This window comes from Nostoc sp. CMAA1605 (genome assembly GCF_021596505.1).
Lineage (GTDB): Bacteria > Cyanobacteriota > Cyanobacteriia > Cyanobacteriales > Nostocaceae > Trichormus.
In genome coordinates this window covers 1-56867 of the sequence record NZ_PJIZ01000025.1, presented here as the reverse complement: position 1 = coordinate 56867, position 56867 = coordinate 1, and the positions used below count along the sequence as shown (strand labels likewise).

The window sequence follows — 56867 nt, the reverse complement described above, 5'->3', positions numbered from 1 at the left end:
GTTTGTTTAGACCCAGGCGACGTGCTAAACGGTGGGAACGTACCAGGGGAGTCATACCTGTTCCCACATCAATAACGTTCTCTGTTGCGACGGGTAGAAAGGGACGATAACGCCAAATAGAATTCGGGCCGGCTTGAATTTTTTCACGGGTGACAGACAGGCGTAGAGCATTGTAATCATACTTAACTTCCAACGGGCCAAAACAGAACTCACATACATGAATGGCTTTGAGTTCATATTCCGCGCCACATTCTTTACATTTCAAAGCACTGAAAGCGGCGTTGGAGGTTTGATTTGGTGTGGATATTGCCTGTGTCATAGTAACTATCTTTCCCTGTCTATCCGTCAACTGTGGCTGCATAGTATCACGAGTAAAAATACCAGTCAAACATACCCGACAAAAATAGTCGGATATGTTTATCCGTTGGATATTCACAGACGACAACTAATCTTCATGATCATTTACCTCAATATCACTGAAGTCATCAAGAAGTTAATGTCTTAATCGCAACATTTAGTATTTCTTACCTAAGTAATAAGACGCAATTATTTTAGTCTTAAAGTTTTCAAATACTGGTATTTCAACTGTTTTTCAATTGGAGACGCTCGATCTAATGTTGTATTATTACGATACCTATTTGTGTCAATCAGTCAACTCTATATTCAGTAAGTCAAACGTAAATAGAACATAGCAGGACTCAGAAATCGAACATCAAGCAGTTTTCTGATAGGAACTTAAAGTTGAGTTTTTGTAGCTTGCCCTAATTCCATCTGCTAAGGGTAAACCAGAACTGCCAACTACAGACATAGTCAGCGTGACATCTATAGTCCAAACCAGACTAGTAACTTTTAAGTGATTTTTATAGCCTTGAAGTCATTTAACGAGAAGCGTCTTGGGGGCAAAGTTCACAGCGTGTAACTCACCTTCTGCACTTTGAACTCGGCACAAGGTCAGTCCCAGTTTTGTGACTAATTTTTGTTGAGTTTCCCAATTATTTAGCTAGAACCTACCATACCAAGAAATTACACCCAATGAAATCTCTCTCTAGAGTTAAAAAGACCAAACAGTACGGAATGTACCGTGCATTCATCGCCGCTTCATTCCTCATTAATGGCATTTTCTCATTTGTTGCCCCTGTCTTAGCTGAAGGAACTGCGGGTGGTCAATCTATCAGTAACACCGCAACAGCCACCTACGAAGATCCTAATAATCCCAACACACCGATAAACAGCACATCCAACACAGTCACCGTCACTGTGGCTGAAGTGGCTGGTATCACTGTTACCGCTTCTGGGATTACCAATCAAACGACTCCTGGCGGTACAGTCGCCCCAGGAAATCAGTTGGCTTATACTTACACTATTACCAACATCGGTAACGACCCCACTAAATTCCGTCTTCCTAACCAAGCGACATCCAATGGGCCAGGCACCATTGCTGGTACCTTACCCGTAGATAAAAACGGTCAAACACCAGCTAGTGGACAACTGCAATACAGTACCGATGGTGGGGCAACTTGGACAAACGTAACTGCTGGTGGTATTGATTCCCCTTCCGTTCCCGTCGGTGGAACAGTGTTAGTCCGTGTGCCAGTAACCATAGCTGCTGCGGCACAAAACGGTGATGTAGTTAGCATTACTCTCGGTAACACCCAAGGCGATGCTCAAAACGTACCCAGAGTAGCTGATGGTGGTGACGTTTATACTGTGGATAATGCCGATGGTACTGTTGCTGGTGAAGTACCTGGCGCACCAGTGAACGGAGTCCGTGAAGCTAGTATCACCCAACAAGCGACAATTGGTGGCGGTACTAACACAGTTGCTCTAGCTACAGTCCTCAAAGTTCGCACAGGTTATGCTGCGGGTGACACTTCAGTCCTGAATGACGACGTATTAACCTATGGCTTGAGTTTGCGAGTTGAGAGCAGTGACCCCACAAATCGAGGCTATATACCCGCAGCTTTAGCAGGTACTAACCTGACAGTTGATGGCAACCCGGTGACAAGAATCTTAGTCTCTGATGCCTTACCTGCTAACACCACTCTGAATGCTGTACCAACTCCGCCTCCAGGATGGAGAGTAGTCTACTCCACCGATGATCCGGCAGTTAACCCAAACACAACAGCAAATCAAGTGTCATGGTCAACTACTGCTCCTGCAAATCTAAGTACAGTCAAACGCATCGGTTTCATTAATGATCCTAGCACTGTCACTTCCGTCGCTACAGGAACAACTGTCACCGGCTTTACCGTACAAATCAGGACTACTAATATTTCAGGCTCAACAGCTACCGTCAATAACGTTGCTCAAGTATTTGGTAGAACAGCCGGAGACCCCAATAGTCCCCTGATTGTTGACAATTCAGGTGACCAAAACCCCGATAACTACAACTCCACAACTGGAAATATTACTACTACCCCAGATATTGGTTACTATCCCGTTGCTGGTGTAAATCCCATAGATACAGCCAATAATAACCAAGCTGCGGCCTCTACAACAGGCGCACTCAACCAATTTACCATTTCTACTCCTTCACCCTACTCAGTGTTGAACGGCCCACAGGGTGCGCCAGATGCTACCGGGCCAGATGGGACAACGAATACTGATTTCACCAACAAGTCTTCCTTTGTACCTCCTAACACAGCACCTGGTAGTACCCTAGATCCTCAATCCGTTGGTTTCACTAATACCATTAGGAACAATGGAACTCAGGCTAGTGATATAGTCATAACTCCAACAACACCAAGTAATCCTGCGGATTTACCAGATAATACAAAAGTGACTGTGAGTTATCAAAATCAAAGTGCTGTTTATAACTATAGCGGCGGTACATTTACTCTCACATCTGGTACTCCAGTGAAAATTACTGGTGTGGCGGCTGGTGCTAATGTTACCTATGGTGTGGAAGTTGATTTACCACCAGGAACTCCCCTATCAACTGATACAAACATTCAACGTGGCTTCCCAGTTAGCGTCACAACTACATTAGTTGATGCCAGTAATAATCCCAGATTAGATGCTTCCAGCAACCCAATTCGCAACATTACTATTAATCGCGTTTACACTGGCTTCTTACAACTGTTGAAGAAGTCACAAATCTTGAAAGGTACTGGTCCAGATGTTCAGGGAAGTGATGGCACATTAAACACTGATCCTAAGAAACCTGCTCCTGGCAATATAATTCAGTACGTAATTGAATACAGGAACATTTCTGAACCACAATCTGGCGTAGGAAACGTGATTTTAGAGGCCGATAAACTGGTGATTACTGAAGATGGAACAATAGGAGGCCCTAATGGCAATAACTGGGCTTTAGACAACGATAACAACTCGCAAATTGATACCAGTAATATTATTGGTTCAGCTCAGGACTCTGGGGCAGCAAATATCATCTTCTATAATGGCAGCAATACTCCAGGTAGCGATATAACTGGTACTACTGCAACTACTGATGTGACGAAGTATGTAAATACTGTCACTGGAAAAGTAGGACCCGGTGTGGGTAGAACCTTTAGATTCCAACGGAAAGTGAACTAAAGGAAAAACAAAGAAACAGGTGAAAGGTTGAATAAGATGTATTGCATCAATAGATGATCATCCTTAACTCTCTTCACCTGTTTCCTTTTTCTTATATTTGGTAGTGTAAATTCTCATAAGGTGATAAAAATGAAGCGTTTTTTAGCTGCGGGAATAGGAGCAGCTTTAATTGTTGTCACAGTACCTTTTGTTTCTTCAGCGCATAGTTGGCACTTGAGTAGTGCAGTTGCTCAAAATCCTCGAACTCAGCAGGCTTTACAGTTGGTTTTGGCAGCAGAAAAGCAGGTGACGACAAAAGATCAACAGGGTAAGCAAAAAGTATCTTGGCAGGCTTTAACGGGAGCAGTTAAAGTCATACCAGGAGATGTGCTGAAGTATACATTGAGTGGGGAAAATAAAAGCGATCGCCCGATTAAAAATCTGACTCTCAATCAACCCATCCCTCAAGGTATGGCGTATGTGCTGAACTCTGCCAAAATTGCCAGGGAAGATGCCAAAATTACCTACAGCATAGATGGTGGACGTAGTTTTGTAGACAACCCCACAATTAAAGTGACTCTCGCTGGTGGCAAAGTAGAAACCAAACCAGCACCAGCTACTGCTTACACTCACATTCGAGTACAACTTCCCTCGGTAGCAGCAAAAACTACAGTTAAGCTAACTTATCAAACTCAGGTACGCTAACTGACTGTTTTCACCCGGCTTTTGGGCAAGATTTATTTATTAGTCAGCCGTTGTTTTATGTTTAGTTGGACAACATCGGTTGACTAAATAATTACTAATTGAGCATTAATTGAAACTTACCGCTTTTGAATGACAATCTTGTCACTTATAAATAAATGTTTTTATTAACAAATATTATGGCGTTTATGAGGAGATAAATTTAGTGAGTCGTCCTCTTAAAAAACAGAGAAACTTAGGTGTTAACTGGGGCAAACGGTTAACACCAATACTTTGTTTACTTGGCTTTTTGCATACTACCGCACCAATAACAGCGATCGCACAAGAAACTCGTGTAGTTAATATCGTTAACCAAGCTACTTATACTTATACTTATACTTATCAAGGTAAAAGTACTTTATATGAAGGAAGTAGCAGTCAACTGGGTGTGAGTTCTAGCCCTTTAGTTGACCCACTAGGAAGAATTTTAGGTTGTGCAGGTGCGCTTTTACCAGACTATACAGGTTTTTCTGTGGGTGTGTATGAACCTAATCCCAGCGACCCCACAGGAACAGAACTAGGCCAATTAGTGGCTCTAACGCCTACAGAACTACCTGATATTGCTAACAATGATATTCCTGGTGGTAAAGCCCCAAATATTCAAAATGTCAATCCTTATGCCATCACCAATGACCCGGCTGGTGTCTATAATTTCTTACTTGATCCCAATAAAGGTCAAACAGATCCGGGAAAAATATATATTTTTGTAGTTAATCCTCCAGCTAATTCTGACTATCGACAACGTCGGATTAAAATTGAAATTCTCAACAGCACAGGTTCCGAAAATAATAATGTTGTGCGATATATCGCTACTTCTTTAGATGGTCAACCCATTAGTCTGACTGGGGAAACCAGAGTAGAAAGCACAGTAGTTTTAGTTCCAAACGCAGAAGTTGTAGGACTAGACCTATTAGCCTTTGAATTTACGACTAATATGTGTCAAGCCAGTCAGATGCAGATTGTTAAAACAGGCGATCGCTCGGCGGCTGAACCAGGAGATACTGTAATTTATCGTCTATCAGTCCGTAACTTATCAGACGCAGCTTTAAATAATGTTGTTGTTACCGATAACTTACCTTTAGGATTTAACTTTTTATCTAAATCTGTCAGGGGAGAAATTGATGGTCAGTTAGTCCCCATTACCGCTACCCGTAACGGTAACACAGTAACCTTAAGTACAGATGCCAGTATTCCGGTTAAAAAAGTATTAAATATTGCCTATGCTGCTCAATTAACAACGGACTCTCTGCGTGGTACAGGTAGAAACAGTGCGATTGTTAATGCTTTACGTGCGGACAATCGTTTTAGTATCAAAGACGGGCCAGCCACACATAAACTAACTATACGTCCAGGTATAGTTTCTGACTGCGGTACAATCATTGGGCGAGTGTTTATAGACAAAAATTTTGATGGGGAACAACAAACAGGAGAACCTGGAGTTCCCAACGCAGTCATTTTCCTACAAGATGGCAACCGGATCACTACAGATCCGAATGGGTTATTCTCAGTAGCTAATGTCTTACCAGGAAGTCATGCTGGAGTATTAGACCTAAGTAGCGTTCCTGGCTACAAATTAGCCCCCAATAAGAAATTCCGCGAACGTAATAGCCAGTCTCGTCTAGTGCGCTTAGAACCAGGCGGACTAGTGAGAATGAACTTTGCAGTCACTCCCATCTCAGAGGAGGTAGTTAAACCATGAAACCTGTAACTAATTTCCATTTGAGGTTAATGGGAGTGATGGTAGGGGCTATTAGCTGTGTATTGTACCCAGCGATCGCTCATGCTGAAAGTATTGAACAGTCACAGTTAGAAAACCCTTCTTCAAATACTCCTTCTTCAGATGAAGAAGTGTTTCATGTTCCTTCTTCTATAGAAGATAAAGAGGTTGAAAAATTAGGTCAAACTACTGAAACTACTAATGAAGTTACAGAAGTACAGAACGAAACTTCTATAACTCAGACAGAAAGTTCAGAGTCCTCTCCAACAGCAATTACACCATTTGAACCATCAACAGAGGTTGTAGTCCCCCAAGCCTTAAGTAAACTCACAGAACCAGCCCCCACTACACCAAAAGAAATTCCCACCTTTACACCCGCAGCAAATACACCCTTACCCCGAAATTTACGTAAGTTAATCGCAGCAGAATCAGACGAAAATAACCCAGTCCTTAATCCCCAATCCCCAATTCCCAGTCCCCAATCCCCAATCCCCAATCCCCAATCCCCCACCGTAAAAATTCTCTCTCCCACCCCTAACAGTGTTGTCGATGTACCAGCCACTGCGGTGACAGTACAGTTTCCTGTAGGTAGTCAGGTAGAATTACGCGTGAATGGCGTACTAGTAGATGCTTCCTTAATAGGACGTACAGAAACCGATGCGGACACTAATTTAGTAACGCAGACATGGTATGGCGTTCCCTTAAAAGATGGTGAGAATAGTATTTCTGCACAGATTATCGGTAGTTCTGAACCACCGATGACAACAAAGGTAGTAGTACGAGGAACAGCCAGCAAACTCACGATCGAAACTGTAGAAGCTCGTATCCCTGCTGATGGACGTTCCACAGCGACGATTAAAGGGCAACTACTAGATATTAATGGCAATCGTTCTAATGAAGATAACGTTGTTACTATCATCCCCACAGCAGGAGAGTTAATAGGAACAGATTTCAAACCAGAACAACCAGGATTTCAGGTAGAGGTAAAAAAAGGCGAATTCACCACCGTTTTACGTTCAGAGATCAACGCCCAAACTGTCAGGATTCGCGCCTCAGTCAATAACTTAGAAGCTTTTACCCAACTGCAATTTGAAACAGCACTGCGTCCTAGCTTGGTGACTGGGGTGATAGATTTGCGCTTGGGTGCAAGAGGCACAGACTATTACAGTAGCTTTCGGGATTTTATCCCTCCCAATCGAGATAATAAGACGCAATTAGATTTTCACTCAGCAATCTTTGCTACGGGGACTTTTGGCGAGTGGTTGTTTACTGGTGCATACAATAGTTCTCGTTCTCTCAACGAAGATTGCAACTGTGATAATCGCCTGTTTAGGAATTATCAATTCAACGAACAAAATTATCCTGTTTACGGTGATAGTTCTAAAGTTGAAGCAGTCACGCCTTCGATTGATAGCTTATATTTACGTTTTGAGCGTTCTAGTAAGCTTCCTGGGGTGTCTCCTGATTATGCGATGTGGGGAGACTACAACACAGAAGAATTTGCTCGTTCTTCCCAGCAGTTTACCGCCGTGACTCGTCAACTGCATGGTTTTAAAGCTAATTACAACTTAGGAAATCTCCAAATTACGGGTTTCTACGGTAATAATCTCCAGGCTTTCCAACGGGATACTATCGCACCTGATGGAACTAGTGGTTATTATTTCCTTTCCCGACGGATTTTAGTTCCTGGGAGTGAAAATGTCTTCATTGAATTAGAGGAATTAAATCGTCCTGGTACGGTATTGGAACGCAAACAGTTAAGTAGAGGCCCCGATTATGAAATCGATTACGATCGCGGTACTCTATTATTCCGCGAACCTGTTTTGCGTACTGATGTTGATAGCAATGGACAAGTTTTGGTACGACGCATCGTTGTTAGCTATCAATATGATGGTGATAACTCTGATAGCAATATCTATGCAGGTCGTTTACAATACAACTTTTCCAGCATCCTCAACCAAGAGAGTTGGTTAGGTGCGACTTACCTGAGAGAAAACCAAGGAGTCCGCGCCTTTGAACTTTATGGTGCAGATGCGATGATCTCTCTAGGTTCGCAAGGTAAGTTAATTGCCGAATATGCCCATTCCACCAATGATTCTGACATTATGGGTAATGTCAGTGGTGAAGCGTACCGTTTAGAAGCCCAAGGGGAGATTTTCAAAGGCATACAAGGCCGTGCTTATTATCGCTACGCTGATACAGGTTTTGCGAATAATGCCACAGTTAGCTTTGTTCCTGGTCAAACTCGCTATGGTGGACAGTTAACAGGGAAAGTTTCTCCAACTACAAATATTCGCCTGCAATATGACCACGAAGATAATTTTGGCATTGCGCCCCAACCTCTAGATACGTTTGAAGAATTATTTTCCCCACAATCGCAAGCTACACCAGGTACTCAAGTAGATAATTCTCTCACCACCATTTTGGCGGGTATTCAACAGAGATTAGGGAAAGCTACTGTTAATGTCGATTGGATTCACCGCGATCGCCAAGATAGAATGGCAACTACTAACGCTAATACGACATCCGACCAGTTGCGGAGTCGTTTGACCTATTCTTTGACTGATAACCTCACCTTCCAATTCCAAAATGAGATGACGTTATCATCTGACAAAGATAGCGTGTATCCAGATCGGACTATTTTGGGGCTAAATTGGGCGGTTGTCCCTGGTATCAATATTAGCCTTGCCCAACAATATTACAGTGGTGGTCAAAATGCCGGTAACTCAATTACTAGCTTAAATATTAATGGGGAACACAAGCTTGGTACTGATACTACCTTAACTGCACGTTATTCTATTCTCGGTGGAGCCAACGAACTCACAACCCAAGGTGCTGTAGGTCTCAATAACCGTTGGATGATTGCACCTGGCTTGCGGTTGAATCTCGCTTACGAACACATTTTTGGTAGCTTCTTCAATCGTACCGCCGCAGGTCAACAATTCGCTCAACCTTTCGCCTTCGGACAAAGTGCTTCTAGTATTGGTTTTAATGGTGGTGATAGTTACAGTGTAGGTTTGGAATATTCTGATAATCCTGACTTTCAAGCTAGCGCGCGTTATGAATATCGTACCTCTTCCAGTGGTTCTAACACTGTAATTTCCGCCGCCGCCGTGGGTAAAATCTCTCCAGCACTCACAGGTTTATTCCGCTATCAACAAGCCAATTCTGCCAATCAAAAACTTGTAGGACTAGGAGATACAGTCAACTTAAAACTGGGTTTAGCTTATCGCGACCCCAAAAATGACAAATTTAACGCCTTGTTGCGTTATGAATACCGACAAAATCCCGCAACTATTCCCGACACGATTCTATTAGGTAGTGGTACTGGTTCTCAAGACCATACCTTTGCACTAGAAGCTATTTATGCTCCTAATTGGCAATGGGAATTTTACGGTAAGTATGCTTTGCGAAATAGCACTTCCTACTTAGCTAATGATTTAGTCGGTACAACTACGGTCAATCTCGGACAATTGCGTGCTACTTATCGGCTGGGCTATACCTGGGATTTGGTAGGTGAGGCGCGTGTCATTGGGCAATCTAATTATACAGAAACAGGTTTTGTAGTAGAGGCTGGTTATTATTTAAGTCCTAATTTGCGGCTAGCAGGTGGTTATGCGTTTGGGAAAGTCGATGACCGTGATTTTTCAGGTACGCGTTCCGCCGGTGGTGCTTATTTGGGTTTGACGCTAAAACTGAATGAATTATTCGATGGATTTGGACTACAAAAACCTGTGGCGCGTTAACGATAACTAATGAAATTTTTATTTAATGATTTACAGGCGATCGCTAAAATGAAACCATCTTTATTTAATCGCTACCAAAAACAATGCTGGGGTAGTCTTGTTTTTCTGCTCTGTATTTTAGGACAGGGTACACAACCTAGTTGGGCAGAAGGTAGTAAAGAATTAATAGCAGATGGGGGCAACAGACCTTACTTAGAATGGTACAATTCGACGACTGCGGGAATTACTCGCCAAACTACAATCAAATTCTACGCTCAATCTGGGGAAACAGTGTATCTTGGCTCTAGTGTCCCTACAAGTTATACTGACCCCAAAGATATCGTTATTCTTGATAGTGCCAACAATGTTGTACAAAACTGTGATGTTAACGCCTCCACAGGAGCAGGTTTTATTGACACATTAGCTAAAGAGATTGCGGGACCTGCTCCTTTAGCCTCTGGTGGTTACACACCTTGTATTTTTACTCCCTCTAGCACTGGTATTTATCAAGTCCAATTTCATGCGCCTGAAAATAGTTCTACAAGTAATCCAACTGTCGTACTTACAACAGCGCAATTCCCCACCAATGCTAACCAACACAATGGAGTAGCGGCTTGGGATGTCACAGTAGTTAATAATGGTATAGCCCAAAAAGGGCGAGTATTTACTAATTACATCGCCATGAATATGGGTAATAATAACCTATCTTTGAACTCAAAACTTTACATTCAAACTAAAGATGGGTATCGCTATGAAACTGATATGAATCGAGTTGATCCTTTCGGATTTATCTTTTTTGCTAATAACCGAGGATATATAGATAAAACTAACAACAGTACGCTGTACCGTAGTGCTGGCGGTGCTACCGATAATCAACTATTATTCACTGGTAATATTCGTGTTCAAGACCCCACTGTCGCTGATACGGCGACTGATATCACTCACCTAGTTTTCTTTAATCGTCCAGCAAACGCAACATTATTAGCCTTGGGAATTCCCCTAACTGCAACACCACCACCAACTCCCCAGAATTTTCTCTTCACAGGTGGGACTGGTGGTAGTGGGAATCAAACTTATGTTGGTGTGGGTGGTAATTTTAGTTTTACTGTAAATTCCAGTGGTAGCTATCAAATTATTATTGATACTAACGCAGATGGTACTTTTGACCCCAGTACGGACAGAGTATTGCAAAATATTATGTTGTCCGGCTTCAATACAGTATTTTGGAATGGGAAGGATGCTAGTGGTAATAATTTACAACCCAGAGCAAACAATGCTCCTTATCTCGCCCAAATGACTACTAGAGCCGGGGAATATCATTTTCCCATGTTGGACGCTGAGAATAATCCGTCGGGTTTTAGAATTACTATGGAAAATGCCCCAGGTTCATTTCCTGCTATTTTAGATACCAATAACCAAAATATTAACGCGACAACTGTCTATTATAATGACTCCAATTACACCACAGCTAATGGTACATCTGTCAGTTTAGATCCTACTGGGAGTCAAGTAGCAACAAACCCTCGCAATGCTGCCAGAGGTATAGATAGTGCCGTCGGAGAGCATGAATTTAGTGGTGTCTATGGGGACTTTAAGGGTATTGATACTTGGACATATTTCCCTAGTGGAGCATTTACTACACCTATAGTAATTACTACTACTAATACAGCCAATGTGAGAGGCACTAAATCTGTACGTTTCTCCCAAGATCAAGATAATAATGGTCAGGTTTCTGTAGGTGATCGAGTAGAATACACTATCACTTACTCCAATTTGAGTCCAGGCAATAGTAATGCTATTAATTTTATTATTAATGATAATTTGCCGACACAATTAACTTATGTTTCTGCCACTATAACTAATCAGACATCAGGTAATAATATTACTCTTAATTCTAATTACAATGGCACTGGAGCCTTAACTAATTCTGGTATTCTACGCGTCGGTGATACTATAACCATAACTATTGCCGCTACAATTAACAATGCCAATAGTGGCAATCCGATTATTAACCAAGCAACGCTAACTTTACAACACCTGATAATTCCAATGGAACAGTAGGTACGGTGTACACAGATGCAAATTCCGCAGGTGCTACAACAAATCCTCCAACCGTGGGAAATTATTTCGCACAGACTGCTGATGATAGTTCAAATTTAGGTAATGATCCTACTAGTACATCTGATGATGATCCTACACTGTTTACAGCTGTGCCTACCGTTGTTAGTAATCCACCTAAATTATTATTAGTCAAGCGGATTACCCGTATTAATAACCAAAGTTTAACTGATCTTGTGGATGGACGTAGTGATGTGGCTACAACTGATCCTAACTATGTAGCTGTTCCGCGTGATACAGATGATAATGACTCTAAGTGGCTGACTAATTATTTACGTGGTTTAATTAACGCTGGAACTGTTAAACCTGGGGATGAATTAGAGTACACTATCTATTTTCTTTCTAATGGTCAAAATAATGCCACTAATGTCCGGCTTTGTGATTTAGTACTAGTAATGTGACTTTTCTGCCGACTGCTTTTAATAATCAGACTCCTAATGATGGTGGTTTAGCAAGTGCAGATAAAGGAATTGCATTGAGTATAGGAGCAAATACAGTCTTTTTAAGTAATGTAGCAGATAGCGATCGCGGCACTTTTTATCAAGCCAATGACCCCAATACACCAAGCTTCTGCTCTAGTAGTAATACTAATGGTGCTGTAGTGGTCAATATCACCCGCAATCCAGATTTGCCTAATCTACCCCAAGCCACTGGTGCCGGCACACCAACAAATTCCTATGGTTTTGTTCGCTTCCGTGCCAAAGTGAAGTAGTAGTCAATAGTCAATAGTCAATAGTCATTACTCATTACTCATTAGTCATTACTCATTACTCATTACTCATTAGTCATTACTCATTAGTCATTAGTCATTACTCATTACTCATTAGTCATTAGTCATTACTCATTACTCATTACTCATTACTCATTACTCATTACTCATTACTCATTACTCATTATTTTTTCTTCCCCTACAACCTCTATCCACCGCTAACGGGTGGAATTAATACCACTTCATCGCCGTGTTTTAACACTGTGTCTGGTTGGACAAAGATTAAATTAATGCCGAAGCGGGTGATTTCGCGCCATTTGGCTAATTCTGGGTGTTCGCTAATTAGGCGATCGCACACAGCACTCACAGGTGTACCATAGGGAAACTCTAAAACTAACTCTGGGACTCCATAGGTTTCTTGATAAACAGCGAACAACTTTACAGTAATGCTGATGGCAGAATTGCACATATAGTTCTTATCGTCCGGTTTTGACGGTACGAGCTTCGTTAACTATGCAGACTATGGTGACAAAGTTTCTCACGATCAGATATTGATGTGCAATGGTATTTATGATGATCACTAGCAAAAAAGCTAACGTTTCTTTTTAATGGTTGTTATATACACCTTTGCACAATTTGTTTAATTCCTGCGAAAAATGCCATCAGAATTCAATTTTTTTCAGCATTGGTACCCTGTATCACCTATTGAAGATATAGATCCCCAAATACCCACCCCTGTGATGATTTTGGGGTTGCGTTTGGTGATTTGGAAGCCTAAATCTTCCGATACCTACCGAGTATTTTTAGATCAATGTCCCCATCGCCTCGCACCTTTGAGTGAGGGACGGGTTGATGACAAAACAGGAAATTTGATGTGTAGTTACCACGGCTGGCAATTTGATGCTGAAGGCGTTTGTACTCACATTCCCCAAGCAGAGAATCCAGAAATTGTGGTGAAAAACCGAGATAATTTTTGTGTGCAAGCCTTGCCAGTTCGACAAGTAAATGATTTACTTTGGGTCTGGCCAGATATTAATTCCCCAGAATTAGCTGAGAAAACACCTTTACCTTTATCTCCTCAAATAGATGCTAGTCAAGGCTTTGTTTGGAGTTCGTTTGTACGGGATTTAGCCTATGATTGGCAAACTCTTGTAGAAAATGTTGCCGATCCTAGTCATGTACCATTTGCTCATCACGGGGTGCAAGGGAATCGCGACCAAGCCACACCTATTCCTCTGGAAATTTTGCAGTCTACACCTGAATTAATTGAAGCCTTTATGAATAGAGGCATGAAAAGCACAATTACCTTTGAGCCGCCTTGTCGTTTGGAGTATGCGATGAGCTTTGGCAATGAAGGAAAACAAGTAGGATTGATTACTTATTGTATTCCTGTATCTCCAGGTAAATCTCGTATTGTGGCTCAGTTTAGCCGTAATTTTGCTAAGGGTTTATATCGGTTGACACCTCGGTGGTGGGATCACCTCTACAACCGAAACCCTGTTTTAGATGGAGATATGATTTTGCTATGTCAACAAGAACAAATTCTCCAGCAAAAACAATCACAGGAAAGCTGGAAAACGGCGTACCGAATGCCCACAAGTGCAGACCGTTTAGTGATTGAGTTTCGCAAGTGGTTTGATAAGTATTGTCAGGGAAAATTACCTTGGCAAGAATTGGGCATCAATGTTGTTAACGACTCCACTATCAACTACGATCGCTCTCTAGTATTAGACCGTTACAAACAACATACCCAGCATTGTAGTAGTTGCCGTAATGCCCTGAAAAATCTCAAGCGATCGCAATTCTTTCTCATGGCATATTTTGCCACTGCCATTGCTGTTGCTGCCATCCTTCCCGATAGCCTCAGATTAAATTTAGGTTTACCCCTAGCAATTAGCGGACTATTAAGCCTTACTGTTTACGCCTGGTTAAAATTCAAGCTAATTCCGCAATTTTACTTTGTAGACTACATTCACGCGAAAAGGTAGGGATTGGGGATTGGGGATTGGGGATTGGGGATTGGGGATTGGGGATTGGGGATTGGGGATTGGGGATTGGGGATTGGGGACAAGGTAGCACGGAAAAAACTAATGACTAATGACTAATGACTATTGACTATTGACTAAAATATCTGCTCTAGTTTTTGGAAGTCGCGTTGCACTTCTTCCCATAAGGCTTTATTGTGGGGGTCTGTTTTCAAGGCTTTTTTGAGATAAACTCTTGCTTTGAGGAGTTGGTTTTCATTAATCAGGGCGCGTCCCCAAATTTGATAGGCGATCGCTTGCCATTGACGAACTTCTGCGTCTTTGGGTAAACGTGCGGCTAAGGCTTCAGCTAAGGCGATCGCTTGGGGAAATCGTCTTTCTTTTAAAAATCGTTGTAGTTGTTCGTATGTCTTCCACTTTAGCCTTTGTTCTATTTCCGCAATGTTGGGTGGTTGGGTGGTTGGCGGTTTTTCTGTTGTAGCGGTGGCTGTAGTGGTTGTTTCCGTTGTAGTGGTTTTGGTTTCTGTGCGTGGAGATGGATTAGTAGGGGGTGATGATGCGCCCACATTAGACGATGAGCTACGTCCCACGGTAGGCGATCGCTTTGTTTTTATGGGTGTCTCTTCTGGGGGAACGACAGTCAATAAATATCTATATGCCTCAGTTAAGGCAATAAATTTATCTTTCGCTTTCTTATCACCAGGATTAATATCTGGGTGATATTGCTGCGCCAATCGTCGGTAAGAGGTTTTAATGTCGGAAAAAGAGGCCCCCGACCTTAAACCCAATAAACGGTAGCAATCTCCGAGATCCATTTTGATCTGCATAAGTAGTGAATATCCAGCTATCAGCTACTAGCCGCCAACTGAAAGTTTTAATAATAATGAATAATCTTATAATTTATAGTTCATAATTGACAGATTTTGTTATGTCTTGGGAAATTGGGAATGGGGCATTGGGAATTGGGAATGGGGCATTGGCACAAAAATCTACCTTGTCCACCTTGTCCACCTTGTCCTGATTCCCGATTCCCAATTCCCGATTGCTCAATTCTACACGCGCTCGTCAATAACGCGATCGATTAGACCATATTCTTTGGCTTCTTGAGCAGACATGAAAAAGTCCCGATCCATGTCTTTTTCAATTTTGGCTAAAGCTTGACCGGTGTTGTCAGCATAAATTTGGTTTAGCTGATGACGAATTCTGACAATTTCCGCCGCTTCAATTTGGATATCGGTTGCTTGTCCGCGAGTCCCGCCGGAAGGTTGATGAATCATGATGCGGGAGTGGGGTAAAGCCAAGCGTTTACCTTTTGAACCAGCCGCTAAGAGGAAAGAACCCATAGAAGCTGCTAACCCAACGCAAATCGTCACCACTTCGGATTTAATGTACTGCATTGTGTCATAGATTGCCAAGCCAGCAGTTACAGATCCACCAGGAGAATTGATATACAAATAAATTGGCTTTGTCTGATCATCAGAATCTAAATAGAGTAAGTAAGCGACGATCGCATTAGCTATACCATCATCTACCTCTTCTGTCAAGAAAATAATGCGTTCCCGAAATAGACGATCTTCGAGATCAATCCATTGCTCATAATTGCCGCCGGGAAGGCGATACGGAACTTTGGGAATACCAATAGGCATAGGAAAATTTGATTTGAGACTATAAGATAAAAAATTGTCGAAGTCAGAATTTGACTAATTTAGGGAGTTTAACTAAGTGGTATGGGGCATAGGGCATAGGGCATGGGGCATTGGACATCAATCCAAAATTCTCTGCCCTGATACCCCTACACCCTGACACTCAGTCTTCCCAGAAAGTCTTTTGGGGTTAGCCTAACGGATTTAGATCACGCTGGAGTGGGTTTTGGTAGTTGTTTGGTACTTTCCAGCACGCGGTCAATTAATCCGTATTCTTTGGCTTGTTGGGGAGTCATGTAAAAAATACGCTCACTATCTTTAGCAATTTTTTCCTTTGACTGCCCTGTGTTTTGGGAGAAAATGTCAAAAACTAAGGCTCTTTTTTGCAACACTTCTTCCGCATTCACTTGAATGTCTGTCGCTTGACCACGAGTTGCGCTGCGGAATTGGGTAAGAGCAATACTTGTGTGGGGTAGGCTGACTCGTTTCCCTTTCGCTCCCGATGATAAAATCAAGGCTGCCATGCCGACTGCTTGACCGAGACAGATGGTGACAATTTCTGACTTGATGTATTGCATGGTGTCATAAATTGCTAGACAAGCTTTGATCGACTCCATTCCCGCCATTTCATTGCTCATACCAGCCATGACAGGATCACCCAAGGAATTGATGTAGAAGTAGATTGGTTTACCTTGATCCTCTGAGTCAAGATACAGCATGAAGGAAATGAGGAAATTTGCCAGGTCGGTAGTCAGTGGCTGGTTCAAGAAGAGAATCCGTTCTTGAGCCATACGAGTATAAATATTGACCCATTGCCAGGAGGTACTACCAGGAATGTTATAAGGCACCCGAAGTGCTGCATCAACAGGCATAGAAATAATGAGAGGGGGTGAGGGATGATTGTAAGCAATTTAAGCCATCATGGGTAAGGGCTTGGGTAGGTCTTTCATGCTGTCTAAAACGCGGTCTATCAGTCCATATTCCTTGGCTTGTGGTGGGGTCAGATAGAACATCCGTTCCGTGTCTTTGGCAATTTTTTCAGGGGTTTGACCAGTATTTTTAGAGAAAATATCCAAAATAGCGGCTTTATTGGCTAACACTTCCTTGGCGTAGATTTGAATATCCGTGGCTTGACCGCGTGTACCGCTTCGGGGTTGGTTGAGTACGATAGTGGCATGAGGTAAACTAGCTCGGAAGCCTTTAGTACCGGATGCTAAAATCAGTGCGGCTGTGCCGATTGCTTGACCGATGCAAATTGTATGCACAGGTGTCTTGATATAGTTGATGGTATCGCAAATGGCAAAGGCTTCTGTTTCGTAGCCGATCGCATCCCCTGTGTACCAAGATGTCCCCGTGGAGTTGATGTAGAAAAATATCGGTTTATCTGGGTTATCAAATTTCAAATAGAGTAACTGGGCAATAATCAGCTTGGTGACATCCACACCCATTTGACGCTTATACTCATCTGGGGATACCAGAGGCATTCCCAAATAAACTATGCGTTCTTTGAGGAGTAGGGAGGGTAAATCTGGTGGTGGTGTGCGGTAGAGGTTGTCTCCGTAGTAAGAGGCTTGCACAGCCTTAATGGGGGATCTTTCCATAGCAGGTGATAGCCTGAAATTATGCCGTTAACTGTATTACATCCTAGCGTGACGCTAGCTATCTGCAAGTGCGGTTTTCTCGCTCATCGCCACTATAGCTTGGCATCTGCCAATAATTGGCTTCTAAGATATTCTGAATATATTATCTGAAAAATATTAATAGATTGCTTTGATTAAGTTTTCCGTAGGACTATTGTAGCGATTTGAAGTTATTCAAGAATATGTAATGAGTTAGGGGTATGGGGGTATAGGGGTATAGGGGGATAGGGGATGAAATTTCCGATACCCTTACACCCCTACACCCTTACACCCTTACCCCCCCTCTTTTTAGTTAAATATCCTTGGAAGTTTGGGTCATGAAAGTTAATTTACAGCCTGTTCTCAATGATGCTAATCTGGACGCGAACCAAGCTAGTTCTCAGCGTCAGTTGGCAATTTCGGTTTCAGCTGGTGCAGAACCACAAGACCGTACTGTTCCCTTAAATTTATGCTTAATTCTCGACCATAGTGGCTCGATGAATGGAAGACCGCTAGAAACGGTCAAAAAAGCAGCAAATCAATTAGTAGACAGACTTAAACCGGGCGATCGCCTGAGTGTGGTAGCCTTTGATCATCGAGCTAAGGTCTTAATTCCTAATCAAGCGATTGAAGACCCAGAAAAAATCAAAAAACAAATCAACCGTCTGGCGGCGGATGGCGGTACAGCTATCGATGAAGGTTTGCGGTTGGGGATTGAGGAATTAGCTAAAGGTAAAAAAGAAACAGTTTCCCAGGCGTTTTTGTTGACTGATGGCGAAAATGAACACGGTGATAACAATCGCTGTTTAAAATTTGCTCAGTTGGCAGCTGGCTTCAATTTGACTTTAAATACACTCGGATTTGGTGATAACTGGAATCAAGATATTTTAGAAAGAATCGCTGATGCTGGTTTGGGGAGTTTATCTTATATTCAAAAACCAGAACAAGCTGTAGATGAATTTGGCCGTTTGTTTACTCGGATACAAACTGTAGCTTTAACTAATGCTTATTTATTATTTTCCCTCATGCCCAATGTGCGGTTAGCGGAACTCAAACCCATCGCCCAGGTTTCACCGGATACGATTGAGTTACCTTTACAGCCAGAAAGTGATGGCCGCTTTGCTGTCCGCTTGGGTGATTTGATGAAGGATGTAGAAAGGGTGATTTTGGCAAATATTTATCTGGGACAGTTACCAGAAGGTAGACAGCCAATTGTGAATGTACAGGTACGCTACGATAATCCTTCTCAAGATCAAACTGGGTTATTTACACCCAACACCCCCGTTTATGCCAATGTTGTGAGGGTCTATCAACCAGAACCGAATCCACAGGTGCAGCAATCGATTTTAGCTTTGGCGAAATATCGTCAAACCCAGTTAGCAGAAGCCAAATTACAGCAAGGCGATCGCGTCGGTGCAGCTACTATGTTACAAACGGCGGCGAAAACTGCTCTGCAAATGGGTGATACTGGTGCGGCGACAGTTTTGCAAACCTCAGCCACTCAATTGCAAGCAGGACAAGATTTATCAGAAAGCGATCGCAAGAAAACCAGAATCGTCTCGAAAACTGTCTTGCAAGATACCCCGATTAAATGAAAGTCAAATTGCTCTCAGCCTTAAGTGATCACAATCTTGATGCGGCTCAACTTACTAGTCAGCGTCAATTGGCAATTTCCATTTCTGCGATCGCTGATCAATTCGAGCATAATTTACCTTTGAATTTATGCTTAATTTTGGATCAAAGTGGTTCGATGCACGGTCAGCCGTTGAAAACCGTGATTCAGGCTGTAGAGCGAGTATTAGATAGACTAGAACCTCGCGATCGCATTTCTGTTGTCGCTTTTGCGGGTTCTGCTGTGGTCATTATCCCTAACCAACCAGTCCTTGACCCCAAAACCATCAAATCTCAAATTAACCAAAAATTAGCCGCTAGTGGTGGTACTTCCATTGCTGAGGGGTTACAACTGGGAATTACAGAGTTGATGAAGGGGACAAAAGGTTCTGTTTCCCAAGCTTTTCTGCTTACCGATGGTCACGGGGAAAGCAGCCTGAAAATTTGGAAGTGGGAATTTGGTCATGATGATGGTAAGCGGTGTTTAGAACTAGCAAAAAAAGCTGCCAAAATTAATCTCACTATCAATACATTAGGATTTGGCAACCACTGGAATCAAGATTTACTCGAAAAAATCGCTGATGCTGGTGGCGGGACTCTAACTCATATTGAGCGACCAGAACAAGCCACCCATCAATTCAATCGTCTATTTACACGGGTACAGTCGGTAGGATTAACCAATGCTTATTTGCAACTATCCTTACAACCCCATGTCAGGTTAGCAGAACTCAAACCCGTTGCCCAAGTGACACCAGATATTATTGAGTTACCTGTGGAAAAACTCAGTGATGGTACTTTGGCTGTGCGTCTGGGGGACTTGATGAAAGATGTAGAACGGGTAGTGTTAGCAAATTTGTACTTAGGAAAGTTACCACTAGGAGAACAGGTAATTGGCAATGTGCAGATTCGCTATGATGACCCAGCTATGCAGCAAGAGGGTTTACTTTCACCCATTTGGCCTGTGTATGCCAATGTTTTAGCAGCTTATCAACCAGACTTCAATTCTCAAGTCCATCAGTGGATTTTAGCTGTGGCGAAATATCGCCAAACTCAGTTAGCTGAGACTAAATTACAACAAGGCGATCGCTCTGGTGCTGCTACTATGTTACAAACTGCGGCGAAAACTGCTTTACAAATTGGCGACAAAAACGCCGCTACAGTTTTACAGACTTCTGCTACCCGTCTGCAATCAGGTCAAGAACTCTCAGATGCAGACCTGAAGAAAACTCGCATTGCGGCTAAGACTATTTTACAAAGTTCTTAATCAGTGGTGGAAGACTAAATTCTCTATGAATTTGTATTAAATACAATAGGCTGTTTGTATAAATATTTTTTGTTTCGCGCAGAGGCGTAAATAAGGATGATATGAAAATTAGTGGTATTCATCACATAGCAATTATTTGTTCTGACTATGAACGCTCGAAAAATTTTTATGTAGATGTTCTAGGTTTTGAGATTATTCATGAGACATTTCGCGCTGAGAGGAATTCTTATAAGTTAGATTTACGTATTAACGAAAATACTCAAATTGAGTTATTTTCCTTTCCTTCTCCTCCGCAACGAGTCAGTAATCCTGAAGCTTGTGGTTTAAGACATTTAGCTTTCGCGGTGGAGAATATAGAAGAGGCTGTTGCTTACTTAAAATCTCATGGTTTAGAGGTAGAAAATATCAGAGTTGATGAAATTACTGGTAGAAAATTTACTTTCTTTCAAGACCCAGACAAGTTACCTTTAGAAATTTATCTAACTTGCTGTGAAGACCCCAAGTGGAACGAAGTGGAACTTGGGGATGAAAGGCATCTTATAGCGAGACATCCCTTGAATGACTTCTTGCAAAGCAAGAACAGTGAGAGGGATAGTTGAGCATTTAACAATTTTAGGGATTGTACTATTCCCTAAAATACTATAAAATACCATGAGGTCGATAAGGTAAAAAACAATGATTGTTTTCGAGTTCAAAGCTAAAGGCACTTTGCGACAATATCAACAGATAGATGAAGCATTGCGGATTACTAAATTCATCCGTAATAAGTGCTTACGGTTTTGGATGGACAATCGTGGTGTTAAACCTTACGACTTGAATAAATACACTGCTGTTATAGCTAACGAGTTTGATTTTGCTGATAAATTAAATTCCTCAGCAAGACAGGCAGCAGCAGAAAGAACAGCTTTTGCTATCAAGAGATTTTTCGATAATTGCAAAGCTAAAATTGCAGGTAAAAAGGGATATCCAAAGTTTCAACAAGATAATCGCTCAGTTGAATATAAGCTGAGTGGATGGAAACTCTCAGATGACCGCAAGTACATTAAATTCACAGACAAATGTAATATTGGTCAACTGAAGTTAATAGGGACTAGGGATTTACATTTTTACCAAATTAAACAAATCAAGCGAGTCAGAATAGTTAAGCGTTCAGATGGCTACTACGTCCAATTTTGCGTAGACGCAGAACGCAATATAGATACTCAACCAACAGGTAAAACCATAGGTTTAGATGTTGGTTTGAATCACTTCTACACTGATTCCCTTGGTAATACGGTAGAGAACCCTAGATATTTACGCAAGTCAGAGAAGGCTTTAAAAAGACTTCAAAAACAAGTTAGTCGCAAAAAGAAAGGGTCTAATAACCGCAAAAAAGCTATTAACCGTCTTGGTAGAAAACACTTGAAAGTTTCGCGTCAGCGTAAAGATAACGCAATTAAGCAAGCGTTATGCGTGATCAAGTCTAACGACCTTGTGGCGTATGAAAAACTGCAAGTGAAAAACATGGTTAAGAATAGTAAACTTGCAAAATCAATTAGTGATGTTTCATGGTCACTGTTCACCCAATGGCTAGAATACTTTGGGAAAATATATAGCGTTTCTCAATCTAGTGAGGTACATTTTTAAAGCTGCTTGTTTTGATATAGAGGGTTTAAGTGTACTTCGGTTGCCTGGGAAACGCTATATGGTCGAGTTGTTATACCTGTTGACCCAAAATTCACTAGTCAAAACTGCTCATCCTGTGGTGAAGTCGTGAAAAAATCTCTATCTGTTCGCACTCATATTTGTAAGTGTGGGTCTATATTAGATAGGGATTTGAACGCCAGTATTAACATTTTGAACAAGGCACTGAAACAAACTAATTTAGACATGAGTACCGTCGGGCGGACGGAAACTTTTAACGCTTGTGGAGAAATGACCCTCTACCCAGATTTGGCAACAAGTCTAGGCAAGGTTGCTCAGTGAAACAAGAATCCCCTTATGTAGCGTTCGCGCAAGCGTCTCGTAGAGAAGCGAAATGCGGGGAGCGTCAAGAATCTTAATCATTAAATGTTTGTAGTGAGAACTTTAGTTCTCTCTTCTCTACGATAGGCTGCGCCCTAAGCGTAGCTATGCCGTAAGCTTTACGAGACGCTCCGCGAACAGAAAAGGACTAAAGTCCTTACTACGAACTGAATCGTAGTATTTTTACATTATTGGAAATATTTTGTTTTTTCTAGTTGTTCTAATTACTCTGATTTAGATGTAATGATTTCTGTAGGACGTAAAACTTTTTCCCCTATCATAAAGCCTTGACGGACGATTTTAGTGATTGTTTGTTCTTCTACATCGTTTCTAATTTCTCTATCTACTACCCGACATAAATTAAAATCGGGTTGGTTTGTTTGTAATTCTATGGGTACGACTTGACGTTTACTTAATACGCTGAGAAATTTACGATGAACTGCGCCTACAGACCTGGGTAGGCGATGAAAAATTTCTGGACTGGGTTCGGGATTATTTTCTAGGTAGTTTAGTAAAGATTCAAGTGCGTCGGTAACTTCTAAAAGTTCTAAAAATAAATCTTCGCTATTAGCTGTAGCTTTGGTTTGTTGTTCTCTTAATGATTGCTGGAGGACGATATTTTGCTTTTGTAAGTTGCTAAATTCTTGAATTAGCAAGTCGCGTTGTTCTTGAGTGAGAAGATAACGGTTTTGGCTGAGGGAGATGACATCTGGGGAAGATGAGGAAATTTCTGGTTTTTCTCCCAGCAGTTTGGTTTTTAGCCAGTTGGTAAGCTGGAAATAAATTGATGGTTGATTAGACACGAGACATCCCTGATAACATTGGTAAGGTTTTATCTGCCCAAGTTTTGACTTGGGGGTGAGAATGATTGACTAACATCTGACAAAGGGCGATCGCTCTTGGTAACTGTCCGCCCATCTGATAAGCTCTAATTAGCCACATTTGGGCTTGAATGTAAGTTTGGCTATTATGCTCTTGAGAGTGATGGCAATAGTCTTCTAAGTATTTGATGGCTTTAGGATAACGTCCTTCTTGACAAGCTGTCACACCCTCGTTGAATAATTCCAATGACGGTAGGTTGAGGGGTTCTCGTTCGCGATTTTCTTCTTGGTTAGCTTGGGCGATCGCTTGTTCTAAGCCGTCAAATTCTGGCAAAATTGCTAAGGTGGGGGCTGACTCTGCCAAGGCTGATAAGTCACTATATTTGAAACGTCTAATGGGTGGCAATATAGGACGTAAATAATCAGCCATGATTCTTTCTTCTGGCTTCATTAAGCTTTTTTGCGCTTTTGCAATCACATCTACAGGATATTGCTTGCGCTTCATCGCTTCTGCTACGGCTTTGGTAATTTCCGCTTTTGATGCTGCTGGCGATACCCCCAAAATGTCATAAGGATTTTTTTCCATTTCTCACCTTGATTGAAATAGATTTAAATAATATTGAGTCGGCGGTAAATTTCTTGATATTCAGGATCATCGGGACACAGTTCGTAACACCAGCGACATAATTGATACACTACATTACTAGACAAAGTGTTATTTTTTACTCCATTCATCGCAGTAATCATAAAATAGTCAGCAACGTACAAACGAACCGCATCGTATTCTGAATATTTAGCACGGTAGACAGCTTCGTCAGAGCGATCGCATTGGATGAGATAATTAATATCTCCGATTTCTTGGCTAACTATATAAATATCTTGCACCTTGGGATGATCAGGACACAGTTCATAAGCCCATCTTCCTAACTCAGCAATACTCCCAAATCCCAAATTCCGGCTTTTAAATCCATCAATTAATATATCAATATAGTATTCTGCTAATCTAGCTTTAACCTTGGGTTGACCATTTTGTTGAGCATAATTAACTGCACCTGCAAAATCATTTTTTTCTAATAGCTCTTGAATTTTATCTAGTGCGATAAAATCTTCTATTACCTGAATTAAATCTAAGACAATGGGGTTTTCTGCGTCGATAAGTTTGATTTTTTCTAGTTTTTGGAGGGCTTTCTGATTAGATATTTGTTTATTTCTGAGTTCTTCTCTAATTTGTTCGGCTTGATATTCTGCTAAATAGGCTCTAGAATTGGGGCTGTCTAAGGTATCATACCAAGATTGGGCAAACTCTAAATGTTCTTGTAACTCTACAATATTTTTACGTTGTACAATACAAAGTCTATCGACTTCTTGTTGCCATTCTAAATTGTCAGCAATTTCTGATTTCGCTTGCTTTAAATTACTCATAGCTTCACGCCATTGCTGTTGTTGTAAGTAATGACAGCCTTCATAGTAAGCGACGAATTTATGAGCAAATTTTTCTAAATCATCCTTGAATTTAGTTGTCGGTTTTAATTTTACTGCTCTGGGAATATCCCCAGCTATACAAGCGGCTACTGCTAAACCCCAATTTGTGTATAAGCTATGCAATATTTTTTGATGAGGTTCTATTTGTTGTATAGATGCCGTTTGAGCTAGAGAAGTATAATTTTGATAACAACCAGGAGTGACAAATACATCATTGATTTTGACTCCCTTGATTGCTGGTTGTCTCATTAATTCTAAGGCGATGGATTCTAACCTCCAATAGTCACGAAATTTTAGATAACTATTGATATCTTTGTCTTTGTAGGTATCGATTGTTGTTTCTAGTAAGTGTTTTAGTTGATGAAAAACCAAGACGAAATCAACGGATTTATTGCCTAGCCACGGAATATCTTGGAGAACTGTATCTTGAGTTAAATTTGCTAAACCCGTAGATAAAGAAATAATTAAATCTATTAATTTATTGTCATCTTTTTGAGCATGATAGTAGTTAGATACTGCCCAATTATGTAATGTAGTAATATTCGGATTTTCTAACCAATCTTTTGCGGTTTGCTCAGTAACAATTTGCCAATCTGCACTTTGCCAAGTGGCTGCTGCTAATCGGGGTTGGATATGTTGGGTGAGGTTGGTTTCTACTAAGGGATATGCACCAAATTTTTGCAAGAATTCTGTACTACTGTTTTTTGCTTGTTCGAGATTTTCGGCTGTAACTAATGCTTCGATATTTTGTAGGGAAGTCAGGCGTTGTCTGTGGCTGAGAATTTTGAGAATTTCTTGTTGCTGGATAATATTCGGACTGGATATTTTTTGCCATTCTCTATAGGCTAGCTGTAAATTTTCCTGTTGGGCGTAAGCAAATCCTCGGAGATAGGTAGCCTGTTCACCTGGTAAATCGTCTAAGTCAGAGAGTGCGCTTGACCAGTCTTGAGTTTTAATTTTTACTAGTGCTAGTCGAATCCGGCAGTTAGTGGTATCAGGTAAAAATGGTTGAGCATTTTCATAGTAAGAGATGGCTGAGGTAAAATCACCCATTTTCTCTGCGGCTAAACCTTGACGAAAAAGTTCTCTACCTTGGAGGATTGATTGTAGTTTTTGCAGTAACTCTTGTCCATCATTGCGGGGAAATTTAGCTAAGGCTGATTCTAAAAGCGCGATCGCACTACGTAGTTTTCCTGCCTTTTCCCCTTGTTCCACTGTTTGCAGGCTGTTTTCATAGGCTTGTTCTTGAATCACTTGGGCGGTAGCGTTAGCAAGGGCTTTGGTGATATCTGCTGTCGCATATAGTTGTTGAGCTTGAGTATAAATGGCGACTGCATTTTTAAAATAGCGGTCTTCCGCCTGGGCTTGGGCTTTTATGTATAAGTCTTGAAACTGTCGGCGTTTTTTTAGTTCCTGCTGACATTGCTGAATAGTTTGCAATATACCTGCATCGTGAACAATTTTGCTACAGCGTTGATAAAAGTTGATGGCGTTGGCGAAGGCTTGTGTTTCCCAAGGATCACCGATATCTTGTTGAAGTAAATTTTTGGCTTGGGCTGCTAATTTATCGGCTGTTGCTACTTGTTGGCGACATTCTTGTAATTGCTGATTCAGGCTACTTAATAAATTACCCAAGAGTAAGCGACAAATCCAACGTTCCCAAAAATTAGGATTCCTCGACCAATAGCTGAGGGTGGTTTCAGCGATGGTGATGGCTTCCCGTAGGTGCTTTTTTTGGGTAAGTTGTCCGATTTTTTGGTTAGCTGCTTTGGTTTGGCCTGCTTGTCGCCAAGCGTCAATAATTCCTATCCCGAAAATATTTCTGGTGAATTGATTTAAGCCTTGCAAAAAGCCCATTACATCCCCTCCTGACACTGAGGAATTTTCAGCACCTCGCCCACATCTATATAGTTTTCTCGTCCTTGCAGTTGGGGATTGGCTTTTAGCATGATTTGCCAAGTTGCTTGCTGTCCGCAGAATTTTTGGGCGATCGCACTTAAATTATCTCCCCGTTGTACTTTATATGTTTTGGGTTCTGGCGGTTTGGGGGGAATCACCGCGACTGGTGCAACTTTTGTTGTCTGTGTGGGAGTCGGATCAGCAACAACTGCTGTATTTAGTTGTGGTAGTGAAAGTCTCCAAAAGATAGCTACCGCCAAACCTAGCCCGATGAGGATTAATATCAACAGAACAATGTTAAATGGTCTGGCTGATGGGGTGGGGGCTGGTGGTAATTCTTGCAGCATCCGAATTACCCGCAAATCTGTATCACAATTAGGACAAGTATCACCTGTAACATCTTGGTAGCTGCACACAGGACAGTTAAGCTTTAAGGTCATCGCGTTATCCCTGTGGCGATAGTATTACTGGGTAATTCTTGATTTAACCAGCGTTCGACATCAGGTAGTAATTCTTGCCATAAACGTTCTGCTTCTTGGCTATTCCCTCTTTCTAACTCGTCAAGTAACCGAAATAGTTTGTCAGACATCGCACTGGCTTGGGTGGGTGCGACTTGCTTGGCTTGGCGGATAGCCATCAAAGCAATTTGAATCAGTTGCACTTCATCAGGGAGGGTTTTGAGTTCCCGTCTCGCATCTTCACTGTAAGATTCCATGCGGGATAGGTCATAGGCGTTGATGGCGGTTCGTAAATCTTGGATGAGTTTTTGCAATCTTTCTTGTTGTGGTTCGGGAATGAGAAAAGGACAGACTTTCAGGATGCGATCGCATTCATTCATCTGGTATTCTGCTTCTAGAGATTCCCTAGACATCGAAACTTGTAGTTTTTGCAGACTGGCTTTAGCACGGGTACTTAAATCTGTACGTTCTGTCCCTGTGCGATAATCAAAAATTTGGTTAGCTGACTGTACTACGGGGACTGCTAATTTTAACGCTTCTTCTACACCAAGCTGAGTCAAATCTTGGCTGTTGAGGTCGGCAATTGTTGCTTCTAACTCTTGATAAATCTTCTCATCTGGTTTCCCACGGGAAAACGTACAACTGACTTTAACGGAAGGGTCATTTTTTAGGGTTGCAGTCATCGTCAAATCACTATTTTTCTCATCCAATTCTAAATTGACGAGAATTTCCGTACCCTTGGGATAAGCCGCATCTAAACCCAACCACATATCCCCAATACTTTCTTTCTTATCCACCCCGTCTAATTCCTGTTTTACCTCGTTAGAGTTAAGAAATTTAAAATGAATTAGCCGTTGTCCATCGGCCATAGTTTTGAAGGTGTGGGATGTTTTCACTGGTAGAATTTCGTTGCGCTTAATTACCTTATAATCGTCGTCTACCAACCTGATATAGTAGTCGCGGGATACCGTTGTAACTTTATCAGTTTGTCCAGACGCAACGATCGCTGCACCCTCTGCAACTGCATACATAGGGCGAGGATGCACAACTACTTTCTGGCTGCCAAAAGCCTCTTTAACTTTGCGTTGCACTAGGGAATTTGGGAAGAACCACCAACTAATAGCACTATATCCACCATTTCCAGGTGATATTCCGCATCTTGTAAAGCGAGGCGACAAATTTCTACTGAACGGTCTACCAGAGGACTAATCATCCCCTCAAATTGCTCCCGTGTGATGTCTACTTCAATGGGGATAGCAATTCCTAATTCATCTAAAAGTTGCGTTGCGGGGCTAATGGTGACTTTCGCTGCACTGCTTAACTCCACTTTGGCGCGTTCGACGGCGATTTTCAAATCAGCGTTAAATCTCAGCCGTTGATAGTATGGCATTTTAGCAATTAAGCCATCGATATCAGCAATTTTTTCTTCCTCAGCCACTCTGGTTTTAACAAAGTTAACCAATCGAGTATCAATGTCATCCCCACCTAACCATAAATCTCCAGCTTTCCCCTGTTCAATAAAAGAAGTACCGGCGGCTGTAATCAAAGAAGCGTCAAATGTCCCGCCACCAAAGTCATACACCAAAATCGTTTTCACATCTTCGCTATCTGGTGCAAAGCCATAGGAGATAGCCGCAGCCGTCGGTTCTGGTAGTAGTTCTAAGGGGGTGAGTCCTGCTTTTAAGGCGGCGGTGCGGGTTGCGTAGCGTTGTTGGTCATTGAAGTAAGCCGGAACGGTAATTACAGCTTGGTCAACGACTTCTTCTTTACCAATTCCTTGGCGATAGGCTTGGGCGTTGCGTGCCACTTTTTTGAGAATTTCGGCGGAAATATCTTCTGGGCTGTATTCTTTTCCTCCCAGCCAAACCGCAATGCTATTATCAGTCCCCTGACTGGGTGCGGTAATTTTATAACCAACTTTTGATTGCTGTTCCTTGACGGCTGAATCATTAAAACCCCTACCCATCAACCGCTTAATCGAGATAATCACGTTTTCTGGGTCAGCCCGCAACTGATTGTATGCTGCATCTCCCACTAATAATTTATCTTGGTCAGAAGCTACGAGCGATCGCGTCAGTTTTCTATCTGGCGGTGTATTATCATTAGCTGCCACCACTTCTACTTCCGCTAACTTAAAAGCACCTACAGAATTAGTCGTCCCTAAATCAATACCTATTGCCTTACCCATAGTTGACTCAAGACTTTTTGTATAAATTATTAATTTTTTCTAAGCATTTACACGAACAACACGCACAGAAGTTATGACTTTTCTAACTGCTTAGATATCACTAAATCCCCATTATACAAAATATATTGTAGAAAACCACAGCAACTACACGGTCAAGTAGTCCTAAGCATGAGCAGGGCGAAAGATACAACTTATACTAGTTCAAAGCTAAAAATACTTTACGAAGTCTGGCTACAAAAATCTATAATTTTGCTTTTAACTTTTAACTTGATTTCACCCCCACACCCTCACACCCAAAACAAAAAACCCCAGCTTGACGACTGGGGTGATTAGGAGAAGTCCGAATGACGATGAGAAACTTTAACCGAGTTTAAAAATTTTAGCTCACACCTAAAGCAACTAACACTAAAGTGGCAACGAGCAATGTAGCGTATGCGGCTTGTAGGGAGTAGCGACGTTGCTGTTCTTGGTTGGGATAGGTAGCGTAATAGATTTCAGGTTCTTTTGCGTAGTTGTTAAGGATGCCTTCTTCGTTAATGGTGGTATACATATGTTTTTCTCTGTTTATTAACTTATGTAAATAAATTTAACAACTTTGTTACAAATTGTCAACCTGACTTGACAAAAAAAGGCTGATAGATTTAATAACAGTCTCTTATGGGATTGGGGACAAGGTAGAAGTAATAAGTAATGAGTAATAAGTAATGAGTATTGACTCAGCACCGACTAAACGCCGCGCTACCGCTAACAGCACTCACCACGGGCTAAACGCCCCGCTTCCGCTAACAGCACTCACTACTCAGCACTCACTACTCAACACTCAACACTCAGCACCGGCTAAACGCCGCGCTACCGCTAACACTACTCAGCACTCACTACTCAGCACTCACCACTCAGCACTCCTGTTAAGATGACATCAGGCGACTGACTTGAGAACATGGGAAAATATTGGAAAGTCCTTAGACTGTTTTGGAGTGCTGCGATCGCAGCTGAATTAGAATATCGAATTAACTTCTTAATTGCTACCCTCAGCAGCTTGGGTAATTTAGCGGGAAGTCTCTTTGGATTGTTTTTGTTTTACCGCACTGGCTATACTTTTGCTGGCTGGTCGTGGGAAGCAGCTTTGGTAGTTTTGGGAATTTTTACTTTACTGCAAGGCTTTTCGGCTATTTTCCTCGCACCTAATCTTAACCGCATCGTCCGCCATGTCCAAGAAGGGACTCTAGACTTTGTTCTCCTCAAACCTATTCGGTCTCAGTTTTGGCTTTCCACCTATACTATTTCCCCCTGGGGAGTTCCAGACTTAATTTTTGGCAGCATAATTATTGCTTATGCAGGTCAACGCCTGGGGTTGAAGGTAGAAAACTATTTTCTTAGCCTCTTACCCCTATTTTGTGGCTTGCTGATTCTTTATAGTCTCTGGTTTATGTTGGGGGCGACTAGTATTTGGTTTGTAAAAATTTATAACGTTACCGAAGTATTACGCGGTTTAGTGGAAGCAGGCAGATATCCCATGATAGCCTACCCTGCAACCTATCGATTTTTCTTCACCTTTATAGTACCAGTAGCATTTTTAACTACTATTCCCGCAGAAATTCTGTTAGGACGAGTGCAAGTTAATTGGTTGATAGGTACAGCCTTATTGTCGGTAGCTTTATTTTGGATATCTACGTACTTCTGGCGGTTTGCATTGCGGTTCTATACCAGTGCATCTAGTTAGGAAATGAGTGCTGAGTGCTGAGTGCTGAGTAGTGAGTGCTGAATGCTGAGTCAATAGTCATTACTCATTACTCATTACTCATTACTCATTACTCATTACTCATTACTCATTACTTATTACTTATTACTCATTACTCATTACTTATTACTTATTACTCATTACTCATTACTTCTACCTTATCCCTAATCCCCAATCCCCAATCCCCAATCCCTAAACCACCATTCGCGTAACTTGTTCTGGAGTCAGTGGTTTACGCTGGAGGCTTTGAAAATGATCAATTTTTTGCAGTTGAGAATTGGCAGTATTAAAGTTACTTAAATTTAGCAAGACTATATCTTCATAAACAGCATCTTGCGGAATTTTTATATCTAAAATCAGTTCCTGAAGATTATTTTGCTTGATGGCAAGATTAAGATACTTCAAAAATGATTCTCGTTTTTTGGAACGAACATTAAGTAAGTACCAATTACTATTAATAGGTGCTGGAGATGATGATTCTACAGGTGATGATGGTGGCATATTGGCAGCTTTACAGATATAAAGTATTTGGTACTATCAAATTTTTTCAGAGATTTTTTAGTTTAGCAAGGAAATAATTTTTGTTCAACAATTTTAATTGACAATTTTGAATTCTTGTTATATTTGGCATCCCCAAGATATATGTCATAATTTTTGAGTAATTATAGCCAAGTTATGGGGGCAGCTTTTTTCATGTGATACCATTTCACGAAAAACCTGATACAGATATAAACCCTGAAAGTTTTGCTGCATCTAATTTTTTTAATTGCGTTAGCGTAGCGGGACGTTAGTCCATTGCGAATTGCGAATTGCGAATTGTGAATTGGTATGATACTTAGATCAAATTAAAATAAATCATAAAAAAGTGATTTATCACTCAGATTTCTGTGGGCTAGGAACACAAAATCATTAGCAGGGAATACTATTGTGTTTCCTGATGATTCCAGTTTTGACTTGCTGTAGGAGTTCCAGAAATTAAACTATCCAAATTGGATAGTGTAGATTGTTCTTTGGTAGTTCCTCAAATGGCTGGTATCTCAATTTTGTGGTCTTAGTTGAAATGTTGATGGTTGTAGATGAACATAGGAATAATTGAGCCTTACAGTAACGGATTTATAGAAGTTTTACCAGAGGGTGAAGGTAGCGACTATTGGTATATTGCAGCTATCCATATTGATGGACAAGCCTACTGTCCTACTCCTCAGCTTTATCGTTCAGAAAAAGTGGCATTGAAAAAAGCGGCTAAAATTTACGATTGGATAGTTGACAATGAAACAGAAATCAATCAGGAAACTTGCTATTGTTCTACATTAAAACTGGTTATCTGGCGACAACCCAAAGCATCTTAATTAGAATAGACGAGGAATATATCTTTGAATATATTCCTATATGGATAGATTTCATTACTAGAACTTCAGCAATTAGATACTAGAACAAAGAGTTATTAGAATGTTTTAATATATGAGATAACTATGATGATGTAAAGTCATGGAAAATACATTAATTGATAAAACCTTTCGTGATAGTGATGGCAATATTGTCATTGCTCAAATGCCTAATCTACCGCTTATTGTTTGGGTAGTAACTAGTTTACTCGCTCTAGTTCTCACCAACGGCAAAATCAATACCATGTTAGAAGTAGTGGCGAATGGCTCCTTATTTACTTGGGCGTGGATGGAATTATTTCAAGGCGTTAATTATTTTCGCAGAACACTAGGTTTTGTTGTATTGATTGCTCTGATTGCATCAAAAGTTATGTAATGAAAATTTGATGAAAAACTGAATCACTAACACCAAGTTTGTATAACTTGTCCGGTTAATTCTTTTCCTAAGCAGGGGGTATTGCTAGAAAGACTGTGCAGATTTTTGCTTTCTACTTGCCAAGTTTTTTGAGGGTCGAATAAAGTGAGTTCGGCTAGATGATGGGGAGTGATGGGATTAACCTTTGTGTGTAGACATTCGGCTGGTTTTGTACTCAAAGCTTGCCACAATTCTAAGGCTGTAAATTCGCCAGTTGTGACTAAATTTTGCCACAGCAAGGGTAATGCTAATTCTAAGCCAATTGCCCCTGGTGGTGCTTCAGCGAAGGCTTGGACTTTTTCTTCGTAGGTGTAGGGTGCGTGATCAACGGCGATCGCATCCACAATACCACTGCGTACTGCTTGGCGCAAAGCCTGTAAATCACTGGGATTACCCAACGGTGGATCTAAATGCAGGCTGGTGTGATAACTTTTCACTGCTTTGGTATCTAACAGCAAGTGCATCCAGGTAGTGCTGGCGGTGATGGGTAAACCTTGCGCTTTGGCGGCAGCAATTAATTCTACACTGCGAGCTGTAGAGACGCGCATAATATGTATAGGTGTGCCGATGTTGGCTACTATCTCAATTAAAGACGCGATCGCACTGGTTTCAGCACTCACCGGAATAGGTGGTAAACCGAAGCGTAACGCATCTGCACCTTCTCGCATCACCCCATTAGATGTCAAATTGCGATCGCAAGGCCAAAAAGCTACGGGTTTTCCCAATGGCTGCACATATTCCAACAACCGCCTGACTAATCCTGAATTATTCAAGGGCAAACCATCAGTAAACCCTACAACCCCCGCCGCCGCTAAATCTGCTAACTCTGTAATTTGCCCTCCCGCCACATCTAGAGTAATTGCACCCCAAATATTTAAACGGGGAAGACACAAAGATGAGGAAGACAAGGAAGAAATTCCCCCTTCTCTTCCTATTTCCTTCTGCAACTGCGCCACCAATGCAGGGTGATCAATGGCTGGTGAAGTGTCGGGTAGAATGCTAACTCTAGTAAAACCACCAGCCGCAGCCGCTTGTAACAAAGATGACAGCGTTTCCCGTTCTTCAAACCCTGGTTCGCCAGAGTGACTATACAAATCTACTAACCCAGTTCCTAAAACCAATCCCCGACAATCTCGAATTTGAGTTTCGGGACTGATTTCAGTAATCTGTGTGGCGACTGCTTGGATTTCGCCATTCGTAATCAACACATCAGATACTTGGTCAGTTTGGGAAACAGGGTCAATCACCCTTACTTGTTGCAGAAGTTCAATGGTCATTTGAGCTATGTTTACGTGGGTTGGCTGTTACTTATATATTGTCATCACCTATAATGCCCCAGCTGCGGTTTTGTCCAGTACACCACCACTTAAATGAGAAGTAATGTTCATCGCTTGTAATACTGGTAAACCGTTCAGTCCAGCAGGGTAGTCAATAACACTAACAGCACCGTTACCTTGGCGGAAATTCCAGAAATTATCCGCCGGTAAACCGAGAATATGACACAGTAAGGTTTTATTAGTAGCGTCGTGAGCTACGATTAATCCAGTTTGGCGTTGATTGGCTAATGCAGATTCTACAATTGCTTGCCAAGTGGCTGTACTCCGTTCCCAGACTTGCTGTAAATTTTCGCCTTCTGGCATCTGCACGGTAGCCGGTGCTGTGCGCCAAAGATGCAATTCACCAGGGAATTCTTGATCTATTTCTACTTCTAATTTTCCTTCCCACAGTCCGTGACTGATTTCTCTTAAACCTGCTTGCAATTCTAAATTCACATCGGGGTGATGTTGCAAAATAATTTCGGCTGTTTCTTTGGGACGTGCCATAGTGCTGCTGACAGCAAAATCAATGGCGACATTTTGCAGAAATTCTCCGGCTTTTTGGGCTTGCTGTCTACCGTTGTCATTCAAAGGAACATCGATTTGTCCTTGAAATCTTGTTTCCCGATTCCATTGGGTTTCCCCGTGACGTACAAGTAACAATCTCACACCCTGATGATGAGGCCGCAAAGAAGGCAAAGTCTCACCCATGTGTTGCGTCTGGTTCATCGATTCTAGTTGTACTGGTTCGCCCAAACCCCCAGCAAAGTTTAAGACACTAATGCAGCAGTTGGATTGTTGCAGGGAATGGTAGCGACTAGGGTGAATACCCAAAGCCGTACTAATCAGGGCGCGATTAATGCCGTTATGCCCCACAATCAGAATAGTTTCACCTTGATGATGGGGTAAGACTTCTTGCCAAAACTGCCTTGCTTGTTCATACAAAGCCAGCACCGGAAAATGTTCTTGAGTTTCCCCAGCTTTGTTAACTAACATTTTCAGTTCGTCGGGGCGTTCATGCCAAATGCGATAATCTTCGGCAAACTGCTGTTCCACTTCAGTAGTCAGCATAGCCTCCCACAGAGGTAAATCAATTTCCAACAGTTGATCAGAAGTTTGCACAACGGCAGATTTACCCACATCAGAGGTTAATTCGCTGTGAATGATCTCTGTTGTTTGTTTAGCACGCTGGAGTGGACTGCAATAAATCGCATTAAAGGAAATATTACTGAGGGCTTTGCCTACTTTACTAGCATCACTGCGACCTTTTTCAGTTAACGTAGATACGTCAGTGCGTCCTTGAATCCGTCTTTCGATATTGTATGTGCTTTGGCCATGGCGCACGATGATGACACGGGTCATCTTTTTGCCCTCCTCTATCTAAAGGATTAATTTTACTGCATAGTGTAGGCAGCGTTATTGATTTTGGATTTTGGATTAGTCAATAGTCATTAGTCAGCACTCATTACTCAGCACTCAGCACTCCCCTTTTCCACAGGAGTTACTTTTTATCCATTCTGCATAGGGAGCATAGATATGTTCTAGTTTGAAGGCGTGAATGGCGGGGAGTTCGTAAGAATGGAGTTGTTTTATTGCTGCTTCAATTGCTTGGTAGTTTTCATCAGTAGTCTTAAAGAGTACGCGAAACTCTTTTTCATTCTGAACAGCGTTGTCCCAAACGTAAAAACTTTCAATCTCGGATATTTGAGCGCAGGCGGCTAATTTTTGTTCTACGAGAGTGCGCGCCATGCGTTGCGCCTCAATGAGATTACTAACAGTGGTGACAACAGCGATGTAATTCATGGGTGATGGAAAACACTAACTTGAGTTTCAGGAGCAGAGTCATTAAACAAATTTTACCTGTTTCTTTCCTCTAACCCATGCCCTATGCCCCATGCCCATATTACCGAATGGGAATGGCAATGAAAAACTCTGTTCCTTGTCCGGGTGCAGAAATACACTTTAGAGAACCGCCATGTTTTTCTGTGATAATTTGGTAACTAATCGATAAACCCATGCCAGTACCTTTACCAACGGGTTTAGTGGTAAAAAATGGGTCAAATAACTTTGATTGCACTTCTTCGGGAATGCCTGTACCATTATCCGCGATCGCAATCACAACATTGCTTCCTTCTTGACTGGATGTAATGCAAATTAGGGGTTCGGGACATAAACCTTGATCAAAAGCTTCTTCTAAAGCGTCGATAGCATTGGCTAAGATATTCATAAATACTTGGTTTAATTGCCCTGCAAAACACTGAATATCTGGTATGTCGTTATAGTGTTTCTCTATTTTAATCTCTGGACGTTTGCCTTGGGCTTTAATTCTGTGTTGTAAAATTAGCAAAGTGCTATCAATGCCTTGATGTAAATCTGCTGTTTTGAATTCTGCTTCATCTAAACGTGAAAAGATTCGCAAACTCAGGACAATTTCCCGGATGCGACTAGCCCCGATTTTCATAGAAGATAAAATTTTTGGCAAATCTTCTATTAAATATTCCATGTCTGCTTCTTGTTGAGCATTTTGAATTTCTGGTGCTGGATAAGGGTAATGCTTTTGATAAAGCTCCAGTAATGACAACAAATTCCGAGTATAATCTTCTGTATATTTGATGTTGCCGTAAATAAAATTTACTGGGTTGTTTATTTCGTGAGCAATACCTGCAACTAACTGTCCCAAAGATGACATTTTTTCCTGCTGGACTAGTTGTGACTGGGTAGTTTTCAGTTCTCTTAATGTCTCTTTGAGCGCAATATTTTTTTGCTGTAGTGCTTGCGTTCTCTCCTCTACTTTTTTCTCTAAAGTTTGGTTGTAAGCTTCTAATGTTTTGTTGTTTTCATATTGTTCTTCTAATAATATCTTGACTTGTTTAATTAACCGATTTAAAGAAATAGCTAAAATCCCAACTTCATCTTCAGTCATGATGGGGGCTTGAACATCAAAGTCGGATTCTTGAGTGACTTTTTGTGCAACTTGAGTCAAAGCTTGTAGAGGACGGGTAATTGTTCTAGCAATGAAAAACCCCACCATCGCTAAAATTCCACTCCCTAAGATATATAATATCCCGAAATGCTTCCATAGCCGCCATTTTGCCGTTTCTAGTGGTGCAATGGGATATAAAACTGTCACATTTAAAGATTGACTCACGCCGCTAAATTCAATACTTTTTGCTAAATATTTCTGCTTCTCAATTTCGATGCTAGTGACAGGTAAATTAGGACGAGGAAGTTCCCAAGGTTGACGCTTTGTAGGTACTAAAGTAGTAGCTACAACATAATTCGGTGTTTGGATGATTAGGTGTTTGGAAGAACCAGCAGCAATTTTCTGCACCAAGGTATCATCTACTTTTCTGCCAATAATCATACCTCCTAAGATTCCTGATGCTGATTTAATACTATTAGTTACCACTTGTAGGACTTGTTCCCCACTTTCCACATTGACTAAATCAATTAAATGCGCGCCTTTACTAACACTGTTAGCTATTGCTTGATCAATTAATTTACTACCATACAGAGAACTACTGCGTAAATCTATGAGAATCTGACCTTGAGCATCAATAACTTTAATTAAGTCTAATTTCAACACAGATTTTAAGGGTATTAAAATCTGCATCAAGAGGATTTGGTCTTGCTTTTCCAAGGCTTGAGTCAGCATACCCCGATTAGTAATTAGCTCAATTTGCGTTTCTAATGCTTCTTGTTCATATTGCAAATCTTGCTCAACCCGCTTGCTAAAAACTGCAATATCTTGACGCGTATTATTTTCTAAACTATCTGCAAACCAGTCTCCTAACACAAATAACCCAAATAAAAAGACACTGAGACAAATGGTAAGTAGGGGAATGACAATTTTTTGGCTCAGACTCAGCCGCCGGAAAAATCTCTGCATGGTAAAGTATTCAAATTATTTAGCGGGAACGAAGCCATTTTTCTCTAATATTTTACTACCTTCCTGACTGAAGACAAAATCAATAAAACCTTGAGTAGATGGAGATGGTTTTTTGCTCCAAATTATTTCTATATGGCGTACCATTTGATATTTTCCATTGGTGAAGTTTTCTATCTTGGGAGAAATACTATTAAGACTTAAACGATTCACTGGTAATTGATTAATTACAGAAGTTGCTAATGAAAAAGCACCAATGGTATAGGGTGTGCTTTGTAGGGTGTCAATTAATTCTCCTTCTTTGTTTAAAATTACGGCTTTAGTGGTGGTCTTTTCTTTGCCTAAATAATATTTGCGTAATAGTTTTTTGGCTGATTCATCTTCAGGTCTATCCAAAACTACAATTTTGGCATTGGGGCCACCTAATTCTTGCCAATTGGTGATTTCACCCCGATAAATGGCTTGCAGTTGTTGAGTTGTGAGGTTAGTAACACCTTTAACACTGCTGTGAGTCGCAACTAGTAATAAATCTGTGGCTAATTCACGGGATTGAATTTGGCCGTTATTTTCTTCCGGCTTGAGTTTGTGACTACTACCAACAATATCGATAATGTTACTTTTAAGAGATGCGATCGCCCCTTCAGATTGACTATTAGTAGTAAAATCTACCTTTACTTGGGGATTTTTGGCTTGATATTCTTTAGCCAAGAGTTTTAAAACTGTTGTGGTTGAACTAGAACCACCTATTTTGATGATATTTTGTGCTTGAGAATCTGTTGCTTGAGGCTTCTGCTCCAAAGTTGCAATATCAGATTCACTGAATTGAATTCCTATACAACCATACAGACCTAGTAATGTACAACTGATAATGAGGGAGTGAATGAGATTTTTCATAAGAGTCAGTTAATATCCCCAGAAAACAATGTATAATCCTTTACGTGATTTTAATATGCCCAGATTGTGATCAAAAGTAACTTTTAAATGATTTTTTCACAAAAATATCCCTGAATTTTCATATAATTCAGGGATATTTAGGTTCAGATTCATATTATTTATAGATTTCAACTAGCTTGTGAGTTTTGTTGCACTTTAACTAAAAATAACAACTCTTGGGTAGTCAGACTGCGTTTTTTCTGCATAGATGCTTGACGTACTGCATCTAAAACGGATTGCGTATCTTCTGAGTTGAGAATAATACCATGCTGTTCTAAGACATTGGATAATAAATGTCTCCCAGAATGTTTACCTACTACTAACCGCCGCGAACTACCAACTTCTTCCGGTGCAAATGGCTCATAGGTATGGGGATTTTGCAGTACCCCATGAGCATGAATACCTGATTCATGGGCAAAGTTATTGTCTCCCACAATGGCTTTCCACGGTGGTACACCGTAACCTGATGCAGATGCTACTAGTCGAGAAATTTCTATCAATCGCTGTGTATCAATTTTTAAATCATATTTATATAAATGTTTTAAAGCCATGACGACTTCTTCTAAAGCTGCATTACCAGCCCTTTCTCCTAAACCATTGACTGTAGTATTAATGGATGTAGCACCTGCTTTTACCCCAGCTAGGGCGTTAGCTGTGGCTAAACCGAAATCATTGTGAGTGTGCATTTCTATAGGAATAGCCAAAGCTGTTACGAGGTGTTTGACTTTGGTGTAAATGGTGAAAGGTTCGAGAATCCCTACTGTGTCACAATAGCGAAATCTCGATGCTCCCCATGCTTGAGCCGAAAGCACCACATCTTGGAGGAAGTTATCTTCGGCTCTAGAAGAATCTTCTCCACCGACAGAGACGAACAGCCCTTGATCAACGGCGAAACTCACACTATCTTTCAGTTTTTGCAGGGCTAATTGCCATTTTCCTTGAAATTTAGCGTTAATTTGGATGTTGGAAACGGGAATCGATATATGTACCCGTTGCAAACCGCAAGCAATGGAAGCTTGAACATCTGAAATGACGGCGCGATTCCAACCTAATAGCTTGGCTTGCAAACCTAACTCACAAATCGCAGCAATGGCGTTTTGTTCAGCTTTCCCCATAGCAGGAATACCGACTTCAATTTCATCAACGCCAATCGCATCTAGAAATGTGGCGATCGCAATTTTTTCTTCTATGTTAAAAGCAACACTAGCCGCTTGTTCACCATCACGTAATGTGGTGTCATTAATCAAAACTTGGTTCATTTTTATTGATGCTGATTGCTCATTATTTATCGTAATAGATTCTACTTCTGTATTTTTAGCATCGGCACAAAACAGTGGTTTTTCTGTTTCAAGCAAACAGTGATTAATAATTAACGGCTAGTGGGTAATATTTCCACATTCTCAAAGCTGTTGCCGATGATTTTGATACATTTCTGGCTCTTTATCATAATTTTACTTTTTGAGTAGTTGCAAATCCCACCCCTGGAAATTGTGTAATCAGAGGTTCAGAGGAAAAGAAGTGCGATCGCCAACTAGCAACGGAAAACTTCTTGTTTATCTTCTTTTAACAGGTGCTTGTACAGAAAAATCATTATAATCAGTCAATAAAAATGTAAAAATACGTATATTGATGAATGATTTAGTGGTAATACTTGATATAATTCGTGCTGGTAAGTCAAAAATCCAAAATCCAAAAGTACCAATAAATAAACATTAATAAGAAAATAATGGACGAATTTAGTTCTTCTAGATAAGGCTGTTTCCAATTACACAAAGTCGTATTTTGACTTCACATCTAATAACCAAATAAATCATCCCCATACTTTTAATTAAAACACATTGATAACTGCATGGTTCGTATTCTGCTGTTTAGTGAGCAACAATATATTAGAAGATACTTGCAAGCTCTATTAGATCCAGACTTGGATTTAGAGGTAATTGCAACAGATCAAAAAGTCAAGGATGCAATTAAGCAAGTAGAAAATTCACAGCCCGATATTGTCTTGATGGACATAGATATACTCGACATAGATGGGGTGAAAGCTACTCAGAATATATGTCAGCGATGTCCTCACACCAAAGTTTTAGTGTTGAGTAGTAATGATCGAGATGAATATATTCATCAAACCTTGGATGCAGGCGCAATGGGCTATCTACTCAAAGATGTATCTGTGGAGGAGTTACGAGAGGCAATTCGCTTTGTTTGTCAAGGTTATAGTCAATTAGAATCCAGCTTACTGGAAAAAACTATTTTAAAAGTTCCGGCATCGACTTTAGTATCATCAAATGTCACAGAAAGAACATCTAGTGTCACAATTCCTGTACAAGAGAACAAAGTCAAATTATCTGGTCAAAAATCTGATTTCCAATTATTCGGCAAATTAATACCTCATCCTAGTCCTAACCAGTCAGAACCATCTGGAAATAAACAAATTGCTTGGTATCAATTACTAATATTGCTCATCATTGCTGTTAGTTGTACAGTTGGTATTTATCTTATACGTCAAGTGCTGAGAAAGCCTCTACCAGCATTGAACTACTTACAACAAGAGTCAACACTGTTAGGAACAGAGTTTACAGGGAAAGTCAAGCCAGCGCAAACATTAAAAATAGCTGCATCAGCTCCTTCAGTGGTAGAAAAAATTAATATCCACATTGGTGATAAAGTACGACTTGGTCAACCGTTACTAGTTTTAAAAAACCCAGATGGTGACAGAGAAATTCAACAATTGTGGCAGCAACGGCAAAGTATTTTACAGCAGGAACAAGCAGCACTGCAACAACAACAAGCAGCTCAACAGCAAGTTTTCATCTGGGAGCAGAAAATTAAAGAGAGCGATCGCCAAGAAACACCACTAGCGACTAAAATAGCTGATGCTGATTTAGAGGTAGCTTTAACTCAAACTCAAGCCGATAGACTACCTTTACCGCAAAGACAAGATTCAGTAGAGAGAACCAAAGCAATTTACGAAAGGTCTCAATCACGAGTGCGTCGGTTTCGACAACTGTATCAACAAGGTGCGATCGCCAAAGACCAGTTAGAGCAAGCAGAAGCCGACCTCAAAGTAGCAAAAGCAGATTATCAAGTAGCCCAAACTGCTGCTGTGACTGCCAAAAATCTACAAATAGCCAAACAACAAAAGTTTCAGCTACAGCGTCAGGTATCCTTAGAACAACAACAGTCAAAGCAGCAAGAACTCAAAGCACAACTACAAAATCTGCGTTTAGAGTATCAACAAGCCACGGAAAGATTAAATCTCATCCGTGAACAATCAACTCAACTTTTACAGCGTCAGACACCATCAGTAAATACCATTGTGAAGTCAACAAGTGCTGGTGTAGTGGTGCAATTACCAGTAAAAATAGGCGACCAAATCTTCACGGGTAATCCGCTTTTAGAATTGGCGCAATTGAAATATTTGAATGTGGAAGTATTAGTCAATGCTCGTTTAATTAACGCTCTGCGTCGGGGTCAAAAAGCAACGGTGCAAATAGGTACAGGAGAAGCGGCTCAGAAGTTTGACGGCAAGATTGTCACCATTAATCCCTTACCATCTGAAGACATGAGCCACACCGTAGAAATCCAGTTTGAAAATCCTACCGATGCTTTACTCGTGGGGCAAATGGCAGCTATCCGATTTTTACCAGAGTGATTATGAACAGAGTCTCTGTATTATTAACCACTGAAGGCACTTATCCTTACCACAAGGGAGGCGTAAGTACATGGTGCGATGCCCTCACAAATCAACTGCCAGAGATAGATTTTCATTTGTTTGCGATCGCAGCTAATCCTTATTTAGAATTACGCTATCAGTTGCCGTCTAATATCAAACAACTGATGAAAGTGCCTTTGTGGGGAACAGAAGACCCTGTAGAATACTCTTGGCGATTCCCCTTTTCCCAAGCCTTTCAAAGCAAACTAGCCACCACACAAAAAGTCATCGCCACTCAATTCATCCCCCTGTTTGAGCGTTTCTTAACAGCAGTTCTCTTAGCCGAATCAGATATTGAACAGTTGGGCTATATTGTGCTGGCAATTCACAAATATTTTCAGCGTTATGACTACCACAAAACGATGGAGTCCAAACTGGTATGGTCAGCTTTTCGACGTTTAACTGCTACTGATTGGCATCCGTTGGTTAATCCTCCCGCCATCAAACTCATCGAACAAACGGAAGCCATGCGCTTACTATATCGGTTTCTGATTCCCATTCATCTCCCTGTTCCCCAAACCGATATCACCCATGCTTCAGCCGCCGCTTTTTGTGGCTTACCCTGTATCATTGCCAAGTTAGAACGAGGTACACCTTATCTGCTCACCGAACATGGGGTGAATATCCGAGAGCAGTATCTCAATTTAAATCGCAGTATTTCCTCCCTATTTGTACGCCAATTCTTGTATCGATTAATGGGAGCGATTGTTAAACTCAACTATCACTACGCCGATCAAATTTCTCCAGTTTGTGAATACAATGCTCGTTGGGAACGTTGGTGGGGTGTGCCTGAGCAGAAAATCAAGGTAATTTACAATGGGGCTGATCCCAACGTTTTTCATCCTACCGCGCCGGTAGCGAAAGAGCGTCCTCAAGTCATGAACATGGGCTTGATTTTTCCCCTCAAAGGTCAGCTAGATTTGATCGCCGCAGCCGCTATTGTGCGCGACAAAATCCCCAATGTGGAATTCCGCTTCTACGGTCGTCCTTCCGACGAAAAGTATTTTGCTCAATGTCAAGAATTAGTCCGCACCGAGCATTTAGAAGCCAACATTAACTTTGCCGGATTTACCAGTGAGCCTTGGCGAGCTTATAGCGAGGCCGATGTCGTAGCTATGTCGAGTATTTCTGAGGGCTTTCCTTATGCTCTGATTGAAGCTATGCTCTCCGGTGCCACCATTGTATCTACAGATGTAGGGGGAGTGAGTGAAGCTTTAGGTGATACAGGATTGCTAGTACAAGCCCATCGTCCTCAAGCCCTAGCGGCGGCGATTTTGCAGCTACTAGAATTACCCGCATCTGAAAGGCGCAAATTCGGACAGCGCGCCTATGAACGCGCCCTGAAGTTATTCACTCAACAAAAATTCCTAGATGCACATTTGGATACTTATTACAACCTTATCCAACAAGTAATAACTGACACAAATAGTATCAAAAAATTGGCGATCGCATCTTTGAACTAAAAATAGCAGTAGCCAACCTTCTTAGGCTCACCTGTAACCTGTAACCTGTAACCTGTCACCTGTCCCCCACTATATGAATCTTCATTTCAAAACGACAACAAAATTGATTATGGGTGCTTTATTGACAACCTCCCTCGCTTGTAGTGCGATTAAGCCAGAAATTGCCACTGCACAGGTGAAAATTCTCATTCCCCTCTATTCCTACCCCACCTGGTACAATCCCCCCACTTACACTTGGCCACAAGTCGCGGCGGCGGCGCGTCAAGTCCCCATCACAGCAATTATTAATCCCAATAATGGCCCCGATAACGGCCCACCAAATAGAGATTATGCCAGAGGAATCCAAGACCTCAAACAAGGAGGCGTAACTATCCTGGGTTATGTTGCTACTAATTACGGCAAGCGTGACATTAATCAAGTAAAAGCCGATATTGATATCTACGCTAAACATTTCCAGCTTGACGGCATTTTCTTAGATGAAGCCGCCAGTGGTTCAGACAAGCTCGACTATTACCAAAATATTTACAAACATATTAAAACTCAACCCAAACTGCAAATGGTCGTACTCAACCAAGGGACTCAAACCGACCAAGAATACCTAACCCGACCAGCAGGGGATACTCTAGTCATTTTTGAAAATTATTCCACAGCTTGGAATCAATACCAACCTCAACCATATCTGAAAAATTACCAGCCTCAGCATTTTTCCTGTTTAATTCACACCGTCCCCGATGCCGCTACGATGAAACAACATATCAATCAAGCTGTGGCACGTAATATCCAATATATCTATGTCACCGACGATAGCCCTGATCATCCTGACAAAGACCCCTGGAATAGCTTACCCTCTTACTGGCAAGAGGAAGTAAATCACATCCACTCCATAAATCAAAAAGCTCAAAAGTCTTCAGGAAAGTAACTTATCTTTCTGCGTTCTTCTTTGCGCCTTTGCGCCTTTGCGTGAGCTTTTAAATAGTATTGTTAGCAACACCAAAGTATTTATGCAACAAATCTATTCTTCCCCCCCTGCATAAGATATTTTTTTAGTTAGAACGCCCTCAAAGCTCTTCAGGAAGCCGAACTTGATAAATCCTCAAATCCTGATCCTCATAATAAATCGCCACATCTTGCTCATGGAGGCGACGATAAGTCTCACACATCTGTAATGTTGTAAATTCTAAACTCGCTCGACCTGCCGAGGAACGATAATAAAGATAAGTAGGGTCAGATAAGACCGAGTAGGGGAGTGATTGACTTGCCCTTAACCCCGTAACTAACGGTCGTTTTTCCACAAAGATAAACAGATGAGGTACTGAATAACGAAAGTGAAAATTAGGTTTACTGACTAGAGATGAATACTTCTCCACAAATAAACCCATATCCTCATACCAACCTGCACCATAACTTTCGGCTAGTTGTTCAATGGGCGCAACTATCACCCATCGCTTCAGGGGAAATCGGACTCGTAGTTCCAGGGTCTTACGAGCAGCCATATCATATTCTAGATAGCTGATTTTAGGAGGCAATGGCAACAGAAAATTAATTGCGATCGCCAGCATCAAAATCAACGATACAATCTCAGACCATACACCCAATATCAAACTCAACAGCCAGCTAGTGAGAGTTAAAAAGAGTCCCCAAAGCCAACTTAATCCTACAGGTAGTGTGACTAAAAAAGTGTTTGCCGATCCCCAGGGATTTTCCGGTAGAGCTAAGGCTAATGCCAATACTATCCAAATGATAGTCACTACAGTCAGGGCAAATCTGCCACCACCGATAAAGCTGATTCCTCCGCATAATGCCAAAATCAGCAACTGAGGTTGAATGATAGCCACAATTATCAAGCAACAGACTGCATCTATCAAGGCTATTCGACGGTGTTGAGTTCTAGAGGCTTCCCAAGCACGCCCTAAACCTAGAACCAAACATATCACCCCGATTTCTAAGTCACCCCCAGCCCATTGGTGAATTAACGAAGTATTCAAACTACCTGTAACTGTATTTAGCCATTGTTGTATCCAATTCGGCACAAATTGAGGAATTTCTATATGGGAAGTGAAAATATAAGCTCCTAAGCTATACATCGCCCCCATCACAGCTATTCTACTGTTAGTAATTACACCCATACTATAGCCAACACTCAGTACCAACAGACAACCCAACAGAGGACTGAGGAAGCGAATCACCTGCATAGCATCCATAGCACCCAACAGTGATAAGACAGCAGCTAACGCAGAAAAGGCTGGAAAAGACTGCATCTGTGCATTCACATCACCGGCAAGGATTTGTCTTGTAGTCAACAACAAGCTATAACTATCGGGATTAGTAAAACGTAGTTCTTGCCAAGGATATTCAAAACGAAGTAATACCGCAAATGTTAAAATTACTGTCAGTATGAGAACATCTTGGATATTTTGAGTAATAGCGATCGCAATTACTTTTTGAATATTCAGGAATTGTTTTTTGGCAATTTGCCCCATCCCATCAAGAGCCTGACTAATTTTAGGTAGAAAGCCTTGATCTAGAGCATCTAAAACAGTAAATGCTATCCCTTGAAATATCAGATTGTACTGTTGTTTCACACGCCAACTATGGCGATGCAACCAACTGAGGAGAAAACAACCGCCATATAAAATTACTAGAGTTAACCAGCTAAACAAATGCAAGGCACTCAAAAATTTCACCCCAATCAATGTCACTAGTAGCATTCGCGTCCAAACAGCTACTATTCGATTTACCCAAGGAATTGTATTGGGCAACACAAAAATGAGACTGGGTAGCCAAAAAAACAAAATTACCAGCAGTATTGCTACCCATATAGTAGTAAGCAAATCAAAAATAAAGGTTTGCAAATGTAACACAATTATTTTTACCGACAACAAAGTAGTTCATCAAATACTCAGCTAGTAGAAAATGATCGCTAAAATCTCATAATTATACACAACCAGACTGCTCTTTTAACTTAAATAAATATAAACCTATACTCTAGACTCTAAGTTTCTTGAAACGATAATCTTGCTAAATCAGAAAAATCTTACCATTAGCAAATAAATTAACTCTGAGTACCAATTTTTTTTTATAAAAATTTTATGTTTAAATTAAAAATCCTGATGTTTTTATGTCAATTCAGGACTTTTACTTATTTTTGTCAAAAAGTCTTGATGATTTGTTGCTTATTAGAGTAATTCGTGATACATAGAAAAGTAGTAGTTAACTTTACACAAAATTTAGCTACCCATTAAGCAAGAATCTGTAATTATTCAGAGTTAGATAATGATGCAAAAAGTATTTGCCTTATTTTCAATACTCTTGACTTTTCAGAACTATTTTAATATCTGCTTAACCCTAAGTTAATAAGTGTTTTCCTAGACTCGACAAGTTCCTTCGCTGTGTCCTGAATACTTGTTGAATATCGTAAATCCCTAATGAATGTTAAAAGCTAAAAATACCTTTATACAAAGATTTTAATGATGGCGATCGCGTTGCCATTAAAATTACTCAAGCCCAACTTGAATGCTAGAACATTTCTTTAAATCAACCCCTTTTTAGACAAAAGAATGGGCTAGTTTCTAGATATTAACATGGCAGTTGATGTTAGATCGTGAGCATTTTCACATCTAGCAAAGTTTATCTTGCACACATGATTTAAGCTAATCAGCATTTAAGTTGCGTAAAGCCAGAACTGTTTGCGGAGCATTACCGTAGGACAGCACTTACTATCATGACTCCGGCAAGCCTGATGGCAAATGTCAGTCGCTAATGAGGAAAATCTCCTAAGTACGCATCATTGATTCATACCAATTCACTAAAATCATGAAACAGATACAAATTAAGAAAACCTTGCAAAATCAAAAATACGGATTTCTTAATTTTGGATTATGAATTTTGAATTGGTATCACCTCCTGCCTCAGAACCAGTTGATTTGTATTTCATGTACATCAAAACTGCTGTAGTTCTTTAACAGTGCAGGCTCAAAAATATTTATTAACTTTCAGGTATAAAAAAATGACTAAAAAAATATTAGTAACTGGAGGAGCAGGATATATTGGCTCACATACAATCCGCCAGTTAGGAGAAGCCGGCTATGATATCGTTGTGTACGATAATCTCTCTACAGGCTCAGGCGCATCAGTAATTTATGGGGAATTAACGATTGGTAGCCTTGAAAATAAAGAGCTATTATTGCAAACTTTTAGCCAACATAAATTCGATGCGGTGTTGCATTTTGCAGCTCATATATCTGTACAAGAATCAATAGCCAAACCTCTGAACTATTATACGAATAATACTTTTAACACACTAAATTTATTAGATTGTTGTCAATTATTTCATGTTAAAAAATTTATTTTTTCTAGCACAGCCGCAGTTTATGGACAAACTCAACAAGAGCAAATAACCGAGTTATCACCGACTCAACCCATTAACCCCTATGGTCACTCCAAACTCATGAGTGAACAAATTATCCAAGATTTTGCTAAAACATCTGGATTAAAGTACGTCATTTTGCGGTACTTTAACGTTGCTGGAGCAGACTCTACAGGCAAGTTGGGTCAGTCTGCAAAGAAGGCAGAACACCTAATTAAAGTAGCTTGTGATGCAGCTTTAGGCCGTCGTTCCTCTGTCAATATCTTCGGCACAGACCTCCCTACTCCAGATGGAACTGGGATCAGAGACTATATCCATGTTGAAGATTTAGCCAAGGCTCATGTAGATGCCTTGCATTATTTAGAAGCAGGAAATGATAGCCAAATATTCAACTGTGGTTATGGTCAAGGCTACAGTGTACGGGAAGTCCTAAATATGGTGCAAAAAATCTCTGGAGTAGACTTTCCTGTAATTGAGAGCCAACGACGAGTAGGAGATCCAGCTTGTGTTGTAGCCAATGCTCATAAAATTCGCACTATTTTAGGTTGGAAACCCAAATATAACAGTTTAGAAACTATTGTCTCAACAGCCTTAATGTGGGAGCAAAAATTAATAACTCTAGCGACATTAGAAAAAAATATAGCCAGACAAAATTTTAAGTTAGGTGCTTTATTGTTAGAACATAAAATTATTTCCCAAACTCAATTAACACAGGCATTACAAGAGCAATCAGTAACCAAACAAAAATTAGGGGAAATTCTCGTACACAAATCAATTATTCCTCCACAGATGCTGGAAAAGTTTCTGCTGGAGCAAAATTGGAGAAAACAAGGAATTTGGTTACAAGTTTAAATCACAAGTAAGTAAGGCTAGTATTTGTATTTCCAGATAGATAAACAAAATAATGTAGTTATGTTTAATCGTTGATTTTTGTTGTTTTTTTGAAAAATTCACTTTTTAAGGAGTTATAAAACATGAGTGGTGATTTAATCTTAATCAATCTTCAAGAACTACTAAAAAAAGCTATCAACAATATTAGTGAGTTCTTTGTTTCTCCAGATTATTACCAAAGAATGAATCTAGTATTTGGCGATACTTGGGATGAAGACAAAGCTCAGGCTGTAATTCAGGGATTAATCAACTATACAAATATCCCGAATATTAAAATTGTTGACTCCTCAGCAATTAATGGTGGACAAGGGGCTTTTGATAGTTTTAATAATACGATTTACTTATCGCAGGCACTTTTAAGTGATGTTGATAAAAGTGTTGCTGTTTTAATAGAAGAACTCGGCCACTATCTAGATTCTCAGATCAATACCCAAGATACAAGGGGCGATGAAGGGGCTGTTTTTGCAGCCGTTGTCCAAGGTCAAGAGCTATCTCAATCTCAACTTGCAGCACTCAAAAGTGAGAATGATACTACTAGTGTCATCATTGATGGTCAAGCCAGAATCTTAGAGCTAGCAACTACCTACGGTAATATCAGCCTTGATGGTAGCTTAACTGATTGGACATCTGCTGATAGATTAGATTTTCTTGCTGGCACAGGGCAACCAGGATATGAACTCTATGGGAAGTACGCAGGAGACGCTTATGTTTTTGCTTTTAAATCAAATAGCCAAGCGATAGGTGCTGGTACGACAGTATGGCTAAACACAGATAGAAACACCACTACAGGCTATCAAATATTTGGTCAGACTGGAATTGGGGGAGCAGAATATAACATCAACTTCTTTACAGATGCTCAACCCTACCTCTACACAGGAGGAGCAGGACAAAATTTAGTCAGTGGCCCTTTAAACTATGCTTATGGTAGTAATAATCAAATAGTGGAATTTGCCGTTCCAATATCGTCCCTGAATGGCACCCCACAGGCAATTGATGTATTAATAGATATTAATAATCAAACATTTTTACCCGCTAATTATTCTGCTCAAAAATATTCAGTTTCAGTTTTACCAACAAGGACAGATTTAAGTAAAAAAGTAGGTATTGTTTTCTCAGAAACCACTGCGAAAAACTTCTTCCAAGACAAAGCCTATAATCAGCTTTTCCTGTCCATGCAAAGCCAAGCGATGCAGGCGGGTATTCCCTTTGATATCCTTACAGAGAATGACTTAACGGATATCAATAAAATTGTCAATTATGACGCGCTAATATTTCCTTCTTTCCGCAATGTGCCTTTAGCGAAGCTAGATGCAATTCAAAATACACTTACGGATGCAGTCTATAAATATAACATTGGGATCATTACTGCCGGAGATTTCTTAACAAACGATGAAAATAATAATGCTCTAGCCGGAGACTCCTACATTCGGATGAAGCAGTTGCTGAATTTGACTAGAACCGGTGGTGGTGGCCCTGTGAATGGGATTCTCAACGCAGAGAATATTACTCATCCAGTTATGCAAGGTTACTCTGCTGACGAGACAATTCGTGCTTATAATGGCATATTTTTTAATACATATGGTGATGTAGATACTACTGACAATAACACACCCATAATCCTCGCAGATTTTGCAGTAAATGGACAGAAAAACAATGCTGTTATAGCGACGCAAACCGGTGGCAGAAATGTGCATTTCGCTACTGAAGGATTCATGGGAGATAATAATTTAGTCTGGCAAGCACTCCAATGGGCGGTATTAGACAATAAACCCAAAGTGGCTTTAAATATGAGCCGAGATGCGAGTATTTTTATTTCTCGCAATGATATGGATCAATCTCAGGAAGCTGATGATGTGAATCCTGATGGAAATGCTCCTGGGATTTACGATCGCCTGCTGCCGATCCTGACACAATGGAAAAATGACTATAATTTCGTAGGCTCATACTACATCAATATCGGTAACAATCCAGCAAATGGGCAATTTACCGATTGGACTGTCTCCAAGCCTTACTATGACCAACTTTTAGCCTTACAAAACGAAATTGGCACCCATTCTTATACTCATCCAGACTTCACAGACCAATTAACGCCAGCACAATTAGAATTTGAATTTAATCAATCAAAATTAGTCATTCAGCAACAATTAGGGATTCAAGTCTCAGGAGCAGCGATTCCCGGAAACCCAGAAGGAGTAAAGGTTTCTCAAGAACTTCAGAAATACTTATCTTATGTTTCTGGTGGTTATGCCAGTGTAGGTGCAGGTTATCCCAATGCTTTTGGATTTATGTTTCCGGGTAGCGACTATGTGTATTTAGCTCCCAATATGTCCTTTGACTTTTCGCTAGTGGAGTTTCGCAAGTTAACACCACAACAGGCGGAAGCAGAATGGTTGAAAGAATACACTGGGCTAAAAAATCATGCAGCTCAAGCCATTATTCATTTTCCGTGGCATGATTATGGCCCAACAGTCTGGGATACAGATCCAACAGATAATCTTCCCTCGCCTTACACTGAGGCCATGTTCACTAATTTTCTGGCCAGGGCGTACAACGATAACACAGAATTTATCACTGCTAGCGATTTGAGTAACCGCATCAAAACTTTTGAAAAATCCAAGTTATTTATTGATAGTAATGGGAATACGATTACTGCCAATGTTGTAGCTACTGATGTGGGTAATTTTGGACTGAATATCGATCCAACTCAAACGATCAAAAGTGTAAATAATTGGTATGCCTACGATAAAGATACTGTCTTTTTACCTGCCAGTGGTGGTCAATTTACCATCAATTTGGGAACAGTTCAAGATGATGTTACCCGTATTGTTGACCTGCCAATGCGTGCTAAATTAACCTCTGTTGTCGGTAATGGCACAGATTTAGAATTTACATTCTTTGGTGAAGGAAAAGTTCTCTTAGATTTAAAAAATCCCACTGGACTAAATCTTGTTACTGAAGGTGCAAGCAGTACGAATCTCAACGGCGAGATTCTGACGATGAATTTTAGCGGTCTTACTCAACATATCGGCAGAGTAAGATTAAATGTGGATACCCCTCCCACAGTAGCCAATCCCATTCCTGATGTCAGCGTCAATGAAGATGCTGCAAATACAGTAATTAATTTAAGTAATGTCTTCACTGATATTGATAATGATCCCAGTAGCATTATCAAGACAGTTAAAACTAATAGTAACAGTAGCTTAGTCAATGCCAGCATTGTTAACAATAATTTAACCCTGTCTTATCTGCCTAACCAATTTGGGACAGCCACAATTACGATTAGTGGTACATCCAATGGCAAAACTGTTGATGATACCTTTACAGTTAACGTTGCACCTGTAGATGACGCACCGATCGTAGTTAATCCCATTGCTGATGTCAGCGTCAATGAAGATGGAGCCAATACGGTAATCAATTTAAGTAATGTTTTCACTGATATTGACAATGATCCCAATAGCATTATCAAGACAGTTAAAACCAATAGCAACAGTACCTTAGTCAATGCCAGCATTGTTAACAATAATTTAACCCTGTCTTATCTGCCCAACCAATTTGGTACAGCCACAGTTACAATCACTGGTACATCTAATGGTAAAACTGTTGATGATACCTTTATAGTGAACGTTGCACCTCTAGATAATGCACCGATTGTAGTTAGTCCCATTCCTGATGTCAGCGTCAATGAAGATGCTGCCAATACAGTAATTAATTTGAGTAATGTCTTCACTGATATTGATAATGATCCCAATAGCATTATCAAGACAGTTAAAACTAATAGCAACAGTAGCTTAGTCAACGCCAGCATTGTTAACAATAATCTAACCCTGACTTATCTGCCCAACCAATTTGGGACAGCCACAATTACAATTAGTGGTACATCTAATGGCAAAACTGTTGATGATAGCTTTATAGTTAACGTTGCACCTGTAGATGACGCACCGATTGTAGCCAGTCCAATTGCTGATGTAGTTGTTAATCAAGATTCTGCTAATACCATTATTAATTTAGGGAGTATCTTTACTGACATTGACAACGATCCTAACGCCATTACCAAGTCAATTTTAGCTAATAGTAATAACTCCTTGGTTAATGCCAGCATTGTCAATAATTCTTTAACATTACAATATTTACCCAATCAATTTGGTACTGCACAAATAACTATTCGTGGTACTTCCAATGGCTTAACTGTTGATGATACTTTTAGTGTGACTGTCAATCCTGACGGCAACATTATTAATGGTACTTCTGGAAATAACACTCTTCGCGGTACCAATGGTAGAGATATCATCAACGGCTTTGGTGGTGATGACCTTATTTATTCCTACGATGGTAATGATCTCGTTTATGGTGGCGATGGTAAAGATACTATCGTGGGAGGAAATGGAGACGACACTCTCATAGGTGGTAACGATGATGACACATTATATGGAGATACAGGGAACAACCTGATTTATGGGGATGCTGGGAACGATAAGTTATATGCTGGTTCAGGTAACGACACTCTTATAGGTGGTAGCGGTAACGACATATTATCTAGTAACGCAGGGAAAGATGTGCTTTATGGGGATGCTGGGGATGATGTGTTACACGGTGGTTCAGATAACGACACTGTTACAGGTGGTAGCGGTAACGACATATTATATGGTGAATCGGAGAACGATCTGATTTATGGGGATGCTGGGAACGATGAGTTACGCGGTGGTTCACATAACGACACTCTTACAGGTGGTAGTGGTAACGACATATTATATGGTGAATCAGATAATGATATTCTAATTGGTGTAAACCCTGATGATATTTTGGCAGGCGTAGGGGAAATAGATACCTTATATGGTGGTGGTGGCTCTGATTTATTTATCTTGGGCGATAGAAATAAAGCTTACTACAATGATGGGAATAATAGTACATCTGGAACAAATGATTATGGACTAATTGAGGACTTTAGTATCATTAGTGGTGATAAAATTCAACTTTACGGTAATGCCTCAAACTATAAACTTAGTAATACGTTATTCAATTTAACTTTCGGTTACTATAGAACAGTTTCTTTAACCACTGGTGGTCAAGATGAACTAATTGGTATTATTGACAGTCTTGATGTGTTGAATAGTAATTTTTTGCTGACGAATACTAGCATTTTTACTTATGTGAGTTAAACAACTCCTAGTGTGAGTTTGATCTGTATATTGTGAGATGATGAACTCTCATAGCAATGTTATGTGAAGTTGTTGTCAATCAATGATGTAGAGACGTTGTATGAAACGTCTCTACAGTATTAGATGAACAGGACTTACGCAACTGGCAGAATAGTAAGGTGCCTGTATCAACTTACTGACAGTTTCAATTAAACTAAATATAAAATGATGATTCCACAAGATGAGAAAATATGTGAGCTAGTTGTATCTATTGCAGAAGTTAGTTCAGAAATTGCCGACTTTTGGCAAGTAACAGCAATCATAGAATCATTAGGTTATACAGATAGAGTTATTCGTCAGGAATTTGGTTTTGCAGATGCTTTATCTTTAGGTAAGCATATTTATGAGCATTACCAATTATCTCCAAAACCAAAATCAAAACCAAAGCAAAAAATGCTTGGTGGTATCTACTTCATGAAATACAAATATTTATTGATCAATTCTCTCAAAGTTTTGTTTACGCTCTACCTTTGCTGTTGATATTGCTTTTAGAATCTTTTCATATCGATAACCAATCTCAGTTATTACCACCTGAATTAGCTTCACTAATCACTCTGGCAACGATGGCAAGTCTAACAATCAGTGGCGGATTTGTACAGATGATTAGCCGTAGAGGAGAATTTTATCTGAAGTTGGGTGAGCCAATGCAAGGTAGAAGAGTCTGTTTACCTATTATTTACTTGGGTACAGCTACTAGCATTATTTTAGGTTTATTTGGTCTCTGGTTTGGTTTTTATCAGGGTCAATTTGCTGATGAATATTTGATGTTAGCTGCTTTGTATTATCTGGTTTTGAGTTTACTGTGGATGTTACTAGCAGCATTGGGGATTCAATTACGCTGGTTTCCACCGTTAATTATGCTAGGTTTAAGCATACTGTTTGTGTTTTTAAGAGTTTGGGTAAATTTAGATGCGCTAACATCCCAAATTATCAGTATGTTTGCCACTTTAATAGTAGTCATCGGCTTAGTTGCTTTGGGATTGGGTAAAGATAATCGAACTAGTCAAAGCAGTAGTGCGAAAGCCCCTTTACCACGATTAAGTTCGCTGGTGTACTTACTGTCTCCTTATTTCTTTTACGGAATAGCTTATTTTAGCTTTATTTTTGGCGATCGCATGATCGCAGGCTGGGCTGTAAATCCGGCTTCTGGGCTAGTCTTTGCCATTGATGCCGGCTATCAGCAAGCAATGGATTTAGCTCTGGTTAATTTTCTGTTGCTAGTTCCCTTAGTTGAATATTTGAGTTATCAATTTATTCGTTATTGGTACGGTAATACCAAAGATATGAATATGGAAAAACTCAGTAGTTTTTCTTCTAAATTGTTTTATCGCTACTGCTTAACTATAGGCATAACTATTATATTTTTTGGACTATGTATGGCTGGAACATTGGGATTTCTAAAACCCGCTTATTGGAGTCTAGAAACAAATTTAAAGTCTTGGGTTGGCTCGTTAGGATATTTATTCTTTGTTATCGGCTTATTCAATGCAATATTATTGTTCAGTCTGAATCAAACAGTGACTGTAATTAAAAGTATTATCCCTGCCCTATTACTCAATTTGATTTTAGGTTACATCTTGGCACATCTTATTAGTCCAGATTGTGCTGTCATTGGTTTAGTAACTGGCGCAGCTTTGTTTATGTTGCGCTCAACTCTTAAAGTTCTGCAAGCAATGAAACAACTTGACTACATATATTACATTGCTGGATATTAATTCCTGATTTCATTAATCTGTAACTGCTGCTTCTCCATCCGTGAGCATCATCAGTAGTAAAATGCTGTTAGGGTTTTACTGGCAGTGCAGTTGCGTGCCAACCAGCCAACTCACAACAAGGTTCCTCGGCTGAAGAAATACGCCGATCTAAACATTTTTGGCTTAAAACGCTTAAGCTTAATTCAATCTCTGCAACATTAAGCCCCTCTGGTGACGCTCCTGCGTCGCTAACACCAGTTGCTACCCTACGGTAACGCTCCCTCCGCGAACAAGTCGGCAAAGCCGACGACTCTTGCTTCAACGAGGGAAACCCGCGCAACGCAGTGTCTCCTCAACGCACTGGCTCACCAAC

Annotated in this window: 44 protein-coding genes and 2 pseudogenes; 23 read left to right on the top strand and 23 right to left on the bottom strand. The window is 40.6% G+C overall.

Going from position 1 to position 56867, the window contains the following annotated elements; all coding sequences use genetic code 11:
* Positions 1–319 (bottom strand): protein NinF (locus CV014_RS11560; protein ID WP_442946903.1); only part of this gene is annotated, 319 nt, incomplete at its 3' end.
* 755 nt (positions 320–1074) lie between these two features.
* Here CV014_RS11560 and CV014_RS11555 point away from each other — a divergent pair.
* The 7 genes from CV014_RS11555 to CV014_RS11525 all read left to right on the top strand — a co-directional run bounded on the left by CV014_RS11555 (position 1075) and on the right by CV014_RS11525 (position 12529).
* Entirely contained in the window at positions 1075–3537 is a 2463-nt protein-coding gene (locus CV014_RS11555; RefSeq protein ID WP_236142163.1) for a beta strand repeat-containing protein, read from the top strand.
* Positions 3538–3666: 129 nt separating this feature from the next.
* Positions 3667–4221, top strand: coding sequence for a hypothetical protein (locus CV014_RS11550; protein ID WP_236142162.1), 555 nt, complete (start codon positions 3667–3669; stop codon positions 4219–4221).
* 193 nt (positions 4222–4414) lie between these two features.
* On the top strand, positions 4415–5956 hold the full coding sequence (locus CV014_RS11545) for a hypothetical protein (protein ID WP_442946902.1): 1542 nt from the start codon (positions 4415–4417) through the stop codon (positions 5954–5956).
* Positions 5953–9720 (top strand): TonB-dependent receptor, encoded by a 3768-nt coding sequence (locus CV014_RS11540; RefSeq protein ID WP_236142161.1) that lies wholly within the window; start codon positions 5953–5955, stop codon positions 9718–9720. The genes CV014_RS11545 and CV014_RS11540 overlap by 4 nt, the downstream gene beginning before the upstream one ends.
* Before the next feature lie 9 nt (positions 9721–9729).
* The gene (locus CV014_RS11535; RefSeq protein WP_236142160.1) at positions 9730–11760 is read left to right on the top strand and encodes a DUF11 domain-containing protein; all 2031 of its coding nucleotides are present in this window, start codon (positions 9730–9732) and stop codon (positions 11758–11760) included.
* Between the two features lie 5 nt (positions 11761–11765).
* Positions 11766–12218, top strand: a complete 453-nt coding sequence (locus tag CV014_RS11530; RefSeq protein WP_236142159.1) for a hypothetical protein — start codon at positions 11766–11768, stop codon at positions 12216–12218.
* Complete coding sequence (locus tag CV014_RS11525; protein WP_236142158.1) at positions 12215–12529, top strand: hypothetical protein; 315 nt, start codon at positions 12215–12217, stop codon at positions 12527–12529. The genes CV014_RS11530 and CV014_RS11525 overlap by 4 nt, the downstream gene beginning before the upstream one ends.
* A gap of 205 nt (positions 12530–12734) precedes the next feature.
* Here the strand turns inward: CV014_RS11525 and CV014_RS11520 are convergent, their stop codons facing one another.
* Positions 12735–12995 carry a MoaD/ThiS family protein gene (locus tag CV014_RS11520; protein WP_236142157.1) on the bottom strand — a complete coding sequence of 87 codons (261 nt, stop codon included), beginning with the start codon at positions 12993–12995 and terminating at the stop codon, positions 12735–12737.
* 187 nt (positions 12996–13182) lie between these two features.
* Between CV014_RS11520 and CV014_RS11515 the strand changes: the two genes are divergently transcribed.
* Complete coding sequence (locus CV014_RS11515) at positions 13183–14514, top strand: aromatic ring-hydroxylating dioxygenase subunit alpha (protein WP_236142156.1); 1332 nt, start codon at positions 13183–13185, stop codon at positions 14512–14514.
* A gap of 134 nt (positions 14515–14648) precedes the next feature.
* Here CV014_RS11515 and CV014_RS11510 read toward each other — a convergent pair whose 3' ends face one another.
* From CV014_RS11510 to CV014_RS11490, 5 genes are all read right to left on the bottom strand, one after another.
* The gene (locus tag CV014_RS11510) at positions 14649–15326 is read right to left on the bottom strand and encodes a J domain-containing protein (RefSeq protein ID WP_236142155.1); all 678 of its coding nucleotides are present in this window, start codon (positions 15324–15326) and stop codon (positions 14649–14651) included.
* Positions 15327–15418: 92 nt separating this feature from the next.
* Positions 15419–15580, bottom strand: coding sequence for a hypothetical protein (locus CV014_RS11505; RefSeq protein WP_236142154.1), 162 nt, complete (start codon positions 15578–15580; stop codon positions 15419–15421).
* Positions 15564–16157, bottom strand: a complete 594-nt coding sequence (locus tag CV014_RS11500) for an ATP-dependent Clp protease proteolytic subunit (RefSeq protein ID WP_103136278.1) — start codon at positions 16155–16157, stop codon at positions 15564–15566. Before CV014_RS11500 ends, CV014_RS11505 begins: the two co-directional genes overlap by 17 nt.
* A gap of 206 nt (positions 16158–16363) precedes the next feature.
* On the bottom strand, positions 16364–17026 hold the full coding sequence (locus tag CV014_RS11495) for an ATP-dependent Clp protease proteolytic subunit (RefSeq protein ID WP_236142153.1): 663 nt from the start codon (positions 17024–17026) through the stop codon (positions 16364–16366).
* A gap of 39 nt (positions 17027–17065) precedes the next feature.
* Complete coding sequence (locus tag CV014_RS11490) at positions 17066–17755, bottom strand: ATP-dependent Clp protease proteolytic subunit (RefSeq protein ID WP_236142152.1); 690 nt, start codon at positions 17753–17755, stop codon at positions 17066–17068.
* 356 nt (positions 17756–18111) lie between these two features.
* On the opposite strand from CV014_RS11490, the gene CV014_RS11485 reads away from it, so the two are divergent.
* The 4 genes and pseudogenes from CV014_RS11485 to CV014_RS11470 all read left to right on the top strand — a co-directional run bounded on the left by CV014_RS11485 (position 18112) and on the right by CV014_RS11470 (position 22613).
* Positions 18112–19368: a vWA domain-containing protein gene (locus tag CV014_RS11485; protein WP_236142151.1), complete on the top strand. Its 1257-nt coding sequence runs from the start codon at positions 18112–18114 to the stop codon at positions 19366–19368.
* Entirely contained in the window at positions 19365–20648 is a 1284-nt protein-coding gene (locus CV014_RS11480; protein WP_236142150.1) for a vWA domain-containing protein, read from the top strand. The genes CV014_RS11485 and CV014_RS11480 overlap by 4 nt, the downstream gene beginning before the upstream one ends.
* A gap of 101 nt (positions 20649–20749) precedes the next feature.
* Positions 20750–21127 (top strand): annotated as a pseudogene (gloA2, locus tag CV014_RS11475) (SMU1112c/YaeR family gloxylase I-like metalloprotein); the annotation flags it as partial.
* Positions 21128–21323: 196 nt separating this feature from the next.
* Positions 21324–22613 (top strand): annotated as a pseudogene (locus tag CV014_RS11470) (RNA-guided endonuclease InsQ/TnpB family protein).
* Positions 22614–22876: 263 nt separating this feature from the next.
* On the opposite strand, the gene CV014_RS11465 reads toward CV014_RS11470, so the two are convergent.
* From CV014_RS11465 to psb34, 7 genes are all read right to left on the bottom strand, one after another.
* A complete protein-coding gene (locus CV014_RS11465) occupies positions 22877–23455 on the bottom strand; it encodes a nucleotide exchange factor GrpE (RefSeq protein WP_236142149.1) in 579 nt (192 codons plus the stop codon).
* Positions 23448–24059 carry a molecular chaperone DnaJ gene (locus tag CV014_RS11460; protein WP_236142148.1) on the bottom strand — a complete coding sequence of 204 codons (612 nt, stop codon included), beginning with the start codon at positions 24057–24059 and terminating at the stop codon, positions 23448–23450. Before CV014_RS11460 ends, CV014_RS11465 begins: the two co-directional genes overlap by 8 nt.
* Before the next feature lie 23 nt (positions 24060–24082).
* Positions 24083–26830, bottom strand: coding sequence for a tetratricopeptide repeat protein (locus tag CV014_RS11455; protein WP_236142147.1), 2748 nt, complete (start codon positions 26828–26830; stop codon positions 24083–24085).
* The gene (locus tag CV014_RS11450; protein WP_236142146.1) at positions 26812–27294 is read right to left on the bottom strand and encodes a LysM peptidoglycan-binding domain-containing protein; all 483 of its coding nucleotides are present in this window, start codon (positions 27292–27294) and stop codon (positions 26812–26814) included. The genes CV014_RS11455 and CV014_RS11450 overlap by 19 nt, the downstream gene beginning before the upstream one ends.
* Positions 27291–28403 carry an Hsp70 family protein gene (locus CV014_RS29990; protein ID WP_329608375.1) on the bottom strand — a complete coding sequence of 371 codons (1113 nt, stop codon included), beginning with the start codon at positions 28401–28403 and terminating at the stop codon, positions 27291–27293. Before CV014_RS29990 ends, CV014_RS11450 begins: the two co-directional genes overlap by 4 nt.
* The gene (locus CV014_RS29985; RefSeq protein ID WP_268964636.1) at positions 28403–29500 is read right to left on the bottom strand and encodes an Hsp70 family protein; all 1098 of its coding nucleotides are present in this window, start codon (positions 29498–29500) and stop codon (positions 28403–28405) included. Before CV014_RS29985 ends, CV014_RS29990 begins: the two co-directional genes overlap by 1 nt.
* A gap of 379 nt (positions 29501–29879) precedes the next feature.
* On the bottom strand, positions 29880–30050 hold the full coding sequence (gene psb34 / locus CV014_RS11440; RefSeq protein WP_236142145.1) for a photosystem II assembly protein Psb34: 171 nt from the start codon (positions 30048–30050) through the stop codon (positions 29880–29882).
* 154 nt (positions 30051–30204) lie between these two features.
* Here psb34 and CV014_RS11435 point away from each other — a divergent pair, with 154 nt between their 5' ends.
* Together CV014_RS11435 and CV014_RS11430 are read left to right on the top strand one after the other, a co-directional pair.
* Positions 30205–30414 carry a hypothetical protein gene (locus tag CV014_RS11435; RefSeq protein WP_236142144.1) on the top strand — a complete coding sequence of 70 codons (210 nt, stop codon included), beginning with the start codon at positions 30205–30207 and terminating at the stop codon, positions 30412–30414.
* A gap of 23 nt (positions 30415–30437) precedes the next feature.
* Positions 30438–31220, top strand: a complete 783-nt coding sequence (locus tag CV014_RS11430; protein WP_103136266.1) for an ABC transporter permease — start codon at positions 30438–30440, stop codon at positions 31218–31220.
* Positions 31221–31430: 210 nt separating this feature from the next.
* Here the strand turns inward: CV014_RS11430 and CV014_RS11425 are convergent, their stop codons facing one another.
* Complete coding sequence (locus CV014_RS11425) at positions 31431–31739, bottom strand: chromosome segregation ATPase (RefSeq protein ID WP_236142143.1); 309 nt, start codon at positions 31737–31739, stop codon at positions 31431–31433.
* 575 nt (positions 31740–32314) lie between these two features.
* On the opposite strand from CV014_RS11425, the gene CV014_RS11420 reads away from it, so the two are divergent.
* Entirely contained in the window at positions 32315–32587 is a 273-nt protein-coding gene (locus CV014_RS11420; RefSeq protein WP_236142142.1) for a hypothetical protein, read from the top strand.
* Positions 32588–32726: 139 nt separating this feature from the next.
* The gene (locus tag CV014_RS11415) at positions 32727–32999 is read left to right on the top strand and encodes a hypothetical protein (RefSeq protein ID WP_236142141.1); all 273 of its coding nucleotides are present in this window, start codon (positions 32727–32729) and stop codon (positions 32997–32999) included.
* Between the two features lie 26 nt (positions 33000–33025).
* Here CV014_RS11415 and CV014_RS11410 read toward each other — a convergent pair whose 3' ends face one another.
* From CV014_RS11410 to nifV, 6 genes are all read right to left on the bottom strand, one after another.
* Entirely contained in the window at positions 33026–34315 is a 1290-nt protein-coding gene (locus CV014_RS11410) for a dihydroorotase (protein ID WP_236142140.1), read from the bottom strand.
* Positions 34316–34363: 48 nt separating this feature from the next.
* Positions 34364–35716, bottom strand: coding sequence for a histidine phosphatase family protein (locus CV014_RS11405; RefSeq protein WP_236142139.1), 1353 nt, complete (start codon positions 35714–35716; stop codon positions 34364–34366).
* 114 nt (positions 35717–35830) lie between these two features.
* Entirely contained in the window at positions 35831–36157 is a 327-nt protein-coding gene (gene cutA, locus CV014_RS11400) for a divalent-cation tolerance protein CutA (protein ID WP_236142138.1), read from the bottom strand.
* Between the two features lie 100 nt (positions 36158–36257).
* Positions 36258–38243 (bottom strand): HAMP domain-containing sensor histidine kinase, encoded by a 1986-nt coding sequence (locus CV014_RS11395; RefSeq protein WP_236142137.1) that lies wholly within the window; start codon positions 38241–38243, stop codon positions 36258–36260.
* Positions 38244–38258: 15 nt separating this feature from the next.
* A complete protein-coding gene (locus CV014_RS11390) occupies positions 38259–39134 on the bottom strand; it encodes a substrate-binding domain-containing protein (protein WP_236142136.1) in 876 nt (291 codons plus the stop codon).
* 167 nt (positions 39135–39301) lie between these two features.
* On the bottom strand, positions 39302–40432 hold the full coding sequence (nifV, locus tag CV014_RS11385) for a homocitrate synthase (protein WP_236142164.1): 1131 nt from the start codon (positions 40430–40432) through the stop codon (positions 39302–39304).
* Positions 40433–41022: 590 nt separating this feature from the next.
* Between nifV and CV014_RS11380 the strand changes: the two genes are divergently transcribed.
* The 3 genes from CV014_RS11380 to CV014_RS11370 all read left to right on the top strand — a co-directional run bounded on the left by CV014_RS11380 (position 41023) and on the right by CV014_RS11370 (position 45267).
* Positions 41023–42825 (top strand): response regulator, encoded by a 1803-nt coding sequence (locus CV014_RS11380; protein WP_236142135.1) that lies wholly within the window; start codon positions 41023–41025, stop codon positions 42823–42825.
* 2 nt (positions 42826–42827) lie between these two features.
* Positions 42828–44348: a GT4 family glycosyltransferase PelF gene (pelF, locus tag CV014_RS11375; RefSeq protein ID WP_236142134.1), complete on the top strand. Its 1521-nt coding sequence runs from the start codon at positions 42828–42830 to the stop codon at positions 44346–44348.
* A 109-nt stretch (positions 44349–44457) separates the two neighbouring features.
* Positions 44458–45267 (top strand): spherulation-specific family 4 protein, encoded by an 810-nt coding sequence (locus CV014_RS11370; RefSeq protein ID WP_236142133.1) that lies wholly within the window; start codon positions 44458–44460, stop codon positions 45265–45267.
* 139 nt (positions 45268–45406) lie between these two features.
* Here the strand turns inward: CV014_RS11370 and CV014_RS11365 are convergent, their stop codons facing one another.
* Positions 45407–47023 carry a hypothetical protein gene (locus CV014_RS11365; RefSeq protein ID WP_236142132.1) on the bottom strand — a complete coding sequence of 539 codons (1617 nt, stop codon included), beginning with the start codon at positions 47021–47023 and terminating at the stop codon, positions 45407–45409.
* A gap of 1331 nt (positions 47024–48354) precedes the next feature.
* On the opposite strand from CV014_RS11365, the gene galE reads away from it, so the two are divergent.
* From galE to CV014_RS11345, 4 genes are all read left to right on the top strand, one after another.
* The gene (gene galE, locus CV014_RS11360) at positions 48355–49566 is read left to right on the top strand and encodes a UDP-glucose 4-epimerase GalE (protein WP_329608374.1); all 1212 of its coding nucleotides are present in this window, start codon (positions 48355–48357) and stop codon (positions 49564–49566) included.
* A 122-nt stretch (positions 49567–49688) separates the two neighbouring features.
* The gene (locus CV014_RS11355; RefSeq protein ID WP_236142131.1) at positions 49689–54761 is read left to right on the top strand and encodes an Ig-like domain-containing protein; all 5073 of its coding nucleotides are present in this window, start codon (positions 49689–49691) and stop codon (positions 54759–54761) included.
* Between the two features lie 204 nt (positions 54762–54965).
* On the top strand, positions 54966–55280 hold the full coding sequence (locus CV014_RS11350; protein WP_236142130.1) for a hypothetical protein: 315 nt from the start codon (positions 54966–54968) through the stop codon (positions 55278–55280).
* A gap of 83 nt (positions 55281–55363) precedes the next feature.
* The gene (locus tag CV014_RS11345) at positions 55364–56515 is read left to right on the top strand and encodes a hypothetical protein (RefSeq protein ID WP_236142129.1); all 1152 of its coding nucleotides are present in this window, start codon (positions 55364–55366) and stop codon (positions 56513–56515) included.
* Positions 56516–56582: 67 nt separating this feature from the next.
* On the opposite strand, the gene CV014_RS11340 is transcribed toward CV014_RS11345, so the two are convergent.
* Entirely contained in the window at positions 56583–56816 is a 234-nt protein-coding gene (locus CV014_RS11340) for a hypothetical protein (protein ID WP_236142166.1), read from the bottom strand.
* Between the last annotated feature and the right edge of the window lie 51 nt (positions 56817–56867).

Bases quoted from the DNA above. Each gene is read 5' to 3' on its own strand.
- CV014_RS11345 (WP_236142129.1), top strand. From the start codon at position 55,364: ATGGCAAGTCTAACAATCAGTGGCGGATTTGTACAGATGATTAGCCGT.
- CV014_RS11355 (WP_236142131.1), top strand. From the start codon at position 49,689: ATGAGTGGTGATTTAATCTTAATCAATCTTCAAGAACTACTAAAAAAA.
- nifV (WP_236142164.1), bottom strand. From the start codon at position 40,432: ATGAACCAAGTTTTGATTAATGACACCACATTACGTGATGGTGAACAA.
- CV014_RS11430 (WP_103136266.1), top strand. From the start codon at position 30,438: ATGGGAAAATATTGGAAAGTCCTTAGACTGTTTTGGAGTGCTGCGATC.
- CV014_RS11435 (WP_236142144.1), top strand. From the start codon at position 30,205: ATGAGTATTGACTCAGCACCGACTAAACGCCGCGCTACCGCTAACAGC.
- CV014_RS11450 (WP_236142146.1), bottom strand. From the start codon at position 27,294: ATGACCTTAAAGCTTAACTGTCCTGTGTGCAGCTACCAAGATGTTACA.
- CV014_RS11520 (WP_236142157.1), bottom strand. From the start codon at position 12,995: ATGTGCAATTCTGCCATCAGCATTACTGTAAAGTTGTTCGCTGTTTAT.
- CV014_RS11395 (WP_236142137.1), bottom strand. From the start codon at position 38,243: ATGCAGAGATTTTTCCGGCGGCTGAGTCTGAGCCAAAAAATTGTCATT.
- CV014_RS11425 (WP_236142143.1), bottom strand. From the start codon at position 31,739: ATGCCACCATCATCACCTGTAGAATCATCATCTCCAGCACCTATTAAT.
- CV014_RS11415 (WP_236142141.1), top strand. From the start codon at position 32,727: ATGGAAAATACATTAATTGATAAAACCTTTCGTGATAGTGATGGCAAT.
- CV014_RS11550 (WP_236142162.1), top strand. From the start codon at position 3,667: ATGAAGCGTTTTTTAGCTGCGGGAATAGGAGCAGCTTTAATTGTTGTC.
- CV014_RS11480 (WP_236142150.1), top strand. From the start codon at position 19,365: ATGAAAGTCAAATTGCTCTCAGCCTTAAGTGATCACAATCTTGATGCG.
- CV014_RS11405 (WP_236142139.1), bottom strand. From the start codon at position 35,716: ATGACCCGTGTCATCATCGTGCGCCATGGCCAAAGCACATACAATATC.
- cutA (WP_236142138.1), bottom strand. From the start codon at position 36,157: ATGAATTACATCGCTGTTGTCACCACTGTTAGTAATCTCATTGAGGCG.
- CV014_RS11510 (WP_236142155.1), bottom strand. From the start codon at position 15,326: ATGGATCTCGGAGATTGCTACCGTTTATTGGGTTTAAGGTCGGGGGCC.
- CV014_RS11515 (WP_236142156.1), top strand. From the start codon at position 13,183: ATGCCATCAGAATTCAATTTTTTTCAGCATTGGTACCCTGTATCACCT.
- CV014_RS11500 (WP_103136278.1), bottom strand. From the start codon at position 16,157: ATGCCTATTGGTATTCCCAAAGTTCCGTATCGCCTTCCCGGCGGCAAT.
- CV014_RS11490 (WP_236142152.1), bottom strand. From the start codon at position 17,755: ATGGAAAGATCCCCCATTAAGGCTGTGCAAGCCTCTTACTACGGAGAC.
- CV014_RS11495 (WP_236142153.1), bottom strand. From the start codon at position 17,026: ATGCCTGTTGATGCAGCACTTCGGGTGCCTTATAACATTCCTGGTAGT.
- galE (WP_329608374.1), top strand. From the start codon at position 48,355: ATGACTAAAAAAATATTAGTAACTGGAGGAGCAGGATATATTGGCTCA.
- CV014_RS11540 (WP_236142161.1), top strand. From the start codon at position 5,953: ATGAAACCTGTAACTAATTTCCATTTGAGGTTAATGGGAGTGATGGTA.
- CV014_RS11535 (WP_236142160.1), top strand. From the start codon at position 9,730: ATGAAATTTTTATTTAATGATTTACAGGCGATCGCTAAAATGAAACCA.
- psb34 (WP_236142145.1), bottom strand. From the start codon at position 30,050: ATGTATACCACCATTAACGAAGAAGGCATCCTTAACAACTACGCAAAA.
- CV014_RS11420 (WP_236142142.1), top strand. From the start codon at position 32,315: ATGAACATAGGAATAATTGAGCCTTACAGTAACGGATTTATAGAAGTT.
- CV014_RS11380 (WP_236142135.1), top strand. From the start codon at position 41,023: ATGGTTCGTATTCTGCTGTTTAGTGAGCAACAATATATTAGAAGATAC.
- CV014_RS11485 (WP_236142151.1), top strand. From the start codon at position 18,112: ATGAAAGTTAATTTACAGCCTGTTCTCAATGATGCTAATCTGGACGCG.
- CV014_RS11390 (WP_236142136.1), bottom strand. From the start codon at position 39,134: ATGAAAAATCTCATTCACTCCCTCATTATCAGTTGTACATTACTAGGT.
- CV014_RS11410 (WP_236142140.1), bottom strand. From the start codon at position 34,315: ATGACCATTGAACTTCTGCAACAAGTAAGGGTGATTGACCCTGTTTCC.
- CV014_RS11370 (WP_236142133.1), top strand. From the start codon at position 44,458: ATGGGTGCTTTATTGACAACCTCCCTCGCTTGTAGTGCGATTAAGCCA.
- CV014_RS11460 (WP_236142148.1), bottom strand. From the start codon at position 24,059: ATGGAAAAAAATCCTTATGACATTTTGGGGGTATCGCCAGCAGCATCA.
- CV014_RS11350 (WP_236142130.1), top strand. From the start codon at position 54,966: ATGATGATTCCACAAGATGAGAAAATATGTGAGCTAGTTGTATCTATT.
- CV014_RS11555 (WP_236142163.1), top strand. From the start codon at position 1,075: ATGTACCGTGCATTCATCGCCGCTTCATTCCTCATTAATGGCATTTTC.
- CV014_RS29985 (WP_268964636.1), bottom strand. From the start codon at position 29,500: ATGGGTAAGGCAATAGGTATTGATTTAGGGACGACTAATTCTGTAGGT.
- pelF (WP_236142134.1), top strand. From the start codon at position 42,828: ATGAACAGAGTCTCTGTATTATTAACCACTGAAGGCACTTATCCTTAC.